Origin of the sequence: Streptomyces himalayensis subsp. himalayensis (genome assembly GCF_013778455.1) — a bacterium.
Taxonomy (GTDB): domain Bacteria; phylum Actinomycetota; class Actinomycetes; order Streptomycetales; family Streptomycetaceae; genus Streptomyces; species Streptomyces himalayensis.
Map to the genome: position 1 here is coordinate 169979 of NZ_JACEHE010000002.1, position 56174 is coordinate 226152.

A 56174-nucleotide genomic window follows, 5' to 3' on the forward strand; every position below is an offset into this window, starting at 1 on the left:
GGTTCGCGGGTCAGGTCGACCCCGGCTCGCTCGTACAAGTCCGCGCACCACTCGTAGTCCGCGACCTTCCGGCCCTGAAGCACGGGAGCTATTCGCAACTCGGGGGCGAGGGAGCGCAGTTCCAGGAAGTTGGCGACGGTGCGGCGGATGTGCTCCGGCACGCTGAGGTGGGTGCCGACGAAGGTGAGCGGACCGGCCGTGCCGCCGTGGATGATGAGGTCCTCGCACATCCAGTCCTGCGGAGCGGCCCAGTCGTAGGGGCCGACGCATTCCCATATGCGGCGCAGGTCATCGATGTACTGGCGCGGGGTGCGCGTCCAGCGGCCCTGGCGCTGGATCTCCGAGAATCCGCCGGAGTCCACCGCGTACGGACCGCGCGCCTCATCCAGCTTGACCGCGTTCACGAAGTGCTCGGACTTCAGGAACAGTGGCACGTCGGTCAGGCGGACCCAATGCCGCTTGTGGGTGGTCAGGTAGAACCTCACCGATCCCCCTGCGGGAGCTCCGGGAGTCCCGCGGCTTCCAGCGCCTTGGGGTCGAAGCCGGGCAGCGTGGCGCGGGTGACGAGTGCCTGCGCGAGCTGTTCGGCGTAGGCGGCGCCGGTGCGGGCCACCTCGATTTGCGTGGTGGCGCGCAGGGTTTCGACGCGCTCGATGTGGGCGTATTCCTCGCGACGCTCGCTCGTCTCCCGCTCGAACGCCACCGTCTCGCGGCGGTCGTGCCGCCAGTAGCGGGCGGCAAGGGCGTAGGCGCCGGCAGTGGCCAGGGACCACAGCAGCAGCGGCAGCGGAAGTCCGTCGGAGTATCCGGCGACCCCGGCGAAGGCGAGGGCGCCGGAGGCCGCGAACGCGGTCCCGGTGAGGACGGAATCTCCGGTTGCGTTGCCCGCGACCACGCCCGCGGCGGCGGCCCCGGCGGACAGGACCGTCATCAACGCGGCGTTGCCGACGGAGTGTTCGGCGCCGTTGGCGTTCCAGATCCGGGCCAGGATCAGCACGGTGGACGTGGCGATGGCAGGTGCGGCCTTGGGCAGCGCGGCGGCAACCCAGTGGCGGGCCACGATCTGTTCGTTCATGGCTGCTCTCCTAGATCTTGCCGAGGGCGTTGACGACGGCGGCGGTCAGCTCGGTCACCGGCTCGGAGGCGCCGGTGGAGGCGAGGTAGAAGCCGAACATCACGGCGACGAACGCGGAGCCGTAGCCGAGGGTGTTGGAGCGCAGCAGGAAGAACAGGACCAGGCCGAACAGGGCGACCAGGGAGACGGTGATGGCCATCGGTTATCCCTTCGGGGCAGGTGTCTTGGCGGGGGTGTCGCTGCCGTCGCGGTAGACGTGCAGCCAGAGGTTGTAGAGGTGACGGCCGACGCGTATGCGCTTGCCGTGGCCCTTGCAGCGGCGGCAGTCCTTGCCCCGCTTGAGGCGGCCCTTGCGGTCGGTCTTCATCGCGAAGCCGAGCCCGCGGCACTTGCGGCAGTCGCCGTACGGGCTCGCCTTGCACAGGCTCACGTAACCGAGAGTGATGACGAGTAGGCAGCCGCTAGCAAGGAGAACCAGGGTCATGGGGTGCCTTCCAGGCGGGGTTTCCGGCGTTCTCGCAGGTCGGATGCTAGGTGCGAGATTGCTGATCAGGGCCGGTTTGGGGTGCTAGTAGGGGTGCTAGGTCTAGCAGCGCAGGTTGCTAGACCTAGCACCCGTGCGCGGTCAGCCCGTCGACCGCTTTCCGTCACGCTGGGTGATGGCGGTGGTGATGTCGGCGCGGGCGATGCCGCGGCGGGTGGTGCCCTTGCCCTTCTCGGTCGTGCCCCATACGTCCTGTGCCGTGATGCCGTGCGGGCGCAGGTTCGTGGTGACCGTCTCGGCTTTCCAGCCGCCGTAGATCTCCGGGCGCAGCGTGGCGAGGCGGGCGGCGACTTTCTCGTTCCACACCTTGTCCTCGTCCGCGGCCACCACCTTGAGGATGTCGGCGAGCAGGTCGAAGGCGGGCTCGCCGCTCTCGGGGGTCTCGCCGATGGCGTGGCCGGTGATGTTGCCGTACGCCTCGCGCATCGTGCGGGCGCGGGCCACCACCGTCTCCGCGCCGACCGCGTCGACGAACGCGCTCGCGACGATGCGCGGGTCGTCGCCCTCACCGGCCATCCAGCAGATCCCGCGGTCGGAGCGGGAGAACATGGTGGCCCGGTATCCGGCCTTGTACATCGACGTGCCGAGCACCATGTCGTTGGCGGGCTGGCCCATGACCTTCAGGCAGAACCGCAGCACGGCGTTGGCTGAGATGCCGGTGGGCAGCGACTTGGCGTCCGGGCGCTGCGTGCCGAACAGCGTCACCATGCCCAGCGCCGGACCACGCTTGCCCAGGTCAGTGGCGATCTCTTCGATCTCCGCGCCGTACTTCTCGTGCTCGAAGGGGACCTGGCACTCATCGAATCCGGCGACGATCGGGTGCAGCCCGAGGGACTTGTCGTTCGCCAGCTCCGGGGTCACCTTCGACTCCGGGCAGCGCGAGCGCGGCAGGGACTTGATGACCTTCGCCCGCCGGCGCAGCTCGGCCCGCAGCTCCCGCAGCGATTCCAGGACGTAGAGGATGTCCTCGTCCTCGTCTCCGGCCCGGTAGCGGTGGCAGACCGGCTCCAGCGCGCCGAAGTCTCCGGTGCCCTTGAAGTCGAACGCGTACAGCTCGGAGCGCGGATCCAGCGCGGCGATGAGCAGGAACAGCCGCATCAGGAACGTTTTGCCCATCCGCGGGATGGAGCCGACCACCACGGACGCGAACATGAGAGTCACGGCGACGTCGGCCATGCGCTGGTCGTTGCCGAACACCACCGGCTTGAACAGGTCGACCTGTCCCGACTTCAGCAGCGGCCAGGCGGGCTTGGTGGTCTCGTTCATGGGCTTGTCGCCCACCCACAGGATCAGCCGACCCTCGTGCTCGGTCGGGTCGGCTGACGGCCACACACAGCCGACCTTGCGGCGCAGACCGGACGCCAGCGGCTTACGGGCCTCCATGATGTCCTCCGGGGTCACACCCCACGGAAGGTCAAGGTCGGCACGGTAGCCGGGACCGTCCCGGGTGATCTCGGAGGTGAAGCGCATCCCGTTCATGTCACCGCCCTTCTTGATGGCGGCCGTCAGCTTCGGGTTGCCGATGTTGTCCAGGGCGCGCAGCACGATCGGGCCGGTGAGCTTCTGGATCTCGGTCTTCAGCACCGCGGGCCCGATCACGGGATGGTCCTGCGGGGCGCCCCAGAACCCGCACGCCAGCACCGCAGCCGCCGCCAGCACCCCTAGCCAGGCCGGGGCCATCACGTACAGGGTCAGCGCGAACGCGGCACCGAAGACCAGCGCCACGGTCGACACCAGGACCCGCAGCCGCACCCGCCCATCCCGCTGCCGCGACAGCTTCAGGTACTCAGCGGTGTTCTCCCTGCGCACCTCGTACGCGCGCAGCGGAGCACCCTCCGCATCCCACACCCACCGGTTGGTGTCCCGCACGAAGCGGGCCGCACCGCGCGGCGAGTTGAGGGTGAGCCGGAGGGCGTACCAGGGGGTGCGGATGCCGTGGAAGGCGGTGGCGTAGAAGGCGTTGCCGGTCGCCCGCTGGGCCGTCGAGACAAACCCCGGCTTGGAGGTCAGCCACGTCGGCAGGATCGGCCGACGCTTGTAGGTGGTGATACCCGGCGCCGGAAGGTCGGGCCGGTCGACCGGTCGGGCGACCGAGTCGGCCGACTCCTCATCCTCCCAGTCGGCCGACCCCGGGCCCGACTCAGTCGGGCGGGAGTCGGGTGCCGGGTCGGGAGTCGGGGCGGCCGACCCTGTGCGGGCGGATCGGGCCTTGTCGAGGTCGACTACCTCGGCGCCGGAGTCGGCGGCCATCTCGGCTTCGAGCCGGTGGAACAGTTCGTTGTCGTCGGGCTGGTTCACTTGAGCAGTTCCTTCCCGTGGGAGGAAAGGCAGGGTCCGGCCGTCGCTGTAGGAGGTGAGCGGCCGGGCCCCGCCGGATCGTGAGGGGGATGTCAGGTGGCGGTGAGGGCGCGCGTCGTTGGCGCGGTCACCACCAGCGGGACGGCTTCTTGGGCACGATGTAGGGGCAGCCGTTGTCCATGTGGTCCACGCACTGCGGGCAGTCCTCGCGGGGACGCAGGCCACGGTGCGCGCGCCGATCGTGGGCGTGCTGCCAGCACTGCGGGCACTCGCCGGGAGGCGTGTCCCTGGCGGGCATGGTCACCACCACCCCGAGGACTTCGTGGCAGCCTTCGCGGACGCGGCCTCGTTCACCACCCGCTGCCGCTCCTTCTGCAGGGCCTTGAGCTCCGACTTCAGCCGGGTCTGGACCGAGGCCCACAGCGTCTCCAACTTGCGTTCGGCGCGGCCGGGGCTCTTGCCCCGCACGACCTTGTACGAGCCACCGGCCAGCGCCGCGAGTACAGCCCGCTTCTCGGCACCGGTCAGCGGCCACATCTCACCCTTCTTGGCCGCTTCGAGCTTGCGGGTGGCCAACTGGATTTCGCGGTCAAGGCGGCGGGTGTTGGGCTTGGGCATGGTCAGCCCCTCCTCGAGGTGGCGTGCACGGTGGTGGGGATGCCGAACTGGCTGCCGGAAGGGTCGAAGCACTTGCCGAGGGCAGCGGGCATCAGGCGGCCTCAGCCGGTGCGTCATCCTGACGCGAACCGGTAACGGCGTTTTCGTCGACCGCGTGCAGCGAACGACCGTCGGCACGCTCGGTCTTCAGGGTGTCGCGCAGCATGCGGGCGTTGGCCTGCGAGACGTGCAGTGTGGTGCGGATGCGGTCCGCGGTCAGCTCCGCGTCCGTCCACCCGGCGGTGACCGTGCGCGCCTCGTTCAGCAGCTCCTCGAAGGTGCGCTGTGCCTTGCCCTTGTCCTTGGCGGGCGTCCGGCGAGGCGGGCGCCGCTTGGGCTCAGCCGGAAGTGCCGGCGGATTCTCCGGCGGGGGCGGTGCGGGGGTCTCCTGCTCGGTGGCGGGGGCGAGTTCGCCCATGCGCAGCATCACGCGCTCACGCCGGGGGGTCTTGCGACGCCAGTCACGCCCGTAGCGCTCGCGCAGGTCCGCGCGGGCCAACAGCCGCTCCCGCTCGCGGGCGAGCGCGTCGGCGTAGGAGGTGACCTCCCACAGCGTCATGCGCCGCCACAGCGCGAACGTCGACAGCGGGGCGAGCAGCCAGCGGGACCAGCGGATTTTCTCCATGCGGCGGCCGGTGGCGGCGCCGATGCGGACGGCGTAGATGTGCGCGCCGATCTCGGAGAACACGACCCACAGCAGCGGCATCGTGCCGTGCGCGACCTTGGCCCACACACCGTGTCCGGCGGCGACGTTCAGCCCGCAGGTGACCAGGGTGAGCACCCAGGGCACGAACCGCACCCACGCCAGCGCCATATCCATGCGGATCAGCAGCAGGTTGGCGACGGTGAACACCGGGATGGCCACGTCGATACCGACCGGCAGCATCCACGGCTCACCGAAACCCCAGCGGAGCGCGGCGGCCGACACGGCGTCGAAGGAGGCGATCAGGCCCAGCGCGCCGACTCCCGCCGCGGCGAGCGCGCCGACTCCGGCGAGCCCCATCTCCGGGCGCGTCAGGGGCGGCACGGCCGGACGCTCGATGGTCTGCGTCGTCATGCCGCCTCTCCCTTCCGGAAGGGCCGACGGCGTCCGGCAGGGCGGATCAGCGGGGCGACGTTGAACAGCTCCGGGGCGTGGGCCTCGATCACCTTGGCGGCGATACGGGCCACGTCGTCCGGCAGGCCGGGGTTGTCGGCGAGGATGTCGTGCGCCGCGTCCTCGCGGGCCGCGCGCTCTTCATCGGTCTCGTGCTCTTCCCCGAGCCACAGTTCAGGCGGAGTGCCAAGGGCCAGTTCGATGAAGTCGTTCGCGGTGACGGCCTGGTGATGACCGATGTAGCTACGCATGTCAGGCTCCTGACAGTGGAGGGACGGGAAGACCACCGGGGCGGGCGCAGGCTTTGGAGAGACGGCGCCCGCCCTGCGGCGGAAGGGAAAGTCAGACCCGGACCCGGCGGGGCCGGTTGAAGACGTTCATCAGCCCACCGGTCACCGTGGTGAGCGAGGTGAACGAGACGAACACGACCGTGGCCCAGTTGGCGCCCAGGTCGCGGACGTAGTGGCCGTTGGCGACGGCGGCGGCGATGCCGAGCACGAGGAACAGCAGCGTGGCGAGCGCACGACCGGAGGTCATCGGCTTGAAGCCGCGGGCGACCACCTCGATGTCGGCCGGGCGCACCGGGCGCAGGATGTTGCCGTTCATCTGGAGGTCGACCACGTTCCCGGACCGGTGGGCGGCGACGCCGGCCACCGTGCCCAGGGACTTGTCACTGCGGACGCGGACGACGTCACCGATGGCGAGCAGCATGGAAGTTCCCCCTCGAAAGTCGTTGTGGACACCGGGGCTCCGGCTCCTCTCAACCCCGTCCGTATGGGATCGCTCAGCAGAGCTCCCGGACGGACGGGGCGAGCAACCGGCGCGGCGCTAGCCGCCGCGATTCGGTGGAAGGTGACCGGTCGTCCGCAGCACTTCGAGGTGCTCACGGACCGGGGATGGAGCGGCGCCGCCGTGCCGGTCGATCACGGCCGCGCCCATCGCTTTCGTCGACTCACTGCCACTCCTTCAACTCGCTGAACAGGGGATACGCACTGCAAGGGGGACCTTGTCCCCACGCTCCGGCCGTTGCTCGCGGTCACCGGGCCACCTCGCCAGTACGGGCCGAAACCCTGTTCTGCCTGGCCTTTAGCGGGATTGCAGCGTCCCCGCCCTCTGCGTTCGTGCGCTCGTTCGGTTCGCTGACGCGCCCGAACGAGAGGAACATGTATTACGTGTTCCTCATCTTGCAGAGAGGAGTTCACCCCGTCAAGCCCTTCGGCTGTTTGAGTTCTGCGAGCCCCTCGCGCTCGATGTACCTACAGACTGGCGTCGGCGGCGGCGACGATCGACTTCGCGGATGTACAGCTCAGGTCGTCCTTGGCTACCTTGAAGTCGTACCAAGTCGTCCCAACAAGGCGGAGGTTGGACGTGGCGAACGAGCGACTGCGCGGCGCGATAGTGGACTTGGGTCTGACGCTCGATGAGGTCGCCCAACGGCTCGGGGTCGCCGCCAAGACGGTCGAACGATGGATCAACGAGCCTGAGCGCAAGCCATATCGCCGCTTCCAGTACGCGACAGCCTCGCTTTTGAAGTGCGAAGTGTCGTACTTGTGGCCGGACGAACGCACATCAGCGGAGGTCACTGCCTCTGGCAACGCGGAGTTGGTCAGGCTCTATCCACACCGGTCCGTCGTGATGCAAACCCTCTGGACGAACCTCTACTCCAAGGCGACTCGTCAGTTTGACCTGTTGGTGTACTCCGGGTTCTGGCTCACGGAAGACGCGTCGTTCCACCGCATCGTGAAAGAGAAGTCAGCCGACGGGGTGCCCATCCGCTTCATCCTGGGAGAGCCCGCCTCGCCGGCCGTGGCGGTGCGCGGTGAGGACGAAGGGATCGGCGCAGCGATGGCAGGCAAGATCCGGAACGCACTCATCAACTACGGCCCGCTCTTCGGCCTCCCTGGCGTGGAGTTCCGGCTGCACGGTACGACCCTCTACAACTCGATCTATCGGGCCGATGACGAGATGCTGGCGAACGGGCACCTCTATGGTGTCGGCGCCTACATGGCCCCCGTACTGCACCTGCGACGCGTGCCCGGCGGTGAGCTCTTCGACGCCTACGCTGAGAGCGTTGAGAAGGTCTGGGAATCGGCCCGTCCGATCTCTTCACCTGCCGATTGGGAAGGCACTGCCTGATGAGCCGCATCGACTACTTCCGCGACCCGAACGCCCCTCACGCCAACTCGGTGGTGCCCTCGGTCACCGCAGTCGTCCGAGACGACGCGGGGCGGTTGCTGCTCATCCACAAGACGGACAACGACCTGTGGGCACTGCCCGGCGGTGGACACGACATCGGCGAGCGCATCGGCGACACCGTCGTCCGTGAGGTTGCGGAAGAGACCGGCATCGACGTTGAGGTAGACAGCATCGTGGGGCTCTACACCGACCCTGAACACGTGCTGGCGTACGACGACGGAGAGGTCCGGCAACAGTTCTCCATCTGCTTCCGTGCCCACCCCATCGGCGGTTCCCTGCGTACGAGCAGCGAGTCAAAAGAGGTCCGCTGGGTTGACCCAGCGGACCTTGACGGACTGGACATCCACCCGTCGATGATGCTGCGCATCCGCCACGGTCTCGACGACTCGCGGCGAGAGCCCTACATCGGCTGACCGTCGGCAGAGACCTGCGCCAACCGGCCCTCAACACGCTTCGACGCTCCATGGATATCGGGGGCCGCGCGCTGAATGAACCGCCCGACGATCGTGTCCGGGCCGTACCGCTGCACGATCTCGTCCAGCCGCTCGGCCGGCGTGGTCTGCGTCCCGTCGGGCGTCGTCGTCATGTCGCAGTACAGCAGGGCGTCGACCAGGTCCGGACGCTCTAGCTCGAACTCTCCCTCAAGCTCCTGCCTCAGTCCGCGCTCCTCGGCTTCCAGCAGAGCGCAAGAGTGGTGAGCCACGAGCCGAACGACCCGCTCGTCTGCCTCTTCCTGATCCCGGAGGAACCGCGCCCCGTCCAGCGGGTGAAAGCCGGTGGTGGCGATGGCCGGCGAGTACCCGATGTCATGCAGCACCGCGGCAGCTTCCAGCAACTCGGCATCGTCACCCATGATCGGGCCCAAGGAGCGAGCGCGCTTGGCGACCCCCAGCGAGTGCGCCCACCGACGCGGGAGCGGATCGGACAGCAGCGATTCGGAGAGCGAGTACGCCCACTCAGTCAGTCCCATGGCGGCCAAGGCTACGGCCGTACGGTGGGAGTCGGGAGAGCGCGTACCGTACGCCCCTTGCCGTGAGCGGTGGCGAGCAGGCCGTTTCCCTCCATCTGGGCAAGGACACGGCGCACCGCGGTACGGGAGGCGCCGAACCGCTCGCAGAGTTTCGCCTCGGACGGGTACGTATCGCCCACTGAGAGGGAGTCCTCTGCGATCACGTCAGTCATCCGTTCCGCGAGAGACCGACGGTCCCCGCCCCGAGCCACGCGCCACCCGATCCCGGGGGCCGACTCGACGAGACCGTCGGCTTCGAGAACCTTGAGGGCCCGGCGGATCGTGTTACGGCCGACGCTGTGCGACCGCATCATGTCGGCTTCCGACGGCAGGGTGTCGATGCCCTCCCCCTCTTCGATCTCGGTTCGCAGTGCCTCTGCGATGACCAGGTAGGTTCCGCGCGGACTGGCCTCCGGCACTTCGGCTCCTCTCTCGTCGCTCCATCGCTCGATGCCAAGGGTCCCACGGTCACGCGACAAGGCGGCGAGGCCGTCGCCGGATGGCGAGCACTCAGCCTGTCCGGGGTCCGCGAACGCCTCCGCTCCTGCGTGTCCGGCTGCGTGACAACGACCTCGTACTATGGCCCCTCACCTGCACAAATCAGGGCCCGGGCGGGGGCCACCGGGGGGCCAAACAGGGGGCCAAACGGTGCAGCCGCACGAGGACCGTCCCGGACAGTAGTGGACAGTCCCGGAGACGAACGAGCAGGTCAGTAACCCCGAGGCAAGGTCGCAAAGGGGCCCAATCGCGTTCGGGACGAAGAGGTCGTGGGTTCAAATCCCGCCACCCCGACAGAGAAACACCAGGTCAGGCACCTACTCACGTGAGTAGGTGCCTGACCTGTTTCGTCTGCGTGTCTATCTGCGTGACTACCGCTCCGATACCGCCTGAAGTTGCCGTCCATGACCACGGCGCCGGTCGGGATCGCGGGCCGGATCTGCTTCCGGTAGACCTCCTCGGTCACAGCCGTGCCGCAGTGGCCGACGAGACGGGAGGTCTCTTCCAGTGGGACGCCACGGTCCGAGAGCAGGGACACGAAGCTGTGGCGGAGCTCCCGGGGTGTCCAGTCGTCGGCGTTGATGCCCTCGGCGTCTTTGAGCGCCTGGCGGAAGGCCCGCCGGACATGGCTGCCTTGAGCACCGCCTCGGCCTGGGCGAAGGTGAGCGCCTTGGAGGGGCGACCCGTCTGCCCCTGCGGCACGGAGCACAGCTCCACCACGTTCGACCTTGTCCCGCGTCATGGCCCGCTTGACCGAGCGGTTCAGGCAGGAGTGGATTCCCTGGAGGGTGCGCGTGCTGAGCGTCTTGGCCTTGGCCGCGAGCCAGCGGTCCACGTCTTCCGCGCTCAGATCCCCGAAGCTTCCGGGCGCCGAGAGCCGGGATCACGTGGTTCCGGCTCAGGATCGTGCAGTTCTCAACCGTGCCGAGGTCGCGGTCCGCCAGGCCGTACGTATGCCAGTCGTTCACGGCGTCGGCGACGGTGAAGCCCCTCGGAGCGATCGCGAGGTCCCGTGCCTGACACGCTGCTCGACCCGACCACCCTCGGCGACCTGCTGAGGGTGGCTTCGGCCTCCGACTACGACCGCTGGCACGAGCAGATCGTCCCGCTGTGTCAGGCCCGCGCGGGCGGCGATCTCGCGGCGGAGCCGGTTGGTGAAGCGCTGCCACAGCTGCCCGGCGTGGTTGTTGAGGCTCAACGGCGACCAACGCTGACAACCGTTGACGGCTCAGCCACAGGTCACAGCGTTGATCGGTCAGGCGACCGCAGGTCAGAGACCCGGCGCGTCACTTCTTCGACTACTGACCGCGGTCAACAGCGCTTGCCTCGCCCATTGAGACTCCGCCGACCTCAGAGGGCCGCTGTCACTGAGGGGCCGATCGACCTTCGCGAATCAGGCGAGCAGTGGTTGTGCACCCGATACCTAGACAGAGCGTCGGGACGCCGGGGTGGCGCGCCTGGTGCGTCACGCGAGGTCAGGTGCGAGTCTGGCCAGCGCCCAGATGGCCAGCAGATCGAGCACCATCACGCTGATGGACCACACGGGGTAGTACGGGATGAACATGAACTGGGTGACCAGGCTGCAGGCGCCCAGTGCCACTCCGGCGCCACGGCCCCAGCTCCTGGTGGTCAGGATCCCCACGGATGCGGCCAGCAGCGCCAGCCCGATCACCAGATGGATCCAGCCCCAGGCGGTCAGGCCGAATCGGTACTCGTACTGCGGAGGGGTGCCGAACAGAGCATCACGTGCGATGGCTGTGATGCCCAGGAGGACGCTAAGGACGCCGCTCAGCAGCAAAGCAACGCCGGCAAAGAAGGAGACGTTGGCGGCCGTCTCTCTGCTGATGCCGACCCGTCCCGTACCGCTGCGATTCTCTGCCATGGCCGTCACCCTCCTGAAACAGCGCGGACATCGTCGACCACAGGACCGCCAAGGCCGCGCTCTCCTGCGATCCTCAGCCTCGCCTGGCTCTCTTCACGCTGCGACCTCAACAATCCATCCGGGTGATGCCGTGCCGACGGAGACTGCGCTCGACCGGCACACCGTGCTCTGGTGTTCCCTGCCGTGGGCGGCGGTGACGGCAATGTTGACGGCAACGGCGGCGGACGGCAGCGGCCCTCGGCGGCCCGGCACGGTGGCGTCACGGGACGACCGGACCGGCCCACCAAGACATGCCCGCATCCTTTAAGCGCCTGGCCGCGACCCGAGCGGGGTGAGTGTCTGACTGAGTGACAACGCCGACGTACAGCGGCGAACAACCGCGCACAACTGTGGACCGGGCGTTTCTGGGAGAACTCTGGGAGAAGATCCTCGACGAGGAGATCACCCGCCAGCCCGCCCCCTCTTCCCGCAAGGTCGAACTCCGGACCACGATCCCGGGAGTCAAGGATCGGCTTGCGCCGGCCGCCCAGGCATCAGTCCCCGCAGGTAGCAGTCTCCAGTCTCCCTTCGCCCGCTGATCCCGCCGTGACACCGAGGCGAACACATCCGCCGCGAACTCGACTAACTCTGTCCGCAAGTCCTCCACTTGATGCACATGCGTCGGCCACGGCCAACCATGCACGAGGTCGTAGGGTTGCTCGCGGCTCCCAACCAAGAATTGGCTCACGCATGAAGGCGGTGACGGGAGTCACAACACGGTGCTGTGGCCGACGTTTTGAGATCGTCGACCCGGGCGCGGCAAGAACAAGAACCGAGAACGGCAACCGTCTATCCGGGACGGACAGTGTGCGCCGGTCAGAAGGGAGCAACGTGGGTTGCTCGCACGCCGCAGGATGTCCCCTTTTCCCCCTACTCAGGGCGAGCTTGCAGGGTTGGCGCGACTACTACTGCGACAGCGAGGATCGGTGGCGCGACTGTGCGCGCTACAAGTTGTCACTCACCGGCGAGCGCGTGCCGATCAGCCTGTTGCCCAACGGACACCACGCGCATCACCTCGGACAGCCGGCCGACGTGGGCTCGTCCGGCGCGGCCGACCCAGGGCAGGCACCTGGGCAGGACCCGCCGTCACGGCCCGATCCGTGGTCACCGCAGAACACGGCCCGGTTTGAACCAGCTCCCCCGCCGACACTGGACGGGTATGACCAGCCGTCACCACTCACACAGACTCCCCAGCCGGAAGACCGCCTCGCTGGACGCAGGCGGCAAGCACCCAGCTCGAAGCGCGGCTGGTGGGCTCGGCTCGTCGATTGGATGAAAGGCCCCGCATGAGTACCTACTGGCCCTGGTGGGCGGGCGCTATAGGGCTCGCTCTGGTCACCATCGCGTACACCCTCGCCACCGATCGGTCTTTCGGGGTGTCGTCGGCGTGGGATCGCGTGTTGCACTGGCGCAGAGAACGCGACCTCGAGCGGCTCGAGGAGGAGTTCACCGACGAACGTGCTCTCGCCGACGCGCTCGCCGCAGCCACCGCCGAGCACTTCGGAACCAGCCCCAGCGCGCCCACCTCGCCGCACAGTCCGTATGAGCAGACGCAGCCGCAGGATCCGAACGTCGAGCCGACCGCGGCCGAGAGCCCCTCGGTCACGACCCTGCGCCCGGTCCCTGTGGTCACCCAGGCTGCCCTGCTGGTGTCGATTTTCCTCGGCGGACTGATCGCCGCGGTCACTTCCGGGCGGTTCGAGCTCCGCTTCGATATGGGCCCGGGTTTTCAGAACCTGGTCACCGCCAATCCGACGACCATGATCGCCCTGTTGTTCGTGGGGGGCGTGCTCGTCGGCTTTGGCACTCGACTGGCCGGCGGGTGCAGCTCCGGCCACGGACTCAGCGGCTGCGGCAGGCTGAGTCCGGTCAGCATCGTCGCGACCGCCGTGTTCTTCGGCACCGCCGTCGCGGTGTCGTTTCTCCTGTGGAAGGTGATCTGATGCGTACCCGAGGCGCAATTCTGCTGGCCAACATCATCACCGGACTGGCTCTCGGCTACACCGTCACCAACATCGGCTTCGGCGACTATGCCGAACTGAACCGCATGTTCACCTTCCAGGACCTGCGCATGTTCCTCGCCTTCGCCGGCGCCGTCGTGATCATCGTGTGCGTGTTCGCTCTGCTGCGGGTCCGCCGCACCCATGGGCGCATCCACGCCGGCGTGATCCCCGGCGCGGTGTTGTTCGGTACGGGCTGGGCGATCTCAGGTGGATGCCCGGCAATCCCGATCATCCAGGTCGCCAGCGGGTACCTGCCCGCCGTGGTCACGATCGCCGGCGTCGTCGTCGGTATCCGGCTGTGCCGCTGGGCCAACGCCCGATACCTCCACGTCGACAGCGGCTCCTGCGGGCTGTAACCAAGGGCGCCCACCGATACGACCCACCGGGCTCTCGTTTTGATTGGTCGTGAGGGCGAGCGACACCACAACCGCACCAGATCAAGCTGCGAACAGCGAAGGCCGGGTGCTCTCCCGAACGCCACCGGCGCCGTCACGCTCCACGCCTCCGCACGGCAGGCCCCCTACGACCCGAAGCCGCACAACGCCCACGCCGACCTGGTGCTCAACGCCTCCGAGTGACCCTTCCCGAGGCCCGTCACCGGAACCCCCGGCCCGCATCCTGACCGGGGGTTCCACTGGTTGCCGCATCGGACAGGGGCAGCCCCGACGATCGACGGCGTGATCTGCACGCCGCCATGACGACCGGGACCCGCTGTGCCTGGTTCGGGTGGTGAGTCGACGAGGACGGCCCCCGCAACTCGCACCCCCGTCTCCACCAGTCAGCCCGTCTCCACGCGAATGCGGCCCGAGGGCGGCTGCGGCTGCTCTCACCTGACGTCCGGCCGGCCTGGGCCGCCTTCACGGTCCCGTTTGTTCGGGGACGGTGGGGTGGGCGCGCAGGGAACCGGCGTGGGCCTTGGCCGACGGATCGCGTCGGGTCTTGATCAGGCTCGCGATGGTCACCACCAACAGCACCACCGCGATCACCAGAAGGCTGACCGGTGTGGGAATCTCCGGGACGCGCTCGTCGATGTCCACGTGGGCCCAGTGCAGGATCAGCTTGACACCGATGAACGCCAGGATGATCGACAGTCCGGTCGAGAGGTACACCAGCCGGTCCAGGAGCCCCTTGACCAGGAAGTACAGCGCCCGCAGGCCGAGCAGCGCGAACGCGTTGGCCACGAAGACGATGTAGGCCTCCCTGGTGACGCCGAAGACCGCGGGGATGGAGTCGAGCGCGAACAGCAGGTCGACGCTGCCGATCGCAAGCAGGACGAGGAACAGCGGCGTGACCATCCGGCGGCCGTCGATCCGGGTGAGGAGCTTTCCGCCCACGTAGTGGTCGGTGATCGGCAGGATGCGGCGCGCCGTCCTGACCACGGCGTTGTCCTCGACGTCGGGGTCCTCGTTGCGGTGCCGGAACAGCTGGACGGCGGTGTAGATCAGCAACAGCCCGAACAGCAGAAACACGAAGGAGAACAGCGACAGCAGCGCGGCGCCGAGTGCGATGAAGATCGCGCGCAAGGCGAGCGCGAGCATGATGCCGAAGGTCAGCACCTTGTGCTGGTACTCCTCCGGCACCGCGAAGGTCGTCATGATGATCACGAAGACGAACAGGTTGTCGACGGAGAGGCTCTTCTCGATGATGTAGCCCGCGAAGTACTCGGTGCCGAACTCGCCCCCGTACCGGAGGGTGAACCACACGCCGAAGGCGATCGCGACGAGGACGTAGAACACCGACCAGAAGGTGGCCTCGCGGAACCCGACCCGGTGCGGGCGCACGGCCGCCAGGACCAGGTCCAGTGCGAGCAGCGCGACGACCAGGCCGATCGTGAGGCCCCACGTCAGTCCGCCGATTTCCAGCACCGTCGCCTCCGACTCCGTTCGGTGCTGCCGCGCCGACGGCCGCAATCGTCCCGGTGATCACCTCGCACGGTACTTCATCCGTCTGACACGGCGTCGGACCGAAATGGGCGAACGTGACGCCATGCTCGACTCGCAGGTTGGGGCACACACCGCTCGGCGTCTCGACTCGCAGGACACCGCTCGGCGTCTGGCCGGTGCCGTCCCGGACGCAGCGGTGCTCCTGCTGCCCGGAGCCGGCACTCCGTGGTGGCCGGAGCGAACCTGTCCCTGCCCACCTGCGGAAGGCGGCGACGTCAGGCGACACGGCGCGCCGATGACGGGCCCCGAGGGCACCGCGGTACCGGGTGCCTGCGGACGGCCCGCACCTCGCTGTGCGGACCGTCGGCGTTTCCCGCGTCAGTTGTTGTCTGCGGCCCGGCGGCGGCGTACGGCGAGAACCGCTCCGGCGCCGAGTACGACGGTGGCGGTGGCCGCGAGGGCGAGTGGCATCGTCGCGGAGGACGTACCGGTCGTGGCGAGGTCCCCGCTGGCCGTCGCCTGCTCGGACGTGCCGCCCTGCGCCGACGGGCCCGTACCCGCGCCGGGCTTCGCGGCACCCGGCCGCGTGTCGTCGTCCTTGCCTGGCTGGCCGGGCTCCGCGTCGTCGACCGGACCGGGATCGCTGCCCACGGGCAGCAGCTCGAAGTCGTAGCGCTTCATCGGGCCCAGGATGCAGGGGTTGTACGCGTCGGCGGCGTCACTGGCGAACAGGGCGAAGGCGTCGGCGGCCTGGGCCGCGGAGTCGACCTTCATACGCATCTTCACGTCGCTGTGGCCGCCCGGCTTCATGGTGTCGATGTGCGCGATGTGCTCGGGCTCGTTGCCGCCCAGGGCCTGCCAGTCAGAGCCGTTGGACCACTCCACCTTCAGCCGGCTCTTCTCACCGCTGCCCTCGCCGTCCGCGTGGAAGAACACCAGCGGGTCCACCGTCAGCGTGCGCTCGGTGCCGTTGGTCACGCGCAGGGTGAAGTCGACGGTGGTCCCCGCGACGACCTTCGACGGCAGCCCTACCGCGAGCGAGGTCAGCCCGTCCTCGCGGACACACTCCTTGGCGGCGGCGAGCGCCTTTTCGGCGGCCTCCTTGGCCTCGAGGGCCTTCTCGGGGGCGTCCTGGACCAGGCTGTACTTGCGGAACGCCTCCACCCTGGCGTCGTCCAGCGCGGTGCGGGCCTCCTTGGCCTCGGCTTCGGCCTCCTTCTCGGCCGTGACCGCCTTCTCCAGATCGGCTTCGGCGGCTTCCAGGGCCTCCTGCGCCGCGGCCTTCTCGGCGTCGCTCTCGGCCGTTTCGACCTTGGCCTTGGCGTCGGCGACGGCCTCCTCGGCAGCGGCAACGGCGTCGGCCGCTTCCTTGGCCGCCTTGTCCGCCGCGATCGTGGCCGCCTTGAGCGGGTGCTCGTCGGAGTCCAGGGCGGCCAGGGTGGCCTCGAGCTCCTTCTGCCCCTCCTCCTTGGCGATGACGGCTTCCTCGTATGCCTTCTTCGCGTCGGCGGCAGCCTTTTCCAGCTCCGCGTACGTCGGCTGGTTCTGTGTCTGTGCCGCGGACGGCCCGACGGCGAGTGCGGGAGTAGCGCTGAACAGCACGACGGGCGTGGCTGCCGCGACCGCGACGGCCACAGCGAGGGAACGGCGAAGCTTCACTGGGGGACCTTTCCTAATGAGAGAGAAAGGAGAACGGCCACCGAAAAGCGTGCGGCGGCCTGAACGGCGATGAGTGTATAGCTCAAGTAAAGGAGCCGTTCAGCGCCTCTTCGGCTCCACCGTTTACCCCCGGAGGCGTCACAGGAATAAATCGGACGGACAAGGATCGTTGCTCACGACGTCCGTACTTTTTCTGTGACTCATGTCACCTCACTGCCGTCGGCGGCGGTCGTCGCCGGTGGTCAGACCGTACGACGCCGCTCATTGCAGCGACTCATTGCAGCGGCCGGTTGAGCTCACCCCCGCTCGCATAACCACATCACCCCACCACGTCAAGTCCCGTTTTTTTGGGGCATGACGGTCATCTTCCGATCCTGTCTGCTGACCTCAGGGCCGCATCAAAAGGGTGCAGTCCTCAGTCAGGCCCTTGAGGGCGCAGTCCTCAGTCAGGCCTTAGAGATCGAGTCGAGGTGGATTCCATGAGCACTCTCAACCATGCACCGGTAATAGAAGCGCCCCGTGATGTCGGCCAAGCACCCCCACCGAAATCACGCGTGATCGCCGCATCGGCCGGAACGCCCTATCACCGGTTGGCGCGGACCGACCTGCACCGCTGGTGGCGTCCGCTGGTGGCCACGCTTGTCGCCGTGGTCGTCTGGTTTCTGCTCCAGCTCAACGTGGGAATCGGCCTGGGCGTGGCGGCTGGGCTGACCGGGGTCGAGCCGGGCACGGGCGGCCTGATCTTCGCCGATCCCCTCTGGGACAACGCTGCTCTGCTGCTCACACTCGCGCTCCTGATCCCGGGGGTGCTGATCGCGGCGCGCCTGGTGCAACGCCGACCAGCCGGATCCCTGTCCTCGGTGACCGGTCGGCTGCGCTGGCGTTGGCTGCTGGTCTGCATGGTGGCGGCCGTGGGCGCGGTGGTGCTCCTGTTCAACCTGATAGCGGTCTTCACCGCCGCGTCCGGGGACGTGCCCTGGGAGGGGATGTTCGCCTTGCCGGCCGGCGTCTGGGCGGACTGGCCGACGTTCCTGACCGCCGCCGCGGTGCTCGTGTTGCTGGTGCCCTTCCAGGCCGCCGCAGAGGAGTACGTCTTCCGAGGCTGGATCCCGCAGGTCTTCGGCTGCTATCTGCGCACCCCTTGGGTCGGGATCGTCGTCGGAGGTGCGCTGTTCGCCCTGGCCCACGGGCTCGGCACGCCATGGGGCTTCGCGGAGCTGTTCCTGTTCAGCCTCGTCCTGGGCGTGCTGGTGATCCGTACCGGTGGCCTGGAGGCGGCCATCGCCCTCCATGTGGTCAACAACCTCTTCTTCTTCCTCCTCGCCGCCACCTACGCGGACGGACTCGGCGATGCCGGCGCCGGCGCCGCGGTCGCCCCCTGGCCTGTGCTGGCGGCCGGAGCCATCGTGTGGCCGCTGTACGGGTGGGTGATCCTGCGCTTGGCCCCCCGGTTCCGTATCGCAGGCACCGCCCCCGAATCCCCTCGCCGACTGGTGGAGGCGGAGGCCATCGCGGGGTGAAAGGCGTACGCAAAGGGATATGTCTCGCCGGAGGGCCTGGTGCAAGAGTTTGCACCAGGCCCTCCGGCGTGCGTGCAACGGTGGTCAATCGCCTGAGGCCCGGTCGCTGAGGTGTCCGGTCGCTGACCCGCTACTAAAGCGGTGCCGGGGAAGGTTCAGGGGACCGCTCAGCCCGCGTTCAGCCTGTGGACGCCCCCTTGACGCTCGGAGTGTGGCGCTGGCACTGTCGCGATCATGAAGGCTTCTGCTGATCACCTTTGCGCATCCATCGCGCTGGTGGAGCGGCGCCATGTCGATCTGTGCCGGCAGTCCAGCGCCATCTGTCGCTGATCCCACGGGTCGCCCTTCTTCTCTCTCTTTCTTTTTCCTTCTCCCTTCATCGCGCTCTCGCGCGCCTTCTCCCTGCACTCCCGCGCGTGCACCACCTTGGTTCCGCGCGCGCTCCTCCTTGGCCCTAAGGAAGACGTATGCCACGCATGTCCGATGACTCCTCTGTGCCCTCCGAGCCCACACCAAGCGACGACTCCCGTGACCGCATCTCCCGGCGGCTGTTCGGCGGGCTGATCGGCGGCGGCGCCCTGACAGCGGTGGCGGGGCCCACTGCCGCCGCGTCAGACGCGACCACATCAGGCACGAACGCATCAGGCACGAACGCATCAGCCACGAACACGTCCGGCACGACCGCCGCGGACAGAACCGTGGAGAAGCCCTTCCGTTCTCGCCCCGGCGCCCGTAGCGGCCGGCGTCCGAACCTGCTCGTCATCCTCGGCGACGACCTCGGCTGGGCCGACCTGTCGTCCTACGGCGCACCGCACATCAAGACACCCAACCTGGACCGCCTCGCCCGCGAGGGCGTCCGCTTCACCGACGCGTACTCCGGTTCGGCGACCTGCTCTCCGACCCGGTTCAGCCTGTACACCGGCCGGTATCCGGGCCGTACGAAGGGCGGGCTCGCCGAACCCGTCGGCGACAGGAGCCAGGGGCTCGACCCCAATCACCCCACGCTTGCCTCCCTGTTGAAGGGCGTGGGCTATTCGACAGCGCTCATCGGCAAGTGGCACTGCGGCTGGCTGCCCGACTACAGCCCCACCAAGTCCGGTTGGGACGAGTTCTTCGGCAACTTCGGTGGCGTACTGGAGTACTTCTCCAAGCTCGGCCAGCTCGGCGAGTACGACCTCTACGAGGGCGACGCGACCTACCAGGACCTGCGCTACTACACGACGGTGCTGACCGAGCGGGCCGTCGAGTACGTCAGCCGGGACCACGACAAGCCCTGGCTGCTCAACCTCAACTTCACCACCCCGCACTGGCCCTGGCTCGCCGAGGACGACGCGGAGACCGGGGCCGAGATCGCCGCGAAAGTGCGCGCGGCGAGCAACCAGGGGCAGGTCCTCAGCGCGCTGCTCCACAACGACGGCGGTTCGGTCGAGAAGTACACGGAGATGGTCGAGAGCCTCGATGCCGCGGTCGGCGACGTGCTGGCGGCGCTGCGGCGTTCCGGGCAGGAGGACGACACGCTGGTGTTGTTCGCCAGCGACAACGGAGGCGAGCGCTTCTCCTACAACTGGCCGCTCAGCGGGAACAAGTCCCAGCTGCTGGAGGGCGGCATCCGTGTGCCGACCATCCTGCGCTGGCCGGCCCGGATCGACGGGCACCAGGTCAGCCACGAGCCCGCCTTCTCCCCCGACTGGACCGCCACCCTTCTGGAGCTGGGCGGCGCCCGGCCCGACCCGGCGTATCCGCTGGACGGCACCAGCCTCGCCGGCTACCTGCTGCGCGGCGAGGAGGTGCCCGAACGCGACCTGTTCTGGCGCGTACGGGCCAACAGGGCGCTGCGGCGTGGCGACTGGAAGTACTACCGGGACGCCGCGGGCAAGGACCATCTGTACAACCTCGCCCAGGACTCCCGTGAGCAGGCCGATCTGGCCCCCGACCGGCCGGAGCTGCTCGCGGAGCTCAAGGGTGCCTGGGAGAAGACGGCTGCGGAGTTGCTTCCGTATCCGACTGCCTGACGACTACGTCGGCTGGCGTACGTTCGCGTGGACCCAGTCCAGCTTCCGTATCCGGCTGCTGACGACGTTTTCTGCTCGGCTTCTGCTTGGCCTTGTTCTGCTCGGCCTCCACGGGACCGGTCAGCTGTCTGATATCTGACCGGTCCCATGCATCGGTGTATCGCTCTGGGATCACGAAGGTTCCTCGATGACGGACAGCACGTTCCCGGCAGGGTCGGTGAACCACGCGATCACCGGGCCATCGCCGCGGAAGACGCCCTTCTCGTCCGTCTCGATATGGTCGTAGCGCTCGAACTTCACACCCCTTCTGCTCAGTTCGTCGACCGCCGCGTCGATGTCGTCCACGGGGAAGTTGAGGATCGTGTACGTCGCCGGCGTGTGGTCCGGCTTGGGGTAGACCAGGATGTCCCGGTCACCCGCGATGTGCAGGGTCAGCAGATCGTTCTCCTTCGACACCCTGAGTCCGAGCGTCTCGCCGTAGAACTTCCTGGCCGCGTCGATGTCGTCCACCGAGAAACCGCTGTACGCCTTCGTCGTGCCGAACATGATCGCCTCCGGGCGGGTCGCTGCTTGTCCCCCACTGCCGCTTGTCCCCCACTTGTGGAGATCGGCACTTGTGCAGACTGGTCGGCGGCATGGAACTCATCGCCCGGCATCCCTCGCCCGGGCGTTGTCCACAGAAAGTTATCCACAGGCTGAGGAGCCCGTCGGCGCATTGTCGGCACGTCCAGGCACTATGGGGCCATGACTGAGACCAACGGGGCCACCCCGGACAGCACGGTTGTCCCGCGCGATGCGGCCGCCGTCCCACGTGTCGCGACCGCACCCGACGGCGCGGAGATGCCCGACTGGGAGAAGCGCTTCCGTGCGCCGAGAGTGTCCCTGCCGGACTGGGCACAGGACGCACCGGAGCGGTCGCTGTTCGTGTCGAACGCGTCGGGGACGTACGAGCTGTATGCGTGGGACCGGGCCACGGGCGAACAGCGCCAGGTCACCGACCGGCCGAACGGCACCACGGACGGCGTGCTCTCACCGGACGGCGAGTGGATCTGGTGGTTCGACGACACGGACGGCGACGAGTTCGGCGTCTGGAAGCGGCAGCCCTTTCACGGTGGCCTCGACGAAGCCGCGGTGCCGGGCCTCAAGGCGTCGTATCCGGCAGGCCTGGCCATCGGCCGGGACGGGCGCACGGTGGTCGTCGGCCGTTCGACCGACGAGGAGGGCTCGACGATCCATGTCGTACTGGGGGCGGGCGGGCCGTCCGAGGTCTATCGGCACCCCGAGTCGGCGGGCGTCGGAGACCTCTCCCACGACGGCTCGCTGATCGCGATCGAGCACACCGAGCACGGCGACGCCATGCACTCCGCGATCCGGGTGCTCCAGCCGCACGGCTCGGTGGTCGCCGAGCTGGACGACACCAAGGGCGGCACGGTCGAGCTCGGCCTTGAGGTGCTCGGGTTCGCACCGGTCGACGGGGACACGCGGCTGCTCGTCGGGCATCAGCGGCGCGGGCGCTGGGAGCCGATGGTGTGGGACGTCGACTCGGGAGAGGAGACGGATCTGGCGTTGGAGCTGCCCGGCGACGTCTCGGCGGAGTGGTATCCGGACGGATCGGCGCTCCTGATCGCGCACAGCTTCGAGGCACGCAGCGAGCTGTGGCGCTTCGAGCCGGCCACGCGCGCGCTGGTCCGTCTGGACACGCCCGCAGGTTCGGTGTCCGGAGCGACGGCCCGGCCCGACGGCAGCGTCGAGTTCCTGTGGTCGTCCGCGGCCGAGCCCCCGGTGGTCCGGTCGACGGCCGGCGGTGTGGTGCTGGACCCGCCCGGCATGAAGTCCCCGGGTTCGGTGCCCGTCGAGGACGTGTGGGTGGAGGGCCCGGGGGGCCGTATTCACGCCCTCGTCCAGAAGCCCGCCGGTGCGACCGGCCCGCTTCCCACCGTGTTCGAGATCCACGGCGGCCCGACCTGGCACGACAGCGACTCCTTCGCGGCGGGCCCTGCGGCCTGGGTGGATCACGGCTATGCGGTGGTCCGGGTGAACTACCGCGGCTCGACGGGGTACGGGCGGGAGTGGACGGACGCGCTCAAGCACCGGGTGGGCCTGATCGAGCTCGAGGACATCGCGGCCGTCCGGGAGTGGGCGGTGGCGTCCGGACTCGCGGACCCGGCGAAGCTCGTGCTCGCCGGCGGTTCGTGGGGCGGCTATCTGACCCTGCTGGGCCTCGGCACCCAGCCCGATGCCTGGGCGATAGGGCTGGCGGCGGTCCCGGTCGCGGACTACGTCACGGCGTACCACGACGAGATGGAGGCCCTGAAGGCGATGGACCGCACCCTTCTGGGTGGTACGCCGGAGGAGGTGCCGGAACGCTTCGAGGCGTCGTCCCCGCTGACGTATGTGGACGCGGTGAAGGCGCCCGTGTACATCTCGGCCGGCGTCAACGACCCGCGCTGCCCGATCCGCCAGATCGACAACTATGTGGACCGGCTCGCGTCCCGTAGTGCGGTCCACGAGGTCTATCGCTACGACGCGGGGCACGGGTCGCTGGTGGTGGACGAGCGGATCAAGCAGGTGCGGCTCGAGCTGGACTTCGCGGAGCGGCACCTGAACCGGTGATGCGACCGTGACGCCCGACGGCTGATGCGACCGTGACGCGCGACGGCTGATGCATCCGTGACGCCCGACGGCTGAGGGGCTGCGCGCGACGGTGACGCGGAACGGTGGGCACCCCCACGCCGGGCCATCGGCGTGGCCCCCGTACCGTGGAGGTGTGTACCGGTTTCTGCTGACCCCTCGCTGGTGGGGGATCAACGTCTTCGTCCTGCTGGCCATCCCCTTCTGCATCTTCATGGGGTCGTGGCAGCTGGGCCGGTTCGAGGACCGTGTGCAGGACCACCGGTCCGCCTCCGAGCAGTCCACTCAGGACAAGCAGGCCGCGGCCCGGCCGCTCGACTCGCTCCTGCCCGTCGACAAGGAGACGTCGGGCGACCGCGCCACGGCGACCGGCCGGTACGGCAAGCAGCTCCTCGTACCGGACCGGGAGCTGGACGGCAAGCGCGGTTTCTACGTGGTGACGATGCTGCGCACGGACAGCGGCAAGGCCCTGCCCGTCGTACGTGGGTGGCTGCCCGGCGATGCGTCCGCCGCGAAGGCGCCGGCGGCGCCCGCCGGCGAGGTCACCGTGACCGGCGCCCTGCAGGCCTCGGAGAACGCCGACTCCAACGGCGTGAACGCGGCCGGCGGGCTGCCTGCCGGACAGCTCGGCATGATCAGCGCCGCGTCGCTGGTGAACCTGGTGCCGTACGACGTCTACGACGCGTGGATCACCCTCGACAAGGCCGACGCCGGTATGAAGGTGGTGCCCGCCGTGGAGCCGCAGGGCAGCGGGCTCGACCTCAAGGCGTTCCAGAACCTCGGCTACACCGGGGAGTGGTTCGTCTTCGGGGGGTTCGTCGTCTTCATGTGGTTCCGGCTGCTGCGCCGGGAGGCGGAGTTCGCCAGGGACGCCGCCCTCGGGCTGGACCCCGAGGGCAACGAGCTGAACCCCAAGGACGAGGACAAGGGCCCGAACGCCGATCAGAACCCGGACGGCAGCGACACCGCTGACGCGAACCCCACCGGGGCGGGCCGGGTTCCCACCGCCTGAACGCGGACCCCACCGGGGCGGGCCGGGTCCCCCACCACCTGAACCCGGACCCCCACCACCTGAACGCGGACCCCCACCGGAACGAGCCGGACCCCCACCGGGGCGGGCCGGGTCCCCCACCACCTGAACCCGGACACCCACCGGGGCGGGCCGCGGTACCACTGCCTGAAAGCGTCAGCAGTGTTTGGCCAGCCCCGGCCTCTCCTCCCCCACCCGAGGTATGTGGCGAGGCTTGTGGCGACCGCTCCGTCCGACGGCCGGTCCTACTGCGCCGGGAGCACTCCCGTGTGGTAAATCGTCCCTGCGCACGCGTTCGAGATCGTCGCCGACACCTGCGGGGTGCCGGGTTCCGCGGTGAGGGTGACGAGCACGCTGCCGTCGGCCGTGCCGCCGTCCTCCGTGACGAGCTGGGTCGTCGTCCCGCTCTGCTCGGACGTGCCCCCGGTGCCACCGCTGGCGCTGTCTGCCGAAGGCGTCGGGCCTGGTGAGGGTTCCTCGGGGCCACCCGTGGTCGGACAGGTCTCCGACGGCACCCACGCGAACCGCACCTGGTACGACATGCCCGGCTGGAGGATCAGCTGGCTTGCCTCCTGGGACGGATCAGGAAGCCCGGAGCCGTCCCCGGCGGTGTGGTCCACGAGGTTGATCTTCGTGGCGTCGGCCGCGCCCTGCGCCGCGAAGGCCATGCTTCCGGCGGCTTCGACCGTGCAGTTGGCGCTGGAGACGTTCGAGATCGTGAAGGTCCCGTAGACCTTGCCCTCGGCGTCCGCCGGTTCGACGCTCGGCGTGGCGTTGCCGAGTTCGTTCACCCCGCAGGTGGGCGAGCTCGCGGCCGCCGTGCCCTCAGGGTTCGGGCCGCCGGTGGGGCTGCCGGTCGCGCCCTTCCCCTGGTCGTCCTTCTTGCCCTTGCCGCTGTCCTTGCCCGTGGACTTGGATGCGCTCGAGGTGCTGCTGTCGCTCTTCTCGCCGCCGTCCGTGCTCTTGGCGTCCTGGCCGCCCTGAGCGTGTCCGGCGTGTCCGACGACGGACGACGTGTCCGCGGAGCCTGTGGAGTTCGAGACATGGACGAGCGCCGGGATGGCGGTGCCGACGAAGAGTGCGGCGGCGGCCATGCCGACGGCGGCCTGGCGCTTGCGCGCTCGGCGCGCGGGCACCGCACGCCGCAGATGGTCGAGGGAACCGTCGGTCGGCTCGATCTCCTGGACCGCCTGGTGCAGCATCCTGCGCAGGGTGAGTTCGTCGGAGCCCAGCTCGCCCGGATGGGCCCCATCGGGACCGGCCCCGTCAGAAGCCGCCCCGGCCGAACCCGGCCAGTCAGAACCCGCCCCGTCCGAACCCGGCCAAGGGGAGCTGTCGGGCCCGTCGTAGGAGTTTTCGGGGCCGTGATTCACAGTTCCGTTCCCAGCTTGCTGTTCGTGCTCGTACCACTCGGGCCGCTCAGGCCGCCCCCGCCCGGTCTCACCGCCGCCCTGCCGCTCGGGCCGTTCAGGCCCCCGGTGCTGATCGCTCATGCGGGCGCCTCCATGGCGACGCGCAGGGCCGCGATGCCGCGGGAGCCGTACGCCTTCACCGAGCCGAGCGATATACCGAGGGTCTCGGCGACCTGTGCCTCGGTCATGTCCGCGAAGTAGCGCAGGACCAGCACCTCGCGCTGGCGCCGTTGCAGGCCGCGCATGGCCTTGATCAGCGCGTCGCGCTCCAGCTGGTCGTACGCACCTTCCTCGGCGCTCGCCATGTCGGGCATCGGCTTGGAGAGCAGCTTCAGCCCGAGGATGCGGCGGCGCAGCGCGGACCGCGCGAGGTTGACCACGGTCTGCCGCAGATACGCGAGGGTCTTCTCCGGATCGCGGACGCGTTTGCGCGCGGAGTGCACGCGGATGAAGGCCTCCTGGACGACGTCCTCGCAGGAGGCGGTGTCGTCGAGGAGGAGCGCCGCCAGTCCGAGGAGCGACCGGTAGTGGGCGCGATAGGTCTCGGTGAGATGGTCGACCGTCGTGCCCGCGGCCAGGGTCTCCTCAGCGCCCTCGCGCTGAGACGGAATGCGGGCGGGCCGCGCATGGGGCATGGGGGCGATCACCGGCATGCCGCCGCCGGCCGTGCCGGGCATGCGGGTGCGGCGGGGCGGCCGAAGGGTCGCGCCCCTCGCCCGTACCGCTGTGAATTCGAGTACCTCTGCCACGCCAGTTGGACACGGCTCCCCTTGAGAGGGTTGTACGCGTCGGGCATCACATTTGCCCGGGGCACCACTTTTGGCGGTGCGTCACTTGCCCTCATGCGTACCAGCTCTTCCTTTATGCCCCACTCGTCACAGCATCCAGGCGCCCTGACGGCGACCGCTAAAGACGCTCCCCGCCCCGTGCGCGGTTGCACGGGGCGGGGAGCGAAATCTTCGAACGCCGGCCGGGCCCAGTTCAAGTGGTCTGGACTTTTTTCACCGACCCTTGAAGCTTCACGGATTCTACAAAGGATCCCGATTATGACCAGGCCGTTTCCGGATACCGGACGGGCAGGTGACAAGCCGGCAAACCGCCGGAACCCCCGCGCACAGGGCCACCGGCCCTCACGCCGCCATGAACTCGGCAGCCACGAGCTCGGCGATCTGTGCCGTGTTCAGCGCCGCGCCCTTGCGCAGATTGTCGCCGCACACAAACAGCTCGAGAGCCGTCGGATCGTCGAGCGCGCGCCGCACCCGGCCCACCCACGTCGGATCCGTCCCCACGACATCGGCGGGCGTGGGGAATTCACCGGCGGCCGGGTCGTCGAAGAGGACAACGCCGGGCGCCGTCGCGAGGATCTCGCGCGCCCGGTCGACGGTGACCTCGCCCTCGAAGCGGGCGTGGACGGTCAGCGAGTGCGTGGTGACGACGGGGACGCGCACGCAGGTAGCGGCGACCCGCAGCGCCGGCAGCCCGAGGATCTTGCGGGACTCGTCCCGCACCCTCATCTCCTCCGACGACCACCCGTCGTCCCGCAGCGAACCCGCCCAGGGCACGACGTTCAGCGCGACCGGCTCGGGGAAAGGTCCTGTGGCGTCCCCCACTGCCCGCCGTACGTCGCCGGGTGACGTCCCGAGTTCCGTACCGGCGACGAGCTTCAGCTGCTCCCGCAGGGTGTCGATGCCCGCGCGCCCGGCGCCGCTCACCGCCTGGTACGAGGAGACGACCAGCTCGCGCAACCCGAACTCCGCGTGGAGCGCGCCCACGGCCACGATCATCGAGAGGGTCGTGCAGTTGGGGTTGGCGATGATGCCGCGCGGGCGCACGCGAGCGGCGTGCGGATTGACCTCGGGCACCACCAGCGGCACATCGGGGTCCATCCGGAAGGCCGCCGAGTTGTCCACGATGACCGCGCCCTTGGCGGCGGCGACGGGCGCCCACTGCGCGGAGACCTCGTCCGGTACGTCGAACATGGCGATGTCGACGCCGTCGAAGGCCTCCTCGCTCAGGGCCACGACCTCGACCTCCTCGCCGCGCACGGTCAGCTTGCGGCCGGCCGAGCGCGGCGAGGCGACGAGTCGGATCTCGCCCCAGATGTCCGCGTGCTGGGACAGGATCTGGAGCATGACGGTGCCGACGGCCCCGGTCGCTCCCACGACAGCGAGCGTCGGTCGTCCGGTCATCTCCGTACGCCTCCCTGACCAGCGGTCATCGTCGTACGCCTCTCTGTGGCAGACGGCGCGGTCAGCGACCGGTGCCGCCGTAGACGACGGCCTCGTCGCTGTCGGAGTCGAGCCCGAACGCGGTGTGCACCGCGCGCACGGCCTCGGGGACGTCGTCCGCGCGGGTCACGACCGAGATACGGATCTCGGAGGTCGAGATCAGCTCGATGTTGACGCGCGCGTCGCTGAGCGCCTCGAAGAAGGCGGCCGTGACACCCGGGTTGGTCTTCATACCCGCGCCGACCAGGGAGATCTTGCCGATCTGGTCGTCGTAGCGCAGGGACTCGAAGCCGATGACCGACTTGGCCTTCTCCAGCGCGTCGATGGCCTTGCGGCCCTCGGTCTTCGGCAGCGTGAAGGAGATGTCGGTCAGGCCCGTGGCCGCGGCCGACACGTTCTGCACGACCATGTCGATGTTGATCTCCGCGTCGGCGATCGCACGGAAGATCGAGGCCGCCTCACCGGGCTTGTCCGGCACGCCGACGACCGTGACCTTGGCCTCGGAGGTGTCGTGAGCGACACCGGAAATGATGGCCTGCTCCACCTTCTGGTCCCCTTGCGGTTCGTTGCTGACCCAGGTGCCCTGCAGTCCGGAGAAGGACGAGCGGACGTGGATCGGGATGTTGTAACGGCGTGCGTACTCGACGCAGCGGTGCAGCAGCACCTTCGAGCCCGAGGCGGCGAGCTCCAGCATGTCCTCGAACGAGATCCAGTCGATCTTGCGAGCCTTCTTCACGACGCGCGGGTCGGCGGTGAAGACGCCGTCCACATCGGTGTAGATCTCGCAGACCTCGGCATCGAGGGCGGCAGCCAGGGCGACGGCGGTCGTGTCCGAGCCGCCGCGGCCCAGCGTGGTGATGTCCTTGCTGTCCTGGGACACGCCCTGGAAGCCGGCGACGATGGCGATGTTGCCCTCGTCGAGCGCCGTCCTGATGCGGCCCGGCGTGACATCGATGATCCGCGCTTTGTTGTGGACCGAGTCGGTGATGACGCCTGCCTGGCTGCCGGTGAACGACTGGGCCTCGTGGCCCAGGTTTTTGATCGCCATCGCCAGCAGGGCCATGGAGATCCGCTCTCCTGCGGTCAGCAGCATGTCGAACTCACGCCCGGTAGGCATCGGAGATACCTGCTCGGCGAGATCGATCAGCTCGTCCGTCGTGTCGCCCATCGCGGAAACGACCACAACCACCTGGTTGCCGTTCTTCTTCGCTTCCACGATTCGCTTGGCGACGCGCTTGATGCCTTCGGCATCGGCTACGGAGGAGCCTCCGTACTTCTGCACGACAAGGCCCACGTGCGCTCCTCGCTCAATCCGTTTCGTTCCGCACTTGTGCGGGCGATCCGCATGACTGCGGTCGACTCAGTTTAACGAGCGGCCGAAATCAGCCCCTGTGATATCGCATCGTGAGATGTCCCGCCCACGACACGTATCGACAGTCGATCGCGGGGTGACGCTCCGGCTGCTCGGACTGGCACATGCCCCATCCCGCACCGAGCACTCGGAAAGTGGGGCGGGTCACACACCCGCGGGTGAATCGTCAAAGTTCAAATACTAGGGTTCGCCCGTGCGCGTACTTCTGGTGGAAGACGACGAGCCGGTCGCCGAGTCGCTCCGGCGCGGGCTGCTGCGCTATGGCTTCGAGGTGGACTGGGTCACCACGGGCCAGGAGGCCCTGACGTCGGCCGGCGCCCCTCGTGATCCGTACGACGTCGTGCTGCTCGACCTCGGGCTGCCCGACGCCGACGGGCTCGATGTGTGCAAGGCGCTGCGGGCGGGCAGCGACGTGCCGATCATCGTGATCAGCGCCCGCAGCGAGGAGACCGACCGGGTGGTCGGGCTCGAGCTCGGCGCGGACGACTACGTCTCCAAGCCGTTCGGCGTGCGCGAGGTCATCGCACGGATACGAGCGGTGATGCGGCGTATGCAGCCGCGCACACCGGCACAGGAGTCCGGCTCCGACCGCTACGGCTCGCGCCTGACGATCGACCGCAAGGCGGCCCGCGTCCACCTGGACGGCGAGGAGGTGGCCCTCGCGCCCAAGGAGTACGACCTCCTCGCCTTCCTCACCGAGGAGCCGGGCGCACTGATGTCACGCGAGCAGATCATGGAGGCGGTCTGGGACGCGAACTGGTTCGGGCCGACGAAGACGCTGGACGTCCATGTGGCGGCGCTGCGGCGGAAGCTGGCGGGGGCGGTCACGATCGAGGCGGTGCGCGGAGTCGGCTTCCGCCTGATCGTGAACGAAGACGGACAGCCAGCATGATCCGGCAGCTGATCGTCAGCTATGTGCTGCTCGTCGCCGTCGCCGTCGCGGCCTTCACCGTTCCGGTCGCCTTCACGCTCACCGACCAGCTGCGCGGGGACACCGAGCTGTCCGTACGCCGTGAGGCCACAACCATGGCCCTGCTGCTGGGTGCCGAGAACGATCCCTCGCGTGACGCGCTGACCGAGATGGCCGAGGCCTACGAGCTGCAGACGCCCAGCACCGTCCAGGCGATCACCGCCGACGGCTCCGGCGTGGGCACGATCTCCCGGCTCTCCCTGGACGACCCCGCCGTGGCCCGGGCCCTGGAGGACGGCCGGCCCACCGTCGACTGGGGCTCCTCGTTCGTCTGGGGGCCGTACCTGGTGATCACCGTCCCGGCGGTTTCGCGGACGGACGAGGACGAGACCGTGGGCGCGGTCCGCATCCGCTACAAGACGTCCGAACTCACCGAGCGGCTGTGGACGATCTGGGGCTTCCGGGCGATCCTCGCCGTCGCCGTACTGGCCTTCGCCGCCGGACTCGGCGCCGTCGCGGCACGCCGTCTGACCCGCCCGCTGCGCCAACTGAACGACATGGCGAGCCGGTTCAGCGACGGCGACCTGACCGCGCGTTCACCGGTGACGGGACCGCAGGAGACCCAGACGCTGGCCCGCACCCTCAACCAGGGCGCCGAGCGGCTCGACACCCTGATGGCCGCCCAGCGCATCTTCGTCGCGGACGCCTCACACCAGCTGCGCACCCCGCTGACGGCGCTCCGGCTGTCCCTGGACAACATCGCGGACGGCGTCGACGACGAGTTCGTCCGCGAGGACGTGGAGCAGGCCACCGCCGAGGTGGTGCGGATGAGCCGCCTCGTCAACGGCCTGCTGGTACTGGCCAGAGCTGAGGCGAAGGTGTCGGCGGCGGAGCCGCTGCCGCTGCGGGACATCGTGCAGGAACGCCTCCATGTGTGGAGGCCGGCCGCCGAGGAGCGCGGAGTCACCATCGCGCTCGGGGGGGTTGCCGACGGCCGGCCGCTTGTGCTGACCAGCCCCGGTCACCTGGACCAGGTCCTGGACAACGTGCTGTCCAACGCCCTGGAGGTCTCACCGGACGGCGGCACGATCACCGTCCGGGTGGAGCCGCGGGGCGACGAGGTGGAGCTGGCGGTGCTCGACGAGGGCCCCGGCATGTCCGACGCCGAGAAGTGCCGCGCCTTCGACCGCTTCTGGCGCGGCCAGGGCCTCACCGGGCGCTCCGGCTCCGGCCTCGGCCTCGCCGTCGTCAAGCAGCTGGTGACGGACGACGCCGGGACCGTGGCGCTGCGGGACGCTCCCGGCGGTGGCCTGTGCGTGGCGATCAGCCTTCGGGCATCGCAGAGGAGTGGTGGTTGACGATCTTCCACTCCCCGTCCACCTTCTCGTACGCGTACGTGTAGCGGGCCTCGACGGTGCGCTTCTCGCCGGTCTCGTGGTCGGTGAGCGCGAACGCGTACACGCCGGTGTCGATCGCCGAGTTCGCGTCGAGGACGTCGACGTGCGTCTTGACCTTCGTGCCGACCGGCTTGTTCTGCAGGAAGTGCTCGAAGTAGTCGACGATCCCGGCGCGGTCGACACGGACCTCGTTGGACACCGTGGGCAGGAGGACGGCGTCGCTCGCGTACAGGCCCGCCACCTTCTCGGCGTCGCCTGTCTGCAACGCGGCGTTCCAGTCGTCGAACAGGCCGGCGATCTCGGTCTTGCCGGGCTTCCCGTAGTACTCGCCCCCTGCGACGCCGACACCGACGGTGAGGGTGCCGGCGGCAACGAGGGCGGTGGCGGTGACGATGGCGGCACGCTTGCTTATGGAACGACGGGTCATCGCAGTCTCCGTTGCAGGTCTGGGGGTTGGCTTCCGCCGCTTCGTCTGCGGTGGAAGTGACTCCAGACTCGCGTTTGACCGGTTAGGGCCCGACCAGCGCACGTCCAGCCCTCGTACAAGCCTCGTCCAATTCACGAAAAGCGACGGCCGGCACACGGCTTCTCAGTCCACGAACTCCTTGAGTGCCTCGGTCTCCAGAGTGAGACCCACGGGGTCCGGGATCTTCACGGCCGCGCCGAAGGGCTCCTTCACCTGGCGGCGGTAACGGCCGTCTTCCGGGTGCGTGAATACGGTGACCGAGCAGTCGTCGCGGTCGATGAGGAGGTAGACGGGGATACCGGAGGCCGCGTAGCCGTCGGGCTTCTCCATACGTGTGAACCAGTCCGTGTCCGGATCACCCGCGGTGACCTCGACCGCCATGAGCACCCCACCGGGGTCGCTCCAGTCCCCGTGCCCGACGAAGTGTCCGGCCAGTGCGAGCACGCCATCAGCGCTCACCCGTCCCATGCCGTCGGATTCCGTACGCAAGCCCCGGTACACATAGAGCCACGGGCTCCGTGCTCGCCCAGCCCACAGCCCCTGCAACCAGGAGATGATCTCGCTCCGATTGCCGTCCGGCCCGCGCTTCACCGCCAGACGGCCTCCGATGAACTCCAGCCACACCGTCTCCGGCGCCCGGCGAGCGAGTTCCTCGAAGTCCTCGACCGGCATCTGGGGGCGGCGGCGCCGGTCCGGAGCTCCGGGGACGACTGCCGCCGCACCCAGCCTCGTCATGGCCGCTCGACTCGGATCCACTTACGGCCCGCGCAGTCGACCAGGGAGCGGATGTCGCCCAGGTCGTCGGTGACAATCGGGAGTCAGGTCACTTGCGAACTGGCCATCTGCGTAAGCGAAACGCTCGCGGTCGCGAGTCTCCAGCAGCACCATCGGCCCCATGACCGCAGCGGGAATGGCTGCAGCGAACGACAGCACCTGCAGCGTTACGTTGCGTAGCTGCGCCATGCTCAGGAGATGGCGCAACTGCTCCTCGCCCACATACGGGCCCCGCAGGACCGCCTCATACACAACGAAGCACAGCGCGACTGGCGGCTTACGTGAGAAGAGCTCCTGGCGCTCCATACGGGCCGCAACCCGCTGTTCCACCGTCTCCTCGTCGAGCGGCGGGCAGTGATTGCCAATGAGCTCGCGCGCGTATGCCTTCGTCTGCAACAAGCCGGGAATCAAGGCGACTTCGTACCAGCAGAGGCTGCACGCCTCGCGTTCCCGCGCCATGTAGTCCTGCGACCGCCTCGGAAACTTCTCCCGCTGCAAGTAGTCCTTGGCCGCACTCAGCAGCCCTTCCGCATGACACAACTCATCCGCCACATCCAACACGCGCGGCGTCGGCATCCGTACGCCCTGCTCCATGGACTTGATCGTGTCCGGAGAGTAGTTGGAGGCCTCGCCGAGTTTCTCACGGCTGACGTTCGCCTTCGTGCGCCAGCGCTTCAACTGGTTGCCGCTGTAGCGCCAGGTGGCGGGCGAAGGCTCGGAGTTGTACTGCACTGACACAGCGATCGCCTCCAACGGATACACCCCGACGAGTAGCACCTCAGTCGCTACCGAGCGTAGACAGGCGACCGCCACCGTGTGACCATGACGAACGCGATTCAACGGCCTCGGCCCGACTGGGTTCCGGCCGCCGGACATCAACTCCACCGAACCGGCGTCCACTTCGACGCCATTCGCATTCAGGGCGTACGCGGGGAGCAGGTGGCCGCGCGCCTCATCGCGGCCGCCGACGGTGACGCCGGACCTGTCGTCTGCGAAGCCCTCGGCTTCCGGTGGATGTACTTCCTGTTGCCGCCGGGCACGGCCAAGGACCACGCGTGGCCACTCGGCGTACAGCGGTTCGGCGGCGCCGGGTGCCGTACCGTCACGTACATCGGCATCCCGGCCCTCGACGGCAACACCTGGCCACTGCGGTGGTACTCGGAACCAACACCGACCGCACCGTACGTGGACCCGAGCCGACTGCGCGCGGCACTGGGCTGTCTCACGCTGTGACTTCGGGACCCCGTCGGACCACGTGGAGTCAGGCCGCGCCGACCGTCCGGTCCCCGTACTCGATGGTCACCGTGATCCTGGCCCCAAGTGCCTCCGCATAGGTGCGCATCGTCTCCAGGTTGTGGATCTCACCCCGCTCGATCTGGGAGACCGGGCTTGGGAGATCCCCAGCGACTGGGCCACCTGGCCCTGCGTCAACCCCTGCTCCTCGCGGATCTCCCGCAGGTGGTATCCCACCACGTGCGCCTCGGTTGCCGTACGCGCCGCCTGTTTGCGGGACTCCCATTCGGCGTCGGATACCTCGGGTTGGTTCTCCCGCATCCGGCGCTTGACCTCTGCCCAGCTGCTGTACTGGGTCATCGGCCTTCCCGTCCGCAGCCGCTGCGGTGGTACGGGGAAGCCTCCCCCGGCTGCACGTAAGGGGCTGCCGGGGGGCTACGTGCCGCACTAGCCGGCGTACCGGCGCCGGACTCGCATTCCGGTGGTTGCCGTGATCGCGGCGCCCGCCAGCACCAGCCCAACGCTGGTCGCGGCCAGCCTGGCCACGGGAACGGGCGCACCGGTTTCGGGCAGGGCGCCACCGGGGCAGGTGCCGCCGTTCCCATCAGCACCTCCAGTGCCACCACCACCGCCGCCGCCCGTGCCACCAGCGCCTGGGCATCTGTAGCTGTCCGTCACGGAGACGCGGCTGGTGACCCCCTCACTGATCGTGGTGACAGCCGGGTCGATCACGACATCGGCGCCGAGGGCGGCCCGCTCGTTCTCGCCCGTCGCTGTCTCCCTCACGGTGCACCGCGTGCCAGTCGGGATGCCGTTGACCACCGGCTGCGGATAGGTGCCGGCCGCCGCGCCCGCGGCGATGGCGAACTCACGGTCGAAGGTGCCGTCCGGATCGTCGCAGTCGAGTTCGATGACCGCGATTCCTTGCGAGCCGGCTCGCGGACCCGCGATGGTCTTGACGACCTGCAGGGAACCGAGCGCCCGCGCATAGGTGTTGGTGATGGATACCTGCTGGGTCTCCTCGGAGGCGATCGTGATGGTGGTGGGGTCGATGACGGTCGTGGCACTGACGAGGCCGTTGTCGCCGTCCGAGCTCTCGGTGATCGTGCACACGCTGCCGGCCGGGATGCCGGTGAGCGACCGGGAGTGGTCACCGGCGGGCGTGCCCGCTGCGAAGGTCACCGTGCGCTGCTGGTCGAGGTCCGAGTCCGGGTCCCCGCAGTCGACCTGGATCACCTTCTCGGACTGGAGCCCCGCCGCTTCTCCGTCGATCCCGAGGTTGAACTGCACGGCGCCGGCGGGGAACGGCTGGAGCACCGCGCCGGCCCGCACTACCAGTTCGGTCTCCTGCGCCATGACGAGCGTCTGGGCGTCCTCCAGACCGGGGTTCGTGCCGTCATAGAGCAGAACCGTTCCTTCATGGACGGTGGTGACGCGTTCGAGGACGAAGCCCTGCGGGTCGTCGTCCGAGACGCTTCGGGCCCACAACTGCGCCCCAGGCTGCACCACGTCGCCGTCCTGGAGCTGGTTCGTGCCCGCCGCGTCGGTGGACACCTCGACGCCGGTGATCTCGATCGTCGACGGGCCGTCCGCGGTCACCGTGAACGGGCCCACGATCTCCCCGGTCGCCGGCGCCGCCAGTTCTTCGGGCGTGACCGTGAGTTCCGGTTCTTCCGGCTCCGCGCTCGGCCCGTTGGCCAGCGCGTCCGCGACGATGGCCGACGTGAACGTTCGCACGGTGGCGCTGGTACCGGTGGTGGCCAGGACGTAGTTGTCCGTGAAGAACCAGATGGCCGCCTGTACGGCGGCCGCCCGGTTGGCGACGGTGGCCCCCGCGGGTTCGCCGGTGGTCGGGTAGTAGTTCTGCAGGATGTACTCGACGTAGCCGAGGTTGGTGACGTTCGCCTCGCTCCACTCGCCGATTTCGTAGTTCACCCCGACCTCGGTGTCGCTGTGCAGGTCGATGCAGTACGTGAGGCCGGTTCGCCCGCTGATCGGGTCCGCGATCACGATCGTCCCGGCGAACGCCGCGGCGTGCACGGTGGATCCGTCGGGAATGGTGGCCGGGTATCCGTCGAGCGGGTCGAAACTGTCGGGCGCCGTGGAGCCGTTGACGGTGGACCCGCTGCCGGTACCGGTGATCACGGCCTCCGTGAACAGGCCCGCCGGATCATTGAACACGGGGGTCGGCTGGAACTCCGCGAACGCCGCCGTGGAGTTGGCCAGGGCTACGAGCACGCCAGCCACACCAAAGACCACCGTACGCATGGCCGTCTTCGCGAGCGACCGGCACAGCCGGAGCACGCGGTCTTGGTACCTGATCAATATGTCCCGTCCCCTGCAGAGGTGAATGGGGTATTGAAGAGGTTTCAATACCCCATGCGGTCATTCAGTGACTTTTCGGACATATATTGACAGCGTGTCACGCAGGGTTGACGGCGACATGGTGACAGCCGGTACGGGCCACGCTCACGACGGACCAATCACACATGCGTACGAAAATTCCGGCAGCTCCGGAAGAAGCTCTGGCCGGACTCCGGTGATTACTTGACCGTCCGCGCGCGCATCCCCAGCGGGCCCGCGATCTCCCTCGCCATGACCTTCCCCGCCTCCTCCGCGAGCACCTCGTCGCCGAGGTCCTGGTCCGTGTCGAGACCGTCCAGCTCCTCCAGGGGCTGGTTCAGGCGGACATGGGCGACCAGGGACTGCAGGGCGCGCAGGGCGGCCGAGGCCGTGGAGCCCCAGTTGGAGAAGTACGAGAACTGCCACCACCACAGGGCCTCGACGGTGCGGCCCTCGCGGTAGTGGGCCATGCCGTGGCGCAGGTCCGCGACGACATCGGCCAGGTCGTCCGAGATCCGGCAGGCGACCGGCGCCTTCCGCGGCTCGTACGGGTCGAAGACCTCGGAGTAGACGTCGACCGGGTCGAGGATGACGGCGAGGCGCTCGCGCAGCTCGTCCACATCCTGCTCCGGGCCCAGGTCCGGCTCGTAGCGCTCCTCCGGCACGAAGTCCTCGTGCGCGCCCAGCCTGCCTCCCGCCAGCAGCAGCTGCGACACCTCGAGGAGCAGGAAGGGCACGGCCGAGTCCGGCTCGTCGCCCTTCGCGACCTCCTCGACGGCGACGAGGAAGCTGCCGACCTGGTCGGAGATCTGGACGGCGAAGTCGCCCGGATCGTTCGTGACCGTGTTCAGCGTGGCGTCAGACATCTAGGAGTCGTCTCCCCTCGAAAGCGCGGCCCAGAGTGACCTCGTCCGCGTATTCCAGATCGCCTCCCACCGGGAGTCCGCTGGCCAGACGGGTGACCTTGAGGCCCATGGGCTTGATCATGCGCGCGAGGTACGTGGCCGTGGCCTCGCCCTCCAGATTCGGGTCCGTGGCCAGGATCAGCTCGGTGACCGTGCCGTCGGCGAGACGGGCCAGCAGTTCCCGTACCCGGAGATCGTCGGGACCCACGCCCTCGATCGGGCTGATCGCGCCGCCCAGGACGTGGTAGCGGCCGCGGAACTCCCGGGTCCGCTCGATCGCCACGACGTCCTTGGGCTCCTCGACGACGCAGATCACTGCGGGGTCGCGGCGCGGGTCGCGGCAGATGCCGCAGTTCTCCTCCTGGGCGACGTTGCCGCAGACCGCGCAGAAGCGGACCTTGGCCTTCACCTCGAGGAGCGCCTGGGCCAGCCGGCGCACGTCCGTGGGCTCCGCCTGCAGGATGTGGAAGGCGATCCGCTGCGCGCTCTTGGGACCGACGCCGGGCAGCCTGCCCAACTCGTCGATGAGGTCCTGGACCACGCCTTCGTACAACGGACTGCCTTCCTTTTGCTGCTTCGGTACGTACCGTGCTTCTTCTCTCTTGGCACGTACGGTAGTTGGCCGCGCCTGTTCCTAGAAGGGAAGGCCCGGAATGCCGCTGCCGCCGCCGAGTCCCTGGGCGAGCGGGCCCAGCTTCTGCTGCTGCAGCGCCTGTGCGTTCTCGTTCGCCGCCTGGACCGCCGCGACGATCAGGTCGGCGAGGGTCTCGGTGTCCTCCGGGTCCACGGCCTTCGGGTCGATCTGCAGGGCGAGCAGCTCGCCTGAGCCGTTCACCGTCGCCTTCACGAGGCCGCCGCCCGCCTGGCCGTCGACCTCCGTCGCCGCGAGCTCCTCCTGCGCCTGGGCGAGGTCCTGCTGCATCTTCTGGGCCTGCTGCAGCAGCTGCTGCATGTTGGGCTGGCCACCACCGGGGATCACGATCAGCTCCTGGGACTGGCTGGGACTGGGAAGTACGGCTGGATTCCCGACCGGCCGGGTGCTCGCCGGGGCTGGATTCTCGCCGTGTTTCTGCGGTTCTTCACCTGGCACGAGCCTACGTGGTCAGGGTGGCGCGCGCTCCAGCACTCTTTCGAGTGACGCGGCGGGGACCCCTATATCTGATCAAGACCCCCTTCCGGGCGGAAAGACCTCGAAACAGCCCTCATGCCCACCCATTGGGCGGTAGGAAGGGTGCCGCGCTTCAGCATCAGGCGCCGCACATTCATCGCACGTTCATCACGTACTGCAGCAGGAAGCAGCAGGTAGGGAGTGCCGGGTGAGCCAGCCGGAGATGCAGCCCGAGGGGCCGCCGCAGGTGGAGCGGGGCGAGCGTGGAGGGGCCGGGCGGGACGACGACCTGGCGGGGCGGCCGTTCCCCCTCGGGGACTGGGGCGAGCCGGCCGAGCGGCTCGACGAGCTGTACCGCTGGGTGGAGCGGGGCGCGCTGACCACCGCCGAGTGGTATCTGAGAGACCGGACCTGGAAGCGGCGGGGTGCACGTGCGCTGCGGGCCGGGACGGCGCTGGGCGCGGTCGTGGGGGCCGCACTGCCCGTACTCGATCTGACACGGGTGGTCGGCGGGGTGGCGCCCTGGGGGTGTCTGGCACTGCTGCTCGCGGTGGCCTGCGCCGTGGGCGACCGGTACTTCGGGCTGACCGCCGGGTGGATGCGCGACGTGGCCACGGCACAGGCCGTGCAGCGGCGGCTGCAGGCTCTGCAGTTCGACTGGGCGTCGGAGTGCGTACGGGAGGTGCTGGGGCCCACCGAGGGCACGGCCGGTGAGGCCGCCGAGCGGTGCCTTGGGGTGCTGCGGCGGTTCTCGGAGGATCTGACGGAGCTGGTGCGGGCCGAGACCGCGGACTGGATGGTGCAGTTCCGGTCGGGGGCCCTGCCGCTGGGGATGCGGGCCGGGTGTGCGGACGGCGGGGCGCGGATGCCCGAGGGGCCCCCGCCGGGGCGGCTCCTCGGGCCGCCCGTCGCGCCGGGGGCTCGCCCCAATATGCCGCGGCAGCGGCCGCCGGAGCCGCGGTGACTGCCGCAGGAGCCGCGGTGACGGCTTGCCCTGCGGGGATCAGCTGAAGATGATCATGGAGCCTTGCGCGAGGCTCCGCGTCGCGGCCGCGTGAAGCCCCAGCCACACATGGCGTTCCCGCGCGAAGGGACTGTCTTCGTGGGGAGGCTGCGCCGCCGGTTCCTCCAGGGCCGTGGGCGCCGCGGGCGGGGCGGGGGCCGCCGGAGGGTTGGCCGGGTCGATGCCTATCGAGGGGGCCACGTACTCCAGTTCCCGCAGGAGCGCCTGCGAGGAGCCCAGCGGACCGCCCCCGGCCAGGAGCTCGTCGTTGGTGAGCGGCGCCGGGAAGTCCACCGGGACGTACGCCCCCGCGTGGTCGTAGTGCCAGACCAGGTGGGACTGCTGGGCCGTCGACTCGAACATCTCCAGGAGCTGTTCGTAGTCGCCGCCCAGCTCGTCGACGGGCGTGACGGCCAGCCCGCAGATCTGCAGCAGATACGCGCGGCGCAGAAAGTGCAGCGCGTCGTAGTCGAAGCCGGCCACGGGCGCCACGTCCCCGGACAGGCCCGGCATGTACGCGTAGACGGGGACCGGCGGCAGTCCGGCCTCGCCCAGTGCCTTGTCGTAGAGCGCGAGTTCCTCGGCGAACGGATTGTCGGGGCTGTGGCACAGCACGTCGACGAGCGGGACCAGCCAGAGGTCACATGCCAAGGGAGCTCCTCGCGTAGCGCTTCACGGTGGTCAGGGCAGCGTAGTGCCGGAGCCGGTCCCTGAGCTGCCCTGCTGCAGATCCCATATCCAGACACACAGCGGTCATTCCGCAGCCAGTCGCTCGATGAGCTCGAGGGAGTGCGCGTGGTACCCGGCGATGATCGAGAACGCGGCGTTTCTGTCCCGTCGCACGAACGCGTCGACGAGTTCGGTGTGGCCGGACCACAGCACGCCTTTGAGATCGTCGACACGGCGCAGATAGGGGACCGCGCAGGCCCAGGACTGGACGAGCAGGCGGTGCAGGAAGTCGGAGAGATACGGGTTGCCGAAGAGCACGGCGAGCTCGCGCCAGAAGCGGATGTCGTAGCCGATGAGGACGATCAGGTCACCGGCGACCGCGGCGCGCCGGGCCTCCGCTCCTCGGCGGCGTACGGCAAGCAGCGTGGCGGCGATGGTGGCGGCCTGGCCTTGCCCCGGGGCCTGGCCTTGCCCCGGGGCCTGGCCTTTCCCGAGCGCCTGCCCGTCCCCGTGGGCCCGTCCTTCCTCGTGGGCTCGCCCGTCCCCGTGGGCCCGCCCGTCCCCCGGCGTCTGCCCGTGCCCGGTGGCCTCGGACTCGGCCGTAGGCGGTGTGGTCGCCTCGCGCCGGCGGCGGAGGGCGTCGATGTCCCGGAACATCGCCTCCGCGATCAGGCCGCGCGCTTCGACGAGACTGCGGTAGTCCGCTATCGAGAACTCGTGGACGCAGAATCCGCGGTGCTGGACGGAGTCCAGCATGCCCTGCGCGGAGAGGTCGACTAGGGCCTCGCGGACAGGGGTCGCCGAGACGCCGTACTGCTCGGCGATCTCCTTGACCGTGAACTCCTGCCCCGGCTCGAGACGTCCGGCCAGCACCTCGTCACGGAGCGCATCGGCGATCTGCTGTCGCAGAGTGCTGCGGGTGACGGCGCTGCCGCGCATGGCGAGGTCCCTCTCGGTGTTGCTCTACGGGCACGCCAGCCTACGCGGATCAGTGCGGTGTGCACCGGTTGTGGTGCAGACCACTTGTGGTTCAGACCACGGACCTGTGCCGCCGTGGGCCGTACGACCTGTGCGCAGCACGGCCGCCGGGGCCCCGACGTCGGTGAGCCCCGGCAGCCGGCGGCAGCTCAGACGGTGTACTCGTCGGCAACAGACAGCGCCTCGTCCAGCGCCGCCAGCCCCTCCTTCGCCTCGGCCTCCGAGATGGTGCACGCAGGCACGACATGGGTGCGGCTCATGTTCACAAAGGGCCACAGACCGTTCTTCTTCGCGGCGGCGGCAAACGCCGCCATGGGCGCGTTGGCCTCCCCCGCCGCGTTGTACGGCACCAGCGGCTCCCGCGTCTCCCGGTCCCGTACCAGCTCCACGGCCCAGAACGCACCCATACCGCGCACCTCCCCGACGCTCGGGTGGCGCTCGGCGAGCTCGCGCAGGCCGGGTCCGAGCACCGTCTCCCCAAGGTGCGCCGCGTGCTCCACGACGCCCTCCTCCGCCATGACGTTGATCGTCGCGACGGCGGCGGCGCAGGCCAGCGGGTGTCCGGAGTACGTGAGCCCGCCCGGGTACGGCCGGCGGGCGAAGGTCTCGGCGATGGCGCCGGAGATCGCGACGCCGCCGAGGGGCACGTACCCGGAGTTGACGCCCTTGGCGAACGTCATCAGGTCGGGCGTCACGCCCCAGTGCTCGGCCGCGAACCACGTGCCCGTACGGCCGAAGCCCGCCATCACCTCGTCCAGGACGAAGACGATGCCGTACCGGTCGCAGATCTCACGGACGCCCGCGAGATAGCCGGGCGGCGGCACCATGATCCCGGCCGTGCCAGGGACCGTTTCGAGGATGATCGCGGCGATCGTCGCCGGCCCCTCGAAGGCGATCGTGTCCTCGAGGTGCTGCAGTGCGCGCCGGCACTCCTGCTCCTCGGTCTCCGCGTGGAACGGCGACCGGTAGAGGAACGGCGCCCAGAAGTGGACGACGCCCGCCGAACCGTTGTCGGACGGCCAGCGGCGCGGGTCGCCCGTGACGTTGATCGCCGTCGAGGTGGCGCCGTGGTACGAGCGGTAGGCGCTGAGGACCTTGTGGCGGCCCGTGTGCAGACGCGCCATACGGACGGCGTTCTCGACGGCCTCCGCGCCGCCGTTGGTGAAGAAGATCTTGTCCAGGTCGCCGGGGGTCCGCTCGGCGATGAGGCGCGCGGCCTCCGAGCGGGCCTCGACGGCGAAGCCGGGCGCGAAGGTGACGAGCTTCCCGGCCTGCTCCTGGATGGCCGCGACGACCTTCGGGTGCTGGTACCCGATGTTCGTGAACACGAGGCCGCTGGTGAAGTCCAGGTAGCGGTTGCCTTCGTAGTCCCAGAAATACGACCCCTCGGCACCGGCGACGGCAAGCGGGTCGATGAGGTCCTGCGCGGACCAGGAGTGGAAGACGTGCGCGCGGTCCGCGGCCTTCACGGCCGCGCCGGTCTGGGAAAGGGGCTGAGAGGTCATGCGGGCGAGCGTAGGTGTGGCCGGCGGCTACCCGGTATGGGCGTCCTGTCTGCGGTCCGCTGCTTTCCGCGACAGTGTGTCGCGTGCCCGGCCACCGAAACACATTGACAGCACACTGTCCTTTTGACAGCATGCTCACAGCTGGAGAACGGCAGCCAGCCCCATCCCTCCCGGAGGCCATCATGACCGGCACGACCAGCCAGGGAACCGTCCGCAAGCCCGTTCATCTCGCCGTCTACGACACCTTCGCCGACTGGGAGACCGGCCACACCACCGCGTATCTCGCCCGGGCCGGCCACGAGATCCGCACCGTCGGCCCCTCCACCGAGCCGGTGACCACCATCGGCGGCCTCCGCATCCTGCCCGATCTGGCACTCGACGAACTCCGCCCCGAGGACAGCTCGTTGCTCATCCTCACCGGCGCCGACCTCTGGGACTTCGGCGACGACCTCGCACCCTTCGCCCGCAAGGCCCGCGCCTTCCTCGACGCCGGCGTGCCCGTCGCCGCGATCTGCGGCGCCACGGCCGGACTCGCCCGCGAGGGACTGCTCGACGAGCGCGCCCACACCAGCGCGGTCTCCTTCTACCTCGCCGCCACCGGCTACCAGGGCGGCAAGCACTACGTCGACGCCGACGCGGTGACCGACGGGAACCTGGTCACCGCCGGCCCGACCGAACCGGTCGCGTTCGCCCGCGAGGTGTTCAAACTGCTCGGGGTCTACGAGGGCGAGGTGCTGGACGCCTGGTACCGGCTGTTCCACGACTCGGACGCCGCGGCGTACGAGACGCTCCAAGCGGCGGAGGCCGGGAAGTGAGCGCGAAGCCGACGGCCAGGCGGCACGAGGAGGAGACCACCCGGCACCATCAGGACCTGCTCAGCAGCACCGCGCTCACCACCTTCCGCCTCAACGGCCAACTCCTCGCCGTCGCCGATGAGTTGGCGCGCCCGGCCGGGCTGACGGCCGCCTGGTGGCAGGTGCTCGGCGCGGTGCTGCGCGAGCCGCTGCCCGTCGCCGGGATCGCCCGCGCGATGGGCATCACCCGGCAGAGCGTGCAGCGCATCGCGGATCTGCTCGTCGACAAGGGCCTCGCCGCGTACGCCCCCAACCCCGCCCACCGCCGCGCCAAGCTCCTCGCACCCACGGACGAGGGCCGTGCCGCCGTCGCCAGGATCGGGCCGCACCACGCCCAGCTGGCCGACCGGCTCGCGGACGAGCTCGGCGAGGAGGCGTTCGCCGAGACCGTACGGGTGTTGGGGCTGCTCTCGGCGGCGCTCGACGCTGTTACGGAACCGTAGAAGCGGCTTGTCCGCTCTTGTCCCGGGCCCGCACTATTCTCGGTCTGATGCAGGTACGGGGGCACGTACCGGGGGAGGGCGCCGTGGCGCTGGAGAAACTGGGGTCCGGGGATCCGCGGGGAATCGGGGCGTACCGGCTGCTGGCGCGGCTCGGGGCGGGCGGGATGGGGCAGGTCTATCTGGCCCGCTCCGACCGCGGGCGCACGGTCGCGGTCAAGCTGGTCCGCCAAGAGCTCGCTGAGCAGGAGGAGTTCAGGAACCGCTTCCGGCTCGAGGTGCAGGCCGCGCGGCGGGTCGGCGGGCAGTGGACGGCGCCGGTGCTCGACGCGGACACCGAGGCGGCGATTCCGTGGGTGGCCACGGGGTATGTCGCCGGGCCGTCCCTCGGGGCCGTCGTGTCGCAGGACCACGGGGCGCTGCCGGAACGTTCCGTTCGGATTCTCGCGGCCGGGCTGGCGCACGCGCTGAAGGACATCCACGCGGCGGGCCTCATTCACCGGGACCTCAAACCGTCCAACGTCCTGGTGACCATCGACGGGCCGCGCGTCATCGACTTCGGCATCGCGCGGGCGCTGGAGACCGTGACGGACGGAGGCCTGACGCGGACCGGCGCGCTGGTCGGTTCCCCCGGTTTCATGGCGCCCGAGCAGGTGCGGGGCGACCGGATCACGCCGGCGTGCGACGTGTTCTGCCTCGGCTCGGTGCTGGCCTACGCGGCGACGGGCCGGCTTCCCTTCGGTACGGCCAACAGCGGTGTGCACGCGCTGATGTTCCGTATCGCCCAGGAGGAACCGGACCTGGACCGGCTCCCCGAAAGCCTCACCGACCTGGTCCGCGACTGCCTCCGCAAGGACCCCGCCGCCCGCCCCTCGCTCGACGACATCCTGCAACGCACGGGCGCGAACGACACGGTCAGCGACGGCCGCGCCCGCGATCCGTGGCTGCCGAGCACGCTGGTCGCCCAACTGGGGCGGCATGCGGTGCAGTTGCTGGATACGGAGAATCCGGATGGTGGAGGCGTGGCGGGGGCGGGGGCCGCTGGCGGGGGCGGGGCGCGAGCGGCCGCCGCGGGTGTGAGCGCGGCGGCCACCGCCGCGGGCGGGGCGCCCACCACCGGCTCTGGCGTGGCCGGAGCACCCGTCGCGGGTGCGGGCGGGGCGTCCGCCGCGGGTACGGGCGGGGCGTCCGCCGCGGGTACGGGCGGAACGCCCCACGCCGGTGCGGCCGGGACACCCGCCCCGGGTACGGCCGGAGCGCCCGCCGCGGGTACGGGCGGAACGCCCCACGCCGGCGCGGCCGGGACACCCGCCCCGGGTACGGCCGGAACGCCCCACGCCGGCGCGGCCAGGACACCCGCCCCGGGTACGGCCGGCGCGTTCGCCGCGGGCGTGGCCGGAGCATCCGCCGCAGGCGTGACCGGAACGCCCCACGCCGGTGCGGGCGGGGCGTCCACCGAGGGGCCGGGCGGGGCGTCCACCGCCCCCATGGCCGAGGTACCCGGGCCCGCGCGGCCCGACAGCGCTCCCGGAGCGAACTCGGCGGGGGCACCGAGGTCCGGTGCCGCGGAGGCGCGAGGATACGGTTCCGCAGCGGCGCCCGGCACCGCTGCGGCGGCAGCCGCGGACGGGCGTGGCCCCTCCGTGGCGCAGGGCGCCGCGCCAACGGGAGACAAGGGCCCCGGCCCCACCGGAGAGCCGGCCTCTACGCCCGCAAGCGCGCACAGTCCCGGAGCCGCCGGACCACACGGCGCCGCCGGACAACGAGAGCCCGCCCCGGCAGCGGCGCACAATGCCGGACCCGTCAGCGCACAAGGGCCAACACTCCCCGGAGCCCAAGAGGGCTCCGGCTCGGCAGGCCACGCCGGTGGCCCGTCCGAGGTCGCCGGAGAGGACACCCCACCGCCGCCCGGCGAGCCCGGGCAGGCGGCCGTCGACCACCTCCCCACGCAGATCTCCGGCTCCGCGCCGGTCCCCGCCCCGCGGCCCGCGAGCCACCCAGGTGCGCCCGGGTACGGCTATCCGCAGGGCCACGCCAAGCCCCACCCCTCGGCCTACGGTTACCCGCAGCCGGACGTGTACGGCGGCTCCACACCCCCGACCCCGCACGGACCGGGCGCCACCTCCCCGTACGGACCAGGCGGCGCCACATCTCCGTACGGACCGGGCGGCCCCACTCCCCCGTACGGCCCGGGCGACGCCACATCCCCCTACGAACCGAGCGGCGCCCCCGCCCCGCACGGACCCGGCGCCACCTCCCCGTACGGACCAGGCGGCCCCACACACCCCTACGGACCCGCCAACGCCACATCCCCGTACGACCCGGGCGGCCCCACTCCCCCGTACGAATTGGGCGGCCCCACTCCCCCGTACGAATTGGGCGGCCCCACTCCCCTGTACGGACCGGGCAGCACCCCTCCCCCGTACGGCGGCCCGGTCGTCGGCGCCGCGGCGATCGGGTACGAGCCTCCGCCCCGGAGTCGTCGTTCGACCATCGCCCTGGTCGCCGCCGCGCTCGTCGTGGCGGTCGGTGCGGGTGGGTCCGTCTATGCGGTGATGAAGGGCGACGGCGAACCGCTCGCCGGGGGCGACGCCAAGCCGTCGGCTTCCTCCAGTGCGCCCGCGGAGGCGGGCCCGCAGGCGCCCGGGACGAGCGGGACGCCCGAGTCCGGGAGCCCCGGGACGTCGCAGACGTCCCCGGCCGCCCCCGCCGACGGCGGGGTGCCGGAGAAGTACCTCGGCACCTGGACCGGCAGCATCGACAGCGACGCCGGCCGCAGCACCCGCCGCCTGGTCATCCAGCAGGGCGAGGTCGGTGACACCGTGCTGTCCCTGACCGCCGACGGGCCCGCCCAGGGTGGCGGAACGTATCACTGCGTGTTCCAGGCCGAGCTCGCGTCCGCCCCGTCCGGCGACGGACCTCTCCGTATCGGCCCGTCGACGGTGACGGTCGGCGAACCGGCGTCCTCCTGCACCCCGGGCGCCGCCACCACCCTCACGGTCCTGCCGGACGGCCGCCTCCGGCGCGTGAACACGGAAACGGGCGAGCAGTTGACGTACACGAAGGCCGACTGACCACGCTCGTTGAACTCCGGACGAACATCTGACGACCATTCAGGTGAACCGTTCCACCCCCGGCCCGCGGGCCGTACGGTGACCGGACCGGAGGGCCGGAAACCGGGCAGCGAGGGGGCGGGGGAACGTCGTGGAGTGGCTCAGCGCCGAGAACGTCGTAGCTGTCTGCACCGCCGTGCTCGGCATCCTGACCTCGGCCGGCGTGCTCTGGTACGAACGCCGCGTGCCCCGCCGCAAACGCATCGGCTACCGGGTGCAGCTCGACACCCCCATCGGCCGGGACGGCCACGGCGGCCGGGCGAACGTACGTCTCGGCTGGTTCGCCGAGGCCCCCGGCATGGAGGACGCCACGCTGGTCCTCCTGCGGATAGAGAACGACGGCTCACAGAGCATCGACGAGAGCGACTACACCCGACGCGAAGTGCACGGTCTGGAGGCCGTCTTCAGCGACCGGACCATCCGGGGCGTCGTCGTCAGCGTGCCCCGGGCCGCCGCCTATCTGATGGGCCATTTCACGGAGACCGCGGGCCTGCGCTACCACGGCGGGACCCTCTGCATCCCCCGCGTCCCGCTGAACAGGGGCCAGCACTACAAACTGCTCGTCGTCCTCTCGGGTGGGCGCGTCGGCCGCGAGGTCAGGATCGAGGGCGGCATCAAGGAGGGCGAGATCAAGCCCAACCGGTCCACCACGCCGGACGACAAGCCTCCGCTCTTCAGCCGCGCCGCCCGCGTGATCACCGTGCTGCTCACCGTCTGCGTCGTCGTCCTGGCCGGCATCATCGTCGTACGCGACGACTCACGCCCCCCGATGGGCTGCGCCAAAGGTGAGCTGACGATCACGGGATCCACGGCCTTCGCCCCGGTCCTCGAGGAGCTCGCCGACAAGTACGAGGAGGACTGCGAGGGTTCCACCGTCACGGTGGACACCCACGGCAGCACCGCGGGAATCCGCGCCCTGGCCGAGGCGGGCGCGGACGCGCAGGGCGGCTCCCCGGCGGTCATCACGCTCTCCGACGGCCCGAAGCCGAGCGGCTATGCGCAGCTGCGCGAAAGCCGGGTCGCCGTCTCCCTCTTCGCTCTCGTCCTGAACGACGAGGTGCCCCTGAAGAACCTCGAACTCTCCGACGTACGCCGTCTCTACCGCGGCGAGATCCGCAACTGGAACGAGCTCGGCGGCCCCGACCTGCCCGTACGCCTGGTCAGCCGCGACGCCAACTCCGGCACCCGGCAGGTCTTCCAGCGCCGCGTACTCGAGGCCGGCGAGCTCGCCAACACCTCGCTCGACTGCCTCAACAAGGACACCCCGGACGCCCCGGTGGTCCGCTGCGAACTCGACAGCACCGAGCAGGTACTCAAGACCGTGGCCAAGGTCCCCGGCGCCATCGGCTACAGCGAACTCCGCGCCGCCACCAGCCTCAAGGGCCTGCACCGCCTGAACCTCGACAACAGGCAGCCGTCCCTGGACGCCCTCGAACACGGCGCCGGCGACGGCTACCCGTACCGGGAGATCGAGTACGCCTACACCTACGGCCAGCCCCCCGCCGACTCCCTCGCCTCCAGCTTCCTGACCTATATGCGCCGAGGCAGCGGCCAGGACGTCATCCGCACCCACGGCCACCTGCCGTGCGCGACCCCGGAGGGGCTGCGGATCTGCGGCGAGGAGTGACACTGGGGACAGTACGACTGCGCCCCCGAGTCGGCCGAGGCCTCACGGGGGCGCAGTCGCCTTACGTCCTACAGGAACGAGTTGATCTGGATCGTCTCGTCGCGGCCGGGGCCCACCCCGATCGCGGAGATCGGGGCGCCGGACATCTCCTCCAGCGCCTTGACGTACGCCCGGGCGTTCTTCGGGAGGTCGGAGAACGACTTGGCGCCCGTGATGTCCTCGGACCAGCCCGGGAGCGTCTCGTAGACCGGCTTCGCGTGGTGGAAGTCGGACTGCGAGTACGGGAGCTCCTCGACGCGCTTGCCGTCGATCTCGTACGCGACGCAGACCGGGATCTCCTCCCAGCCGGTCAGGACGTCCAGCTTGGTGAGGAAGAAGTCGGTCAGGCCGTTCACACGGGTCGCATAACGCGCGATCACCGCGTCGAACCAGCCGCAGCGGCGGTCGCGGCCCGTGGTCACGCCCCGCTCGCCGCCGATGCGGCGCAGCGCCTCGCCGTCCGCGTCGAAGAGCTCGGTCGGGAAGGGACCCGCGCCGACGCGCGTCGTGTAGGCCTTGAGGATGCCGATGACCCGGCTGATCTTCGTCGGGCCCACACCCGTGCCCGTGCAGGCGCCGCCCGCGGTCGGGTTCGAGGAGGTGACGAAGGGATACGTGCCGTGGTCGATGTCGAGCAGCGTGCCCTGGCCGCCTTCGAAGAGGACGACCTTGTCCTGGTCGAGGGCGTCGTTGAGGATCAGGGTCGTGTCGGCGACGTAGCTCTCGATCTGGGCCGCGTAGCCGAGGAGCTCCTCGACGACCTGATCCGCGGAGATCGCGCGGCGGTTGTAGAGCTTGGTGAGCAGCTGGTTCTTGACGTCGAGGGCCGCCTCGACCTTCTGCTGCAGGATCGACTCGTCGTACAGGTCCTGGACGCGGATGCCGACGCGGTTGATCTTGTCGGCGTACGTCGGGCCGATGCCGCGGCCGGTGGTGCCGATCTTCCGCTTCCCGAGGAAGCGTTCCGTCACCTTGTCGACGGTGACGTTGTACGGCGTGATGATGTGCGCGTTGCCGCTGATCAGCAGCTTCGACGTGTCGACGCCGCGCTCGTTCAGACCGCTCAGCTCGGAGAGCAGGACCGACGGGTCGACGACGACGCCGTTGCCGATGACCGGAACGCATCCGGGGGAGAGGATTCCGGAAGGGAGGAGGTGGAGGGCATACTTCTGGTCGCCCACGACCACCGTGTGGCCGGCGTTGTTACCACCCTGGTAACGCACGACGTAGTCCACTGATCCACCGAGCAGGTCGGTGGCCTTTCCCTTGCCTTCGTCACCCCACTGAGCACCGAGCAGCACAAGTGCGGGCACAGGCGTACACCCCTTCCGGGCGGGGCATGTCCAGGGTCAGGGGGCCGAAGCCGCCCGTACCGGTGTGCCCCGGAATAGACGAAGCCCCTGGGCGCAATAGCGCAAAGGGGCTCTTGCACCAAGATGCTACCCGAGGAAGCGAGGCAGGACCGAGGTGGCGGCTTCCGACCAGCTGCTGGTGGTGATCGATCCAGTGGCCCGGCGCAGCGATGGCGAGTCGGTACGGATTGCGAAAGACGTGCTCAGCGCGGGTGCGGCGACGAAAATCTGCCTCCCCGACGGGCCCGAGGAATTTGCCAGGGCACTTGCCCGGAGAGGGTCCCGGAGACCCGTGGTGATCGGCGACGACCGGGCCCTGGCGAGCGCGGTCGCCCTGCTGCACCGGGAGCGGGAGCTGGCCTCCGCCGTGCTCTCGCTGGTGCCGGTGGGGGCCTCGCTGTCGCTGGCGGAAGCGTTCGGGGTGCCCACGGGGGCGGTGGCGGCGGCGCGGGCCGTACTGGAGGGCGTCGAGCGACGGCTCGATCTGCTGGTGGACGACCGGGACGGGGTGGTGCTCGGGAATCTGCGGATCCCTCCGGTCGGCGGGGAGCCCGGGGCGTCGGGTGACGGCGAGGCGGGCACCGGGTCCGGGTCCGGGTCCGAGGGTTACGGGTGGTCCGGATGGTCCGGGCGGTTCGGTGGATCCGGCGGGTTCGTAGGGCTGGGCCGGTCCGGGGCGCCGGGAAGTCGCGGGTGCGGGGCGGAGGGTTCCACGGGTTCCAGGGGTTCGACGGGTCCTGGTTCTCCTGGTTTCGGTGGGGTGGGCAAGTCCGACGGCTGCGGCGCCGAGGGGTTCGGACCAGGTGAGACCGGAGAATCCAGCCTGTCCGGCTCCGCGCGGTCCCCCGCAGCCGGGGAATCCGATGGCGCTGCGGGATCCGGCGGTGCTGGGGCATCTGGCGGTGCTGGGGCATCCGGCGGGGCTGGATCCGGCGGGGGCGGGCTCGCGGCCGCCGGACATGCCGGGCACTGGCTGCTGTCGACCTGCCAGTCGCTCGTCCGCACGCTGACGGTCCGGCCGCCCAAGGCCGTACCGGTGCAGCGGACTGCGGCGCCCGCACGGCTGCGGATCGAGGTGGACGGCGTCACGCTGATCGACCTCGACCAGCCGGTCGAAGCCGTCTCGGTCACGCCGGCCACCGCGGGGCGGGCGCGCATCCTGGTGCGGCCCTCGTCGGTGGGGGCAGAGGCCGCACCCCTTCATGCGGTGGGCCGGAGCATCACCGTGTCGGGGGCGGATTTCCGCTATCGCGCGGATGCGGTGGTGACGGGGCCGGTGCGGACTCGTACGTGGACGGTCCTGCCCCGGGCGTGGGCGCTCACGCTGCCCGCGGGCTAGCGATCCGGCCGGCCCGGCGCTCGACATCCCCCAGTCGGTGATGAACCTGTCGCCGTTCGGCCATCTGCCGAAGCTGCCGGGTCCGGAGATGACCTGGACGCCGGTGGCGGCGCTGACGCTGATCGCGGCGGCGCTGGCAGCGGCGGGGCTGCGGCGCAGGGACCTGTCGACTTGACGGCCGGCGCCGTGTCCGCAATGTGTCCCGGTCCCCTCACGGGCCGGGACACGGTGCCGTCCCGTCAGCGCACGTAGTTCTTGAGGGTCTCCGTGTCGAGCTCGATGCCCACGGGGTCGGGGATGGTGACCTTCTCGCCGAACTTCACCGTGTGGGTGTCACGGTAGCCTCCATCCTCGCGGTCGGGGTGGCTGTGCACCGTGACCGTGCAGGCGTCCCGGTCGATCAGCAGGTACACCGGGATCCCGGCCTCTCCGTACGCCGCAGGCTTCTCCTGCCGGTCACGCAGGTCCGTGTCGGAGTCGTACGAAGTGACCTCGAGGACCAGCAGCACTCCCGCGGGATCAGCCCAGTCGCCGTGCCCGGCGAAATGCGCTTCGGGCGCGAGAATTCCGTCCGGGCGCGCCCGGCCCTCGCGGTACCTCTCCACCCTGAGACCCTGACCCTGATACAGGTCGAGATCTGACCGGGCCTGCATGCATCGCCTGGTCAGCCACATCACGATGGTGTTGTGGTCGCCGTCCGTCACCTTTTTGACCCCGATCCGTCCGCCGATGAACTCGAACCTGACGGCGTCGTCGGTCTCCTTGGCCGCGATCACGGCGATCCTCTCGAACTCCTCCACCGACATCTGGGACGTCCGAGACATGCGCTCTGCCATAACCGTCATGGTGCCCTCCTTCGCAGGCGCGCACCAGGATGCCGAGGCCCGGCAGACCGCAGACCGAATTCCGCATGTGATCAGCCCATCGGGTGATCAGCCGAGCTCGACCCGCAGCTCCTTCAATCCCCGGATGACGAAGTTCGGCTTCTGCTCCGGTTCGGCGGCCGGGCGCAGCGTCGGGGCCTGGTCCAGCAACGCTCCCAGGGACGCGGCAAGTTCGATACGGGCCAGCGGGGCGCCGATGCAGTAGTGGATGCCCGCGCTGAACGAGATGTGCGGGTTGTCCTTGCGGGACAGGTCCAGGGTGTCGGGGTCGGCGAAGGCGTCCGGGTCGCGATTGGCCGAGCCGAAGAGCATGGCGATCTCGGAGCCGCGCGGGATCGTCGTACCGCCTATCTCGATGTCGTCGAGCACCCACCGTTCGAAGAGCTGGAGCGGGGTGTCGTAGCGCAGCAGTTCCTCCACAGCTGTGGACAGCAGCGAGCGGTCGGCGCGCAGGGCGGCGAGCTGGTCGGGGTGCTGGAACAGCGCCCACCAGCCGTTGACGGTGGCGTTGACCGTGGCCTCGTGCCCCGCGTTCAGCAGCAGCACACAGGTGGAGATCATCTCCTGCTCGGTGAGCCTTTCGCCCTCGTCGTACGCGGCGATGAGCCCGGAGATCAGGTCCTCACCCGGCTCCTTGCGCCGCGCCTCGATCAGCTCCCTGAGATACGCGGAGAACTCGACCGACGCCTGAACCGCGCGTTGGGCCGTCTCCTCCGGCGGGTTCAGCTCGTACATCCCGCAGATGTCCGCCGACCAGGGCCGCAGCTGCGGCCGGTCCGCCTCGGGGATGCCGAGCATCTCCGCGATGACGGCCACCGGCAGCGGCTCGGCGACGGCGGTCAGCAGATCACCGCCGCCCTCCGCGACCAGCCCGGCGACCAGCTCGGAGGCGAGCCGGTGCACATACGGACGCAACTGCTCGACGGTACGCGGCGTGAAAGCCTTGGAGACCAGGCGGCGGATACGGGTGTGGTCCGGCGGCTCGAGGTCGAGCATCCCGTGGTCGTTGAGCACGTGGAACGGCTCGTGCTCGGCCCGAGGGGCCTGCCGGCCGAACTCCTCGTGCGAGAAGCGGTGCTGGTAGGTGCGCCCCAACCGCCGGTCGCGCAGCAATGCGGTGACGTCTGCGTGGCGCGGGACCAGCCACTGGTTCGTGGGCTCGTAGTAGTGCACTCGGCCGCGGGCGCGCAGCTCCGCGTAGGCGGGATAGGGGTCGGCGACGAAGGCGGGCGACCAGGGGTCGAACAGGTCGAACAGTGCGTCCATGCCGGGACGCTAACCGCTTCCCGGCGGAGCGGGAAGGGTCACCCCGGGGTGACGAGTCGCGCTTCGTAAGCGAACACCGCCGCCTGCGTACGGTCCCGCAGCCCCAGCTTCACCAGCACCCGGCTCACATGCGTCTTGATCGTCGACTCGGCCACCACCAGCCGCTCGGCGATCTCGGCGTTGGAGAGCCCCTGCGCGATCAGCACCAGCACCTCCGTCTCCCGCTCGGTGAGCTCCCCGTACGCGCCGCGGCTCACCGCCGGGAGCGTCGGTGCGTCCGCGAGCTTCGAGAACTCGGTGATCAGCCGCTTGGTGACGCTCGGCGCGAGCAGCGCCTCACCTTCCGCCACGACGCGTACACCGTCGGCGAGCTGCCGGGCCGAGGCGTCCTTGAGCAGAAAGCCGGAGGCCCCGGCGCGCAGTGCCTGGTAGACGTACTCGTCGAGGTCGAACGTCGTCAGCACCAGCACCTTGGCGGCGCCGTCCGCCGCCACGATCTCGCGCGTCGCCTCGATGCCGTTCATCTCCGGCATACGGATGTCCATCAGGACCACGTCGGGCGCGAGCTCCCGTACCCGCTGGACGGCTTCACGGCCGTTGACGGCCTCTCCTGCGACCTCGATGTCCGGCATCGCGTTCAGCAGGACCGAGAAGCCCTCGCGCACCATCATCTGGTCGTCGGCGATCAGCACCCGGATGGTCACCGCCGGCCCCCTTCCGCTGCGGGCTCCTCCACGGCGGGGACGGGAAGGAAGACCGTCACCTCGTAGCCGCCGTCGGCCACAGGCTCCGCCGTCATCTCGCCGCCCAGCATCGCCACGCGCTCACGCATGCCGGTGATGCCGTGACCCGCGCCGTGCGTGGACTTCACCAGCGTGGGCGTGGGCGAAGGGCCGTTGACGACGCGCAGGCCGAGGCCGCCGATGACATAACCGATCTCGACACGCGCGCTCGAGCCGGGCGCATGCCGCAGCGCGTTGCTGAGCGCCTCCTGCACGATGCGGTACGCGGACAGCTCGACGCCCCCCGGCAGTTCACGGACGGCTCCGGTGACCGTCTTCTCCACGGGCAGGCCCGCGTCCCGCACATTGGCGAGCAGCGCGTCGAGGTCGGCGAGGGTGGGCTGCGGGGCGTCGGGCGCCTCGTAGTCCTCGGCCCGTACGACACCGAGGACGCGACGCAGTTCGGTGAGCGCGGCCACCGCGTTCTCGCGGATCGTCGCGAAGGCCTGCGCCAGCTCGGGCGGCGGGTTCTCGACGCGGTACGGTGCGGCCTCCGCCTGGATGGCGACCACCGACATGTGGTGCGCGACGACGTCGTGGAGCTCGCGGGCGATGGTGGTGCGCTCCTCCAGGAGGGTGCGCTTGGAGCGTTCGTGTGCGGTGACGGTCTGCTGCGCGGTGACCTCCTCCGCCGCCTCCCGGCGCACGTGCCGGACGGTGACGACCAGCAGGCCCAGCGCGGAGACGAAGAGGAACGGCACGGTGTTGGAGCTATGGCCGCGCGACAGGAAGACCTCGACCGACAGCCCGTACAGGCCGGTCATCGCCCACATCCAGCCGCCGGTGCGCGGCCGCGTCCTGGCCGCCACGACCGTCAGCACCACCAAGTGCCCGATGAACGCGCTGGGCGGCCACGGCCATGCGCTCCAGAAGCCCTCGAGGCTACTCAGGACCGGTGTCGTCGCGAGTGACAGCCAGAACGCAGCGACCGGCCGGACCAGGGTCGCCAGAATCGCGATCGCGGGTATGAAGCCGATCAGCAGGCCGGCGATACCGCCGGTGTCGTGCGATTCGATCCCGATGATCAGCGTCAGCAGCGCGATCGCCGCCACGAACGCGTGCGGCGTCCAGGGGGCGTACCTGCGCAGCCGCCGCGGCAGCCGGCGGACGAGCGGGCCGTCGGTGCTCATCGGAGGCAGCAGTCGGTACGCGAGCGCGTCATGGAACAGGTCACTGCGCAGTCCGCCGAGCAACTCCACGGCGAGGTGGTACTCGGGACTGCGGAACTTCGGCTTGCCCGCCGCGAGGGGCTGGGTACGGGTCTCGGTCACGTACAGCAAGGTAGGGCCGCGCCCGTCCGGAGTCGTCAGCAGAAAGAAGGGTCCTGCAGGGTCCGTCTCAGGTACTACGGAGGCGTTTCGGGAACGGCGCGCGCCCACAACCGGCGGCATCCGGCGGCGCGTTCACCACGCGAGCTGCGCGATCTCCTCCGCCACCACCGCGCACGCGTCCGCCGCCGGATCGATGAGCGGGAAGTGCCCCACGTCCTCCAGCAGCGTAAGACCCACCACTTCGCCCGCCTTCGCCGCCGCGTCCGCGTACGCCTCAGCGACCTGCTGCGGTACGTCGATGTCGCCCCGGCCCTGGACGAGCGTGGTGGCGATACCCGTGGGCAGCAGCGCGGCGGGATCGGCATACGGCAGCCGCTCCGCGAACGTCTCCTCTCCGCCGAGGAGTTGCTCCACCGCGCCCGAGCACACGTCGAGCTTGCGGGCGACCGCGAAGTCGGCGATCGGCGCGAGCGCGACGACACCGCGCAGCGGCGCGGGCCGCGCGGTGTGCCACGGCGCGTCCTCGGGGAGGAGATGGCGCGCGGCCGCCCACAGCGCGAGATGCCCGCCCGCGGAGTGCCCCGTGACGACGGTGCGGCGCGGGTCCGCCTGCGGCAGCGCCTCGCGTACGAGCGCGGGCAGCGCGTCGAGCGCGGCGGCGACGTCGTCGAAGGTATCCGGCCAGCGCCCGGCGACGGGCCCTTCGCCGCCCTGCGCGGGGATCAGACTGCCCCGCCGGTACTCGACGTTGGCGACGGCGAAGCCCCGGCGGGCCAGGAAGTCCGCGAACGGCGTGATGTGCGCCCGGTCGTACGCGGCACGCCAGGCGCCGCCGTGCAGCACGACGACGAGGGGTGCCGACTGGGCGCCGT

At 69.8% G+C, this 56174-nt stretch carries 54 protein-coding genes and 4 pseudogenes (2 of these 58 running past the window's edge); 19 read left to right on the forward strand and 39 right to left on the reverse strand.

From position 1 onward, the window contains the following. The 10 genes from H1D24_RS04485 to H1D24_RS04530 form a co-directional block, all read right to left on the reverse strand. On the reverse strand, positions 1-485 hold the 5' portion of the coding sequence (locus H1D24_RS04485; protein WP_181656042.1) for a deazapurine DNA modification protein DpdA family protein. Its footprint begins 310 nt before the window's first position; the window shows 485 of its 795 coding nt (coding positions 1-485); the start codon lies at positions 483-485; its stop codon lies beyond the left edge, outside the window. Next, entirely contained in the window at positions 482-1075 is a 594-nt protein-coding gene (locus tag H1D24_RS04490; protein ID WP_181656043.1) for a hypothetical protein, read from the reverse strand. The genes H1D24_RS04485 and H1D24_RS04490 overlap by 4 nt, the downstream gene beginning before the upstream one ends. Positions 1076-1085: 10 nt before the next feature. Next, positions 1086-1274, reverse strand: coding sequence for a hypothetical protein (locus tag H1D24_RS04495; protein WP_181656044.1), 189 nt, complete (start codon positions 1272-1274; stop codon positions 1086-1088). Between the two features lie 3 nt (positions 1275-1277). Continuing rightward, positions 1278-1559: a hypothetical protein gene (locus H1D24_RS04500; protein WP_181656045.1), complete on the reverse strand. Its 282-nt coding sequence runs from the start codon at positions 1557-1559 to the stop codon at positions 1278-1280. Positions 1560-1700: 141 nt separating this feature from the next. Next, on the reverse strand, positions 1701-3917 hold the full coding sequence (locus H1D24_RS04505) for a cell division protein FtsK (protein ID WP_181656046.1): 2217 nt from the start codon (positions 3915-3917) through the stop codon (positions 1701-1703). Positions 3918-4044: 127 nt separating this feature from the next. Next, complete coding sequence (locus H1D24_RS04510) at positions 4045-4215, reverse strand: pRL2-8 (RefSeq protein WP_181656047.1); 171 nt, start codon at positions 4213-4215, stop codon at positions 4045-4047. A gap of 2 nt (positions 4216-4217) precedes the next feature. Beyond that, positions 4218-4535 carry a hypothetical protein gene (locus H1D24_RS04515; protein WP_181656048.1) on the reverse strand — a complete coding sequence of 106 codons (318 nt, stop codon included), beginning with the start codon at positions 4533-4535 and terminating at the stop codon, positions 4218-4220. A 91-nt stretch (positions 4536-4626) separates the two neighbouring features. Continuing rightward, positions 4627-5631, reverse strand: coding sequence for a DUF2637 domain-containing protein (locus tag H1D24_RS04520; RefSeq protein WP_181656049.1), 1005 nt, complete (start codon positions 5629-5631; stop codon positions 4627-4629). Beyond that, the gene (locus tag H1D24_RS04525; protein ID WP_181656050.1) at positions 5628-5921 is read right to left on the reverse strand and encodes a hypothetical protein; all 294 of its coding nucleotides are present in this window, start codon (positions 5919-5921) and stop codon (positions 5628-5630) included. Before H1D24_RS04525 ends, H1D24_RS04520 begins: the two co-directional genes overlap by 4 nt. Positions 5922-6012: 91 nt before the next feature. Next, positions 6013-6381 carry a hypothetical protein gene (locus H1D24_RS04530; protein ID WP_181656051.1) on the reverse strand — a complete coding sequence of 123 codons (369 nt, stop codon included), beginning with the start codon at positions 6379-6381 and terminating at the stop codon, positions 6013-6015. 657 nt (positions 6382-7038) lie between these two features. Between H1D24_RS04530 and H1D24_RS04535 the strand changes: the two genes are divergently transcribed. Then, on the forward strand, positions 7039-7806 hold the full coding sequence (locus H1D24_RS04535; RefSeq protein ID WP_181656052.1) for a helix-turn-helix domain-containing protein: 768 nt from the start codon (positions 7039-7041) through the stop codon (positions 7804-7806). Further along, complete coding sequence (locus H1D24_RS04540; RefSeq protein ID WP_181656053.1) at positions 7806-8279, forward strand: NUDIX domain-containing protein; 474 nt, start codon at positions 7806-7808, stop codon at positions 8277-8279. The genes H1D24_RS04535 and H1D24_RS04540 overlap by 1 nt, the downstream gene beginning before the upstream one ends. On the opposite strand, the gene H1D24_RS04545 is transcribed toward H1D24_RS04540, so the two are convergent. The 5 genes and pseudogenes from H1D24_RS04545 to H1D24_RS04565 all read right to left on the reverse strand — a co-directional run. Beyond that, on the reverse strand, positions 8267-8836 hold the full coding sequence (locus tag H1D24_RS04545) for an HD domain-containing protein (protein ID WP_181656054.1): 570 nt from the start codon (positions 8834-8836) through the stop codon (positions 8267-8269). The two genes, H1D24_RS04540 and H1D24_RS04545, sit on opposite strands and share 13 nt — an antisense overlap. Before the next feature lie 11 nt (positions 8837-8847). Further along, positions 8848-9294: a GntR family transcriptional regulator gene (locus tag H1D24_RS04550; protein ID WP_181656055.1), complete on the reverse strand. Its 447-nt coding sequence runs from the start codon at positions 9292-9294 to the stop codon at positions 8848-8850. A 470-nt stretch (positions 9295-9764) separates the two neighbouring features. Continuing rightward, positions 9765-10374: pseudogene (locus H1D24_RS42085) on the reverse strand (tyrosine-type recombinase/integrase); the annotation flags it as partial. A gap of 464 nt (positions 10375-10838) precedes the next feature. After that, positions 10839-11255: a DUF7144 family membrane protein gene (locus H1D24_RS04560; protein ID WP_258563826.1), complete on the reverse strand. Its 417-nt coding sequence runs from the start codon at positions 11253-11255 to the stop codon at positions 10839-10841. A gap of 479 nt (positions 11256-11734) precedes the next feature. After that, positions 11735-11910 (reverse strand): annotated as a pseudogene (locus H1D24_RS04565) (IS701 family transposase); the annotation flags it as partial. Positions 11911-12580: 670 nt separating this feature from the next. Here H1D24_RS04565 and H1D24_RS04570 point away from each other — a divergent pair. Together H1D24_RS04570 and H1D24_RS04575 are read left to right on the forward strand one after the other, a co-directional pair. Beyond that, positions 12581-13237, forward strand: a complete 657-nt coding sequence (locus H1D24_RS04570) for a YeeE/YedE family protein (protein ID WP_181656056.1) — start codon at positions 12581-12583, stop codon at positions 13235-13237. Continuing rightward, on the forward strand, positions 13237-13653 hold the full coding sequence (locus H1D24_RS04575) for a YeeE/YedE thiosulfate transporter family protein (RefSeq protein WP_181656057.1): 417 nt from the start codon (positions 13237-13239) through the stop codon (positions 13651-13653). Before H1D24_RS04570 ends, H1D24_RS04575 begins: the two co-directional genes overlap by 1 nt. Before the next feature lie 501 nt (positions 13654-14154). Here H1D24_RS04575 and H1D24_RS04580 read toward each other — a convergent pair. After that, positions 14155-15162, reverse strand: a complete 1008-nt coding sequence (locus H1D24_RS04580) for a TerC/Alx family metal homeostasis membrane protein (protein ID WP_181656058.1) — start codon at positions 15160-15162, stop codon at positions 14155-14157. A gap of 396 nt (positions 15163-15558) precedes the next feature. Beyond that, entirely contained in the window at positions 15559-16839 is a 1281-nt protein-coding gene (locus H1D24_RS04585) for a hypothetical protein (protein ID WP_309484197.1), read from the reverse strand. A gap of 554 nt (positions 16840-17393) precedes the next feature. On the opposite strand from H1D24_RS04585, the gene H1D24_RS43475 reads away from it, so the two are divergent. From H1D24_RS43475 to H1D24_RS04595, 3 genes are all read left to right on the forward strand, one after another. After that, positions 17394-18359, forward strand: coding sequence for a CPBP family intramembrane glutamic endopeptidase (locus H1D24_RS43475; protein WP_181656059.1), 966 nt, complete (start codon positions 17394-17396; stop codon positions 18357-18359). 234 nt (positions 18360-18593) lie between these two features. Beyond that, positions 18594-18689 carry a putative leader peptide gene (locus H1D24_RS43925; RefSeq protein ID WP_312870726.1) on the forward strand — a complete coding sequence of 32 codons (96 nt, stop codon included), beginning with the start codon at positions 18594-18596 and terminating at the stop codon, positions 18687-18689. A gap of 146 nt (positions 18690-18835) precedes the next feature. Further along, positions 18836-20371 (forward strand): sulfatase family protein, encoded by a 1536-nt coding sequence (locus tag H1D24_RS04595; protein ID WP_181656060.1) that lies wholly within the window; start codon positions 18836-18838, stop codon positions 20369-20371. Between the two features lie 171 nt (positions 20372-20542). Here H1D24_RS04595 and H1D24_RS04600 read toward each other — a convergent pair whose 3' ends face one another. Continuing rightward, positions 20543-20917 carry a VOC family protein gene (locus H1D24_RS04600; RefSeq protein ID WP_181656061.1) on the reverse strand — a complete coding sequence of 125 codons (375 nt, stop codon included), beginning with the start codon at positions 20915-20917 and terminating at the stop codon, positions 20543-20545. A 198-nt stretch (positions 20918-21115) separates the two neighbouring features. Between H1D24_RS04600 and H1D24_RS04605 the strand changes: the two genes are divergently transcribed. Beyond that, on the forward strand, positions 21116-22984 hold the full coding sequence (locus H1D24_RS04605; protein WP_181656062.1) for a S9 family peptidase: 1869 nt from the start codon (positions 21116-21118) through the stop codon (positions 22982-22984). A gap of 154 nt (positions 22985-23138) precedes the next feature. Continuing rightward, complete coding sequence (locus H1D24_RS04610) at positions 23139-24014, forward strand: SURF1 family protein (RefSeq protein ID WP_181656063.1); 876 nt, start codon at positions 23139-23141, stop codon at positions 24012-24014. 263 nt (positions 24015-24277) lie between these two features. On the opposite strand, the gene H1D24_RS04615 is transcribed toward H1D24_RS04610, so the two are convergent. The 4 genes from H1D24_RS04615 to H1D24_RS04630 all read right to left on the reverse strand — a co-directional run bounded on the left by H1D24_RS04615 (position 24278) and on the right by H1D24_RS04630 (position 28966). After that, positions 24278-25234, reverse strand: coding sequence for a hypothetical protein (locus tag H1D24_RS04615; RefSeq protein ID WP_258563827.1), 957 nt, complete (start codon positions 25232-25234; stop codon positions 24278-24280). A 287-nt stretch (positions 25235-25521) separates the two neighbouring features. Continuing rightward, positions 25522-26193 (reverse strand): SigE family RNA polymerase sigma factor, encoded by a 672-nt coding sequence (locus tag H1D24_RS04620; RefSeq protein WP_181656064.1) that lies wholly within the window; start codon positions 26191-26193, stop codon positions 25522-25524. Positions 26194-26574: 381 nt separating this feature from the next. After that, entirely contained in the window at positions 26575-27633 is a 1059-nt protein-coding gene (locus tag H1D24_RS04625; RefSeq protein WP_181656065.1) for an aspartate-semialdehyde dehydrogenase, read from the reverse strand. Positions 27634-27694: 61 nt separating this feature from the next. Continuing rightward, positions 27695-28966: an aspartate kinase gene (locus H1D24_RS04630; protein WP_181656066.1), complete on the reverse strand. Its 1272-nt coding sequence runs from the start codon at positions 28964-28966 to the stop codon at positions 27695-27697. A gap of 271 nt (positions 28967-29237) precedes the next feature. Here H1D24_RS04630 and H1D24_RS04635 point away from each other — a divergent pair, with 271 nt between their 5' ends. Together H1D24_RS04635 and H1D24_RS04640 are read left to right on the forward strand one after the other, a co-directional pair. Next, the gene (locus H1D24_RS04635) at positions 29238-29936 is read left to right on the forward strand and encodes a response regulator transcription factor (protein ID WP_181656067.1); all 699 of its coding nucleotides are present in this window, start codon (positions 29238-29240) and stop codon (positions 29934-29936) included. Further along, on the forward strand, positions 29933-31312 hold the full coding sequence (locus tag H1D24_RS04640) for a sensor histidine kinase (protein ID WP_181656068.1): 1380 nt from the start codon (positions 29933-29935) through the stop codon (positions 31310-31312). Before H1D24_RS04635 ends, H1D24_RS04640 begins: the two co-directional genes overlap by 4 nt. Here the strand turns inward: H1D24_RS04640 and H1D24_RS04645 are convergent. The 3 genes from H1D24_RS04645 to H1D24_RS04655 form a co-directional block, all read right to left on the reverse strand. Further along, complete coding sequence (locus tag H1D24_RS04645; protein ID WP_181656069.1) at positions 31278-31778, reverse strand: SgcJ/EcaC family oxidoreductase; 501 nt, start codon at positions 31776-31778, stop codon at positions 31278-31280. The genes H1D24_RS04640 and H1D24_RS04645 overlap by 35 nt on opposite strands. 162 nt (positions 31779-31940) lie before the next feature. After that, positions 31941-32552, reverse strand: coding sequence for a Uma2 family endonuclease (locus tag H1D24_RS04650; protein WP_181656070.1), 612 nt, complete (start codon positions 32550-32552; stop codon positions 31941-31943). 21 nt (positions 32553-32573) lie between these two features. Beyond that, positions 32574-33323: a helix-turn-helix domain-containing protein gene (locus H1D24_RS04655; RefSeq protein WP_309484198.1), complete on the reverse strand. Its 750-nt coding sequence runs from the start codon at positions 33321-33323 to the stop codon at positions 32574-32576. An 84-nt stretch (positions 33324-33407) separates the two neighbouring features. Between H1D24_RS04655 and H1D24_RS04660 the strand changes: the two genes are divergently transcribed. Beyond that, complete coding sequence (locus H1D24_RS04660; RefSeq protein WP_181656072.1) at positions 33408-33824, forward strand: hypothetical protein; 417 nt, start codon at positions 33408-33410, stop codon at positions 33822-33824. 66 nt (positions 33825-33890) lie between these two features. Here H1D24_RS04660 and H1D24_RS04665 read toward each other — a convergent pair whose 3' ends face one another. The 5 genes from H1D24_RS04665 to H1D24_RS04685 form a co-directional block, all read right to left on the reverse strand. Next, complete coding sequence (locus tag H1D24_RS04665; protein ID WP_309484199.1) at positions 33891-34184, reverse strand: helix-turn-helix domain-containing protein; 294 nt, start codon at positions 34182-34184, stop codon at positions 33891-33893. A gap of 87 nt (positions 34185-34271) precedes the next feature. Next, the gene (locus H1D24_RS04670; protein ID WP_181656073.1) at positions 34272-36062 is read right to left on the reverse strand and encodes a thioester domain-containing protein; all 1791 of its coding nucleotides are present in this window, start codon (positions 36060-36062) and stop codon (positions 34272-34274) included. A gap of 305 nt (positions 36063-36367) precedes the next feature. Further along, on the reverse strand, positions 36368-37033 hold the full coding sequence (locus H1D24_RS04675) for a DUF5063 domain-containing protein (RefSeq protein ID WP_181656074.1): 666 nt from the start codon (positions 37031-37033) through the stop codon (positions 36368-36370). After that, positions 37026-37625, reverse strand: a complete 600-nt coding sequence (gene recR, locus H1D24_RS04680; protein WP_181656075.1) for a recombination mediator RecR — start codon at positions 37623-37625, stop codon at positions 37026-37028. Before recR ends, H1D24_RS04675 begins: the two co-directional genes overlap by 8 nt. 81 nt (positions 37626-37706) lie before the next feature. Then, the gene (locus tag H1D24_RS04685) at positions 37707-38051 is read right to left on the reverse strand and encodes a YbaB/EbfC family nucleoid-associated protein (protein ID WP_181656076.1); all 345 of its coding nucleotides are present in this window, start codon (positions 38049-38051) and stop codon (positions 37707-37709) included. A 337-nt stretch (positions 38052-38388) separates the two neighbouring features. Here H1D24_RS04685 and H1D24_RS04690 point away from each other — a divergent pair, with 337 nt between their 5' ends. Beyond that, the gene (locus tag H1D24_RS04690) at positions 38389-39144 is read left to right on the forward strand and encodes an SLATT domain-containing protein (protein WP_181656077.1); all 756 of its coding nucleotides are present in this window, start codon (positions 38389-38391) and stop codon (positions 39142-39144) included. A gap of 39 nt (positions 39145-39183) precedes the next feature. On the opposite strand, the gene H1D24_RS04695 is transcribed toward H1D24_RS04690, so the two are convergent. The 3 genes from H1D24_RS04695 to H1D24_RS04705 all read right to left on the reverse strand — a co-directional run bounded on the left by H1D24_RS04695 (position 39184) and on the right by H1D24_RS04705 (position 42335). Then, positions 39184-39834 (reverse strand): putative DNA-mimic protein, encoded by a 651-nt coding sequence (locus H1D24_RS04695; protein ID WP_181656078.1) that lies wholly within the window; start codon positions 39832-39834, stop codon positions 39184-39186. A gap of 102 nt (positions 39835-39936) precedes the next feature. After that, positions 39937-40791, reverse strand: a complete 855-nt coding sequence (locus H1D24_RS04700) for a GntR family transcriptional regulator (protein WP_181656079.1) — start codon at positions 40789-40791, stop codon at positions 39937-39939. A gap of 188 nt (positions 40792-40979) precedes the next feature. Further along, complete coding sequence (locus H1D24_RS04705) at positions 40980-42335, reverse strand: aspartate aminotransferase family protein (protein WP_181656080.1); 1356 nt, start codon at positions 42333-42335, stop codon at positions 40980-40982. Positions 42336-42517: 182 nt separating this feature from the next. On the opposite strand from H1D24_RS04705, the gene H1D24_RS04710 reads away from it, so the two are divergent. The 4 genes and pseudogenes from H1D24_RS04710 to H1D24_RS04725 all read left to right on the forward strand — a co-directional run bounded on the left by H1D24_RS04710 (position 42518) and on the right by H1D24_RS04725 (position 48369). Next, positions 42518-43150 (forward strand): type 1 glutamine amidotransferase family protein, encoded by a 633-nt coding sequence (locus tag H1D24_RS04710; RefSeq protein ID WP_181656081.1) that lies wholly within the window; start codon positions 42518-42520, stop codon positions 43148-43150. Beyond that, positions 43147-43632 (forward strand): MarR family winged helix-turn-helix transcriptional regulator, encoded by a 486-nt coding sequence (locus tag H1D24_RS04715; protein ID WP_181656082.1) that lies wholly within the window; start codon positions 43147-43149, stop codon positions 43630-43632. The genes H1D24_RS04710 and H1D24_RS04715 overlap by 4 nt, the downstream gene beginning before the upstream one ends. An 89-nt stretch (positions 43633-43721) precedes the next feature. Continuing rightward, a pseudogene (locus tag H1D24_RS04720) lies at positions 43722-45113 on the forward strand (serine/threonine-protein kinase); the annotation flags it as partial. A gap of 1720 nt (positions 45114-46833) precedes the next feature. Beyond that, entirely contained in the window at positions 46834-48369 is a 1536-nt protein-coding gene (locus H1D24_RS04725; protein ID WP_181656083.1) for a substrate-binding domain-containing protein, read from the forward strand. A gap of 68 nt (positions 48370-48437) precedes the next feature. On the opposite strand, the gene H1D24_RS04730 is transcribed toward H1D24_RS04725, so the two are convergent. After that, on the reverse strand, positions 48438-49721 hold the full coding sequence (locus tag H1D24_RS04730; protein WP_181656084.1) for an adenylosuccinate synthase: 1284 nt from the start codon (positions 49719-49721) through the stop codon (positions 48438-48440). Between the two features lie 154 nt (positions 49722-49875). Between H1D24_RS04730 and H1D24_RS04735 the strand changes: the two genes are divergently transcribed. Together H1D24_RS04735 and H1D24_RS04740 are read left to right on the forward strand one after the other, a co-directional pair. Continuing rightward, positions 49876-51099: a diacylglycerol kinase family protein gene (locus tag H1D24_RS04735; protein ID WP_181656085.1), complete on the forward strand. Its 1224-nt coding sequence runs from the start codon at positions 49876-49878 to the stop codon at positions 51097-51099. A gap of 10 nt (positions 51100-51109) precedes the next feature. Beyond that, positions 51110-51274, forward strand: a pseudogene (locus tag H1D24_RS04740) (efflux permease Rv1217c-related protein); the annotation flags it as partial. A 64-nt stretch (positions 51275-51338) separates the two neighbouring features. Here the strand turns inward: H1D24_RS04740 and H1D24_RS04745 are convergent. The 5 genes from H1D24_RS04745 to H1D24_RS04765 form a co-directional block, all read right to left on the reverse strand. Further along, complete coding sequence (locus tag H1D24_RS04745; RefSeq protein ID WP_181656086.1) at positions 51339-51944, reverse strand: Uma2 family endonuclease; 606 nt, start codon at positions 51942-51944, stop codon at positions 51339-51341. 87 nt (positions 51945-52031) lie between these two features. Next, positions 52032-53249 carry a cytochrome P450 gene (locus H1D24_RS04750; RefSeq protein WP_181656087.1) on the reverse strand — a complete coding sequence of 406 codons (1218 nt, stop codon included), beginning with the start codon at positions 53247-53249 and terminating at the stop codon, positions 52032-52034. A gap of 38 nt (positions 53250-53287) precedes the next feature. Further along, the gene (locus H1D24_RS04755) at positions 53288-53953 is read right to left on the reverse strand and encodes a response regulator (RefSeq protein WP_181656088.1); all 666 of its coding nucleotides are present in this window, start codon (positions 53951-53953) and stop codon (positions 53288-53290) included. Next, the gene (locus H1D24_RS04760; protein WP_258563828.1) at positions 53950-55311 is read right to left on the reverse strand and encodes a sensor histidine kinase; all 1362 of its coding nucleotides are present in this window, start codon (positions 55309-55311) and stop codon (positions 53950-53952) included. Before H1D24_RS04760 ends, H1D24_RS04755 begins: the two co-directional genes overlap by 4 nt. Positions 55312-55434: 123 nt before the next feature. Beyond that, on the reverse strand, positions 55435-56174 hold the 3' portion of the coding sequence (locus H1D24_RS04765; RefSeq protein ID WP_181656090.1) for an alpha/beta hydrolase. Its footprint extends 130 nt past the window's final position; the window shows 740 of its 870 coding nt (coding positions 131-870); the start codon falls outside the window, past its right edge; the stop codon is at positions 55435-55437.

Excerpts from the sequence above, each read along its gene's own strand:
- H1D24_RS04490 (WP_181656043.1), bottom strand. The coding sequence starts at position 1,075 with ATGAACGAACAGATCGTGGCCCGCCACTGGGTTGCCGCCGCGCTGCCC.
- H1D24_RS04495 (WP_181656044.1), bottom strand. The coding sequence starts at position 1,274 with ATGGCCATCACCGTCTCCCTGGTCGCCCTGTTCGGCCTGGTCCTGTTC.
- H1D24_RS04500 (WP_181656045.1), bottom strand. The coding sequence starts at position 1,559 with ATGACCCTGGTTCTCCTTGCTAGCGGCTGCCTACTCGTCATCACTCTC.
- H1D24_RS04510 (WP_181656047.1), bottom strand. The coding sequence starts at position 4,215 with ATGCCCGCCAGGGACACGCCTCCCGGCGAGTGCCCGCAGTGCTGGCAG.
- H1D24_RS04515 (WP_181656048.1), bottom strand. The coding sequence starts at position 4,535 with ATGCCCAAGCCCAACACCCGCCGCCTTGACCGCGAAATCCAGTTGGCC.
- H1D24_RS04520 (WP_181656049.1), bottom strand. The coding sequence starts at position 5,631 with ATGACGACGCAGACCATCGAGCGTCCGGCCGTGCCGCCCCTGACGCGC.
- H1D24_RS04525 (WP_181656050.1), bottom strand. The coding sequence starts at position 5,921 with ATGCGTAGCTACATCGGTCATCACCAGGCCGTCACCGCGAACGACTTC.
- H1D24_RS04530 (WP_181656051.1), bottom strand. The coding sequence starts at position 6,381 with ATGCTGCTCGCCATCGGTGACGTCGTCCGCGTCCGCAGTGACAAGTCC.
- H1D24_RS04540 (WP_181656053.1), top strand. The coding sequence starts at position 7,806 with ATGAGCCGCATCGACTACTTCCGCGACCCGAACGCCCCTCACGCCAAC.
- H1D24_RS04545 (WP_181656054.1), bottom strand. The coding sequence starts at position 8,836 with ATGGGACTGACTGAGTGGGCGTACTCGCTCTCCGAATCGCTGCTGTCC.
- H1D24_RS04560 (WP_258563826.1), bottom strand. The coding sequence starts at position 11,255 with ATGGCAGAGAATCGCAGCGGTACGGGACGGGTCGGCATCAGCAGAGAG.
- H1D24_RS04570 (WP_181656056.1), top strand. The coding sequence starts at position 12,581 with ATGAGTACCTACTGGCCCTGGTGGGCGGGCGCTATAGGGCTCGCTCTG.
- H1D24_RS04575 (WP_181656057.1), top strand. The coding sequence starts at position 13,237 with ATGCGTACCCGAGGCGCAATTCTGCTGGCCAACATCATCACCGGACTG.
- H1D24_RS43925 (WP_312870726.1), top strand. The coding sequence starts at position 18,594 with ATGAAGGCTTCTGCTGATCACCTTTGCGCATCCATCGCGCTGGTGGAG.
- H1D24_RS04595 (WP_181656060.1), top strand. The coding sequence starts at position 18,836 with ATGTCCGATGACTCCTCTGTGCCCTCCGAGCCCACACCAAGCGACGAC.
- H1D24_RS04600 (WP_181656061.1), bottom strand. The coding sequence starts at position 20,917 with ATGTTCGGCACGACGAAGGCGTACAGCGGTTTCTCGGTGGACGACATC.
- H1D24_RS04605 (WP_181656062.1), top strand. The coding sequence starts at position 21,116 with ATGACTGAGACCAACGGGGCCACCCCGGACAGCACGGTTGTCCCGCGC.
- H1D24_RS04615 (WP_258563827.1), bottom strand. The coding sequence starts at position 25,234 with ATGCTGCACCAGGCGGTCCAGGAGATCGAGCCGACCGACGGTTCCCTC.
- H1D24_RS04625 (WP_181656065.1), bottom strand. The coding sequence starts at position 27,633 with ATGACCGGACGACCGACGCTCGCTGTCGTGGGAGCGACCGGGGCCGTC.
- H1D24_RS04640 (WP_181656068.1), top strand. The coding sequence starts at position 29,933 with ATGATCCGGCAGCTGATCGTCAGCTATGTGCTGCTCGTCGCCGTCGCC.
- H1D24_RS04645 (WP_181656069.1), bottom strand. The coding sequence starts at position 31,778 with ATGACCCGTCGTTCCATAAGCAAGCGTGCCGCCATCGTCACCGCCACC.
- H1D24_RS04650 (WP_181656070.1), bottom strand. The coding sequence starts at position 32,552 with ATGACGAGGCTGGGTGCGGCGGCAGTCGTCCCCGGAGCTCCGGACCGG.
- H1D24_RS04665 (WP_309484199.1), bottom strand. The coding sequence starts at position 34,184 with ATGACCCAGTACAGCAGCTGGGCAGAGGTCAAGCGCCGGATGCGGGAG.
- H1D24_RS04675 (WP_181656074.1), bottom strand. The coding sequence starts at position 37,033 with ATGTCTGACGCCACGCTGAACACGGTCACGAACGATCCGGGCGACTTC.
- H1D24_RS04700 (WP_181656079.1), bottom strand. The coding sequence starts at position 40,791 with ATGCGCGGCAGCGCCGTCACCCGCAGCACTCTGCGACAGCAGATCGCC.
- H1D24_RS04705 (WP_181656080.1), bottom strand. The coding sequence starts at position 42,335 with ATGACCTCTCAGCCCCTTTCCCAGACCGGCGCGGCCGTGAAGGCCGCG.
- H1D24_RS04710 (WP_181656081.1), top strand. The coding sequence starts at position 42,518 with ATGACCGGCACGACCAGCCAGGGAACCGTCCGCAAGCCCGTTCATCTC.
- H1D24_RS04745 (WP_181656086.1), bottom strand. The coding sequence starts at position 51,944 with ATGACGGTTATGGCAGAGCGCATGTCTCGGACGTCCCAGATGTCGGTG.
- H1D24_RS04750 (WP_181656087.1), bottom strand. The coding sequence starts at position 53,249 with ATGGACGCACTGTTCGACCTGTTCGACCCCTGGTCGCCCGCCTTCGTC.